The organism is Mucilaginibacter sp. P1_D10 (assembly GCF_056406215.1).
This window is the reverse complement of record NZ_JBFUAP010000009.1, coordinates 57,672-115,342: the sequence shown is the minus strand read 5'-3', so window position 1 is coordinate 115,342 and position 57,671 is coordinate 57,672. Positions and strand designations below refer to the sequence as shown.

The following is a 57,671-nucleotide window of genomic DNA, read 5'->3' as shown; positions in this document are numbered from 1 at the left end:
ACACCCAACAAATGATACTGGATGTATCTGCAAACGGCGGTGCCGGCTTAACCGTGCAAAGCGTAAACCGGCAAATGATACGTTTTACGGGCTATATAAAAGAAGTGCCCAAACCCAAAATATAAAACCATGATAAGAATCGACATCCCGGCTGGGGAAGAAAAAATAACGCAGGAAACATTCGAGACCTACGGGATTCCTCACCCGCCGAACGGTACAGAGATAGAAATCAACGGCGATATTATATTGTTATTTGACGACGAGGCACAGGCGATAAGTTACCTGGATAAGCTGGAGGATAATTCAACCTCGGTTGCGAACGACGCGCCTGCGAGGAAAATATTGAGCCTTATCATAAGTACCATCAGCAACGACAAATTCGTGCAGGACTACTTACGATAAAGCATTAAGCCCTTCTCTTTTTTGGGAGAAGGGCTTAATATTTGCGCATCCAAGCATCTTTTAAGGATGACTTCGTAAGGGATCCCCCGTTAAGTAATACTGTTAAGCAATCAGGTTCTTAGTCAGGTAGCTAAAGCTGCCGGCCATGCTGGCAAAAGGGTCTTTAGGCATATCGTGCTCTACGAAGAAATGCTGCATACCTGCTGATTTTGCTGCCGCGAAGATGGGCTTGAAGTCGATCGTGCCACTACCCACGGGCAAAATTTCTACACGCGCTGCGTCTAAATCTTTCACATGCCACAGCGGGAAACGGCCCGGATGCTGTGCAAACATATCAACCGGATTTTTACCGCCTTTAATAGCCCAGGCCAGATCGAGTTCGAACTTCAGGAACTTAGGGTCGGTTTCTGCCAAAAATAGCTCATAAGGCACCTTGCCCTCTACTTCATGGAACTCCGCGTCGTGATTATGGTAGCAAAATTGCAAACCGGCTTTGCTGGCCAGCTCGGCGCTCTTGTTCAAGGTATCGATAGAAAGTTTAATTTCTTCAAGCGAAGTAATTGGTGTACTTGCGCATACCAGGTACTTCACGCCGCCTTCAGCGGCCTCGTCTACCAGTTGCTGCATATTATCGCGCAGGTTCAGCATTGGTGGCAAAGTCATGGGTTTACCATCGGGCATAGTAGGCATTTTTGCACCCGGAGGCAATTTAAACGGAGCGCCCAGCACGTGGTGGCTTTTCCATGAAAGGCCTTCGCCGTTTACCATTGCTTTGAATTCTTTTGGCTTTAAGCCATAGTACCCGCCTTTTTTGCTAAAAGCCGATTCTATCTCCTTGTACCCTACTGCCGATATTTTAGACAGCGTGCCTTTAACGTCGGCATCCATCACGTTGAAGAACGTGAACAGCTGTATGCCCACAGCATGCTTGCTTTTAAAGTTTAAAAGAGATGTTGCCTTGCCCGATAAGGCTATGCCGCCAAGCACCAGCGTACCTGTGCTTTTTAAGAAATTGCGCCTGTTTGAATTCATCTTAATTGGTTTTGTTTAGTTGGTAAGTAAATCTAAATCAATTAAATCGAATAAAAGAAATTATTGTGTCTTTTATACGCAATCGTATTTTTAGATGATAGATATGAGACGTGAGGTTTGAGATGGGATATCTATCATGCAAAAAGCCCCGTATCTTTCGATACAGGGCTTCCTGATACTATGCTCTGCTAAAACTGATTACTCAGCTGATGCTTCTTCAGCGTCTGCAGCTTCTTCTTTTTTAGCTTTTGGTGCTTTTTTAGCTTTTGGTGCTTCTTCAGCAACCTCTACCTCTGCAACAGGTGCAGCAGCAACAGGTGCTAAATCTTCAGCTACAGGTATAGCTTCGAAAGGGATAACAGATACGTATGAGCGGTTATCTGCTTTCTTTTTGAATACTACGTGCCCTGCGGTTAAAGCGAATAAGGTATGGTCTTTACCGATACCTACGTTTAAACCCGGGTTGTGCTTGGTACCACGCTGACGAACGATGATGTTACCAGCAATTGCAGGCTGGCCACCAAAAATTTTGATACCTAAACGCTTGCTATGTGATTCGCGGCCGTTTCTTGAACTACCGGCCCCTTTTTTGTGTGCCATTTCTTAATTTCTTTTGTGAGTCGATTACCGGCTCGGTTAAAATTTAATTATAATGTGATACCGGTGATCTCGATCTTGGTAAACTGCTGGCGGTGGCCATTCCTTTTCTGGTAACCTTTCCTTCTTTTCTTTTTGAAGACGATTACTTTATCACCTTTTAAATGAGACACGATCTTAGCCGATACTTTAGCGCCTGCTAGGTCTGAACCTAATTTAAAGCTGCCTTCGTTTTCTGCTAACAACACATTGTCAAATTCAATACTAGCGCCTTCATCTCCTTGTAAACGGTGTACAAAGATCTGCTGGTCTTTCGCAACTTTAAACTGTTGCCCGGCTATACTTACTATTGCGTACATTGTTGATTAATTATTATTTTAAATTTTGAGGTGCAAATATAGGGTTTATATTTATAAAACGCAATAGCTGGCAAGAATTGAGTTAACACGAATTATACTAATTGAGCCGAATTGCACGAATTTTAATAAGTGAACACGAATTTATTCGAATTGAACCAGATTTCACTAATTCTTAGAAAAGAAACTGAACAGGTTTTATTGATGTATTACAGATGTATTACAAAAAATGATCGCCACGCAGATTTGTGAAAATCCTCCTTAATTCGTGAAATTCGTGTTAACTCAATTCGCGTTAACTCATTATTTTTTCTGCTTCTGTTCTGCATCATTAAGGCGCCCTTTTATTTCTTTTATCAGGCGTTGGTTAGCATCTACCAGTTTTTCGGGCCCATCGAAATTGGCATCGAAAACAATCCTTTTAGTTTTACGCTTATAATTAAAAGTGATAATATAACGCGGCGCATGCACAGTGCTGTCTTTACTGGTTTCGTTTTCGGGGAAATCCCAGAAACCGAGGTCGGCAGCTTTGCGGTGCAGGTACAGCAAATCGTCGTTGCTTAGGTGCATGTTCATTTTCACTACGGAGTCCCTGCGGTTGATATATTGATAATCGCCAGTTTTAGAGTCGTACTTGTTCAGCAAGCTGTCGCGAAACCCGTATTGTATCTGCATCGACTGGAACTCGGCATATTTATACGGGGCGTTTTTGATCATCATGCCATAATAGTAAAAGCAATACAGCATAAAAGGTACGGTAACGCTGAGGATAATGAATATTTTTTTGGACTTAAGAGAGTTCATTTATGCATTAGTGAATGAGGGCGCAAAGTTGCCTATTTTATTTTCAATAAACCACACGCAAATCTAATCTTTTAGCTCTCCCTCCCATTTGCTTACTACTGCTGTTGCCATAGCGTTACCTAAAACATTGGTTGCCGAGCGGCCCATGTCCAACAGCGGGTCTATCCCAATCAACAGCGCTAAACCTGCTTCCGGGATATTAAATAAAGAGATTGTACCTGCTATAACCACCAGCGATGCACGCGGCACGCCGGCTATACCTTTACTGGTTAGCATCAGCACCAGCAGCATAGATAATTGTTGACTAAAAGCCAGGTGTATGCCGTAGGATTGCGCCAGGAAGAGCGAGGCAAAGGTCATGTACATCATTGAGCCATCCAGGTTAAAAGAATATCCTAGCGGCAGCACAAAGCTTACAATTTTGTTATTGCAACCGAAACGCTCCAATTCTAATAGCACTTTAGGGTATGCAGCCTCACTGGTAGAAGTACTGAACGCGATGAGCATCGCATCCTTTATCCTGCCCACCAAATTGAAGGCACGTTTCTGCAACACCGCAAAGCCGGCCAAAACAATTACCATCCACAGTATCAACAACGAAAAGTAAAACTCGCCGATGAATATGGCATAGGTAGACAAAATGCCTAAACCCTGTTTGGCAATGATGGCAGTAATGGCCCCAAACACCGCCAGTGGTGCCAGCTGCATCACATAACCGGTTATCTTTAATATAACATGGGCGATAGCATCCAAAGCTTTTATTACGATAAGCCCCGGTTCGCCGATAGCGGCCGTTGCTACGCCGAAGAACAGCGAGAACACCACGATTTGCAATATCTCGTTATTGGCCATCGCCTCTATAAAACTCTTGGGGAATACGTGGCCTATAAAATCACGCAAAGACAAAGCCGTTTTTTGGATCCCCGTACTCAAGTTAGCATCGGGCAAGGGCAAATGCATGGCTTCGCCGGGTTTAAAAAAGTTCACCAGTATCATACCTAAAGCCAGCGACACCAGCGTAGCGCTCAAAAACCACAGGAGGGTTTTGCCGCCGATACGGCCAACGGATTTGATATCTCCTACCTTTGCCACGCCAACTACCAGCGTTGTAAATACTAATGGGGCCACAATCATTTTAATCAATCGCAGAAATATATCGCTCAATACGGTAAAGCCAACCAGCTTATCCTCGCGTGCAGTATCGCTTTCTTTGCGAACCTTTGCCTGCTCTGTGCGTTGTGTTTTTAGTGCCTTAAAATCGGCAGTGGTGGTATCTTTGGTAGCGGCTATCCGCAGGTCGATAGATTTTATCTGTGCCTCGGCGGCGCTCATTTTGGTATTAATGGCGTTTATTACCGTAGCATTGTAAATATAGCCGGCTATAACACCCAATACGAGTGCTATAAAAATATACAGGGTAAGTTTGTTTTTTTGCATTTAATTAAGATCAGTGCCGCTAAACTACGAAATTTACTATGTTGCAGAAAGTTTAATATGAGCATCCCCACCTACGGATTACAACAGATAAAGAAAGAATTACAGCACCTGCCGCAGGAGCAGCTTGCCGAATTGGCCCTGCGCCTCATCCGATATAAAAAAGAGAATAAAGAACTGTTGGCTTACCTCCTCTTCGATGCGCATAACGAGCAGGATTTTATAGAGAGCATAAAAGCCGAGGCCGGCTTTATGTTTAGCCAATTACCCTCCCAGGCATATTTTGCGGCCAAGGCACTGCGCAAGATATTAAAGATGCTGAGCAAATACACCAAATTCATCGGTTCCAAGCCGGCCGAGATTGAACTGTTGCTAAATTTTTGTCAAAACTACCTGCAATATGTTATCCGCCTAACATCGCATAAACCCATCCGGTTGATACTCACCCGCCAGTTAGACAAACTTAAAACAGCGATAGGCAAGCTGCATGAAGATTTGCAGTTCGATTACAGCCAGGATTACAACGCCCTTTTGGAGGATGCCGACAACAAACTGCCATGGCTGAATAAAAAAAGTTACCTGTTGTAACATTTACCACATACCCTAGTCAAACACGTAAAATCTACTAAAACTATTAACAAGTGGCCGATAACAAAGAAGAAGCTTTCAGGAAAGTATATGAAGCCAATTCGAAGAAGATTTTCCATTTGTGCTACGGTTACACCGGCGACGACGATGCCGCCAACGACCTGCTGCAGGAAACCTTTTTAAAGGTTTGGCAAAACCTGCACAAGTTTCGTAACCAGGCCCTGATATCAACCTGGATCTACCGCATTGCGGTGAACACTTGCTTAACCTACCTGCGATCGGAAAAACGACAGGCCAAGGACGAACTGACCCCACAAATTGCCGAAAACAAACGCGAGGAGTTCTCTGAAAAGAACGAACAGGTTGCTTTGCTGTACAAGTGTATATCTAAGCTGGAAGAATCGGAAAGAATAATTATAACACTGGTGCTTGATGAAGTGCCATACCCCGAAATTGCAGATGTTTCGGGCATATCGGAAGGAAATTTGAGAGTGAAGATATATCGTATTAAACAAAAATTAACAGAATTATATAACCATTATGAAAGACTTTGATCATTTATTGATGGTTTGGCAGGGACAGCCAAAACTGGAGCCGGCTGCGGTAGACGAGGTGTTGAAGCAGGTAAAAAAGGGCATGAAGAGCCTCACTACCAATTTATTCTGGAGCATAACGGGCATGCTGCTGGCCTTAGTCGGCATTGCTATGGTGATGCTGTTCTTCGTATTCCAATCGTGGGTTACGTATGCGGGTATTATCGTTATACTTTCCACCATGGTTATTTATGTGCTGATGATGATACGCGATTACCGCCTCATCAATAAACAGGATTTTACGATAAACCCCACCGCCTATCTCGAAAGCCTTAAAGAATACCAAAAAAGCCGTGCCACTATCTACGGCTGGATGTATTATTTATATGTATTGTTACTGAGCATCGGTCTTAGCCTATACTTTTACGAAGTGCTGCAAAGCGCATCGCGGGTGTTCAAGTTTTGCGCCTATGGCCTAACCGCCGCCTGGTTATTGTTTTGTACGTTTTACCTAAAGGGCCGTATATTTGCCAGCGAACAGGAAAAATTGAACCTAATGATTGATAGGCTGGTGCGTTTGCAGAACCAGTTCGATTAAACTCGGATATGCAGATGTGCAAATTTCAGATGTGCAGATGAATCATTTTTGATATTGGATATTCCGCGTTCGATATTATCTTCACGGCGGATATTGAAGATAGTTTATGCCAATGCCTCCTATCGATATAAAAAGAGTACAACCAAACGATGCAGCCCGCTTACTGGGGCTAAGCCGCCGCACATTTTTTGATGCCTTTGCGCACCTGAATAGCCCGGCAAATATGGATGCCTTTGCTGCAAATGCCTTTACTTTGCCCAGCTTCGAGGCGCAGTTGAACAACCCCGATTCCTACTTTTATTATGCCATGGTTGGCGGCCAGCCGGCCGGCTATATCAAACTAAACTACAACCTCGCCCAAACAGAATTCAAGGATGCTGATGCTTTGGAGGTAGAGCGTATTTACGTTTTAACAGCATACCAGGGGCAACAAATAGGCAAGCAACTGATAGATTTTGCCATCCAAACGGCAATAGACGCTAACTTCAGCTACATCTGGCTGGGCGTATGGGAACATAATGCCGGTGCCATCCGCTTTTACGAAAGCAAAGGCTTTAGCATATTCGGTAAACATAAGTTTATGCTGGGTAGCGATGAACAGACGGATCTGTTGATGAAGAAGGAGCTCAATTGATGTGCTTAAACTATCGCGTAATTGCGAGGTACCACACATCTCCCGGCTTGGCATTTCCGCTTAGCATGACGGCTTGTCCTGTGAAGAGATTGCTTCGTTCCTTATAATGACGTAGTAGAGAAATCGTATAAATCGTAACAATCCGCTTAATCCCGGTTCAGCCTTTCATAAATGGATTAAAGGTCCTCGTCCCTATTTCCATCCCCGCCGCGCGGCAAACCGTTTTATCGCCGAACCTGAAGTTGATGTTATCAACGGCCTGGTACAGGCGTATGCGCTCTTCGTTATCTTCGAACAGGTTTATCTGGTAGCTGCCGGTGCAGAGGTCGCTCAGGCGTACGCCGATTAGCCTGATCGGACGGTGCTGGTTCCAGGCTTTTTTGAGAAGGTTTTTTATCCCCGGGATGAGGATATGCTCGGCCGCCGTTAATGGTATCTTTTGCTGCAGGGTGTGGGTTTCGAAGTTTGCGTAGCGCAGCTTGATGGCAAGGCAGCTGCTCACCTTGTTTTCGCGGCGCAGCTTGCCCGCAAGTTCCTCTGTCATGCTTACCAGCGTGTTCTCCAGCGTGCGGATATCCTTTACATCATTATGGTAAGTGGTTTCGGTAGAGATGGATTTGCGGCCCGTGCTTGCAACTATCTCGCTTTCATCTATCCCATGGGCCTTATTATAAATAGCGGTACCCGATTTACCGAACACCGCCTCCAGGAATTTAATGTTCACCTTTTGCAGATCGCCTATTTTTTCGATACCATACTGGTAAAGCTTTTGGCAGGTATGTTCGCCCAGGCCGGGTATCTTGCGGATGTTGAGGGGTGCCAAAAAGGCCAGCTCCTCACCTGCTTTAACCCATAGCTGCCCGTTGGGTTTAGCCTGGTTGGTGGCCATTTTGGCCACCGTACGGCCCGATGCCATGCCGAAAGATATAGGCAAGCCCGTTTCGCGGATTACGCGCTGCCGCAATTCGGTTGCCATTTGGTAGGGATCATGGAAACGTTCCATCCCGCTCAGGTCGATATAAAACTCGTCTACCGAGGTTTTTTGGTACAGGGGTACAGATTCGTGGATAATATCGGTAACCTGCCTGGAAGCTTCCGAATATCGCCCGTAAGTGCCGTGGATAACGATAGCTTGCGGGCAAAGCTTAAGCGCCTGCCGCGTGGGCATGGCAGAATGTACGCCGAATGCCCGCGCTTCGTAACTACATGATGCCACCACGCCCCTATCTGCCGAACCGCCGATAATAACCGGCTTGCCGATGAGCGCCGGGTTGAACTTACGCTCAACTGATACGAAGAACGAATCCAAGTCGATATGTACGATGTGCCGCTGTGCATCCATATACAAATATGTAAATTTTAGTTTGAAATACTAAAATAATTAGCAAATTTGTGATAAAATCAACACGCATGACCGGGTACTCCGATTATCTCTTCCTCCTTTCGCCGCCCGAAAACATCAGGCAGGAGATAGCACGGTATAAAAAAGCGTCGGTAAAGCACATTGGCGAATTCGGCAGCATGAACTCCCCGGCCCACATCACCCTTAACCAGTTGGAGCGGCAGAAACCCTATATGATGGATACCGCATTCGAGCGCATACAAAGCAGCCTGCAAGCCATGCCGCCTGTGCTGCTGCATATGGATGGTTTTAAATATTTCGAGCACTTGCACAGCAAGAATACCATTTATGCCTACATCCGCAGCACGCCTGCAATGGAAAGCTGGTTCGGCCTGCTGCGCAAAACCCTCAACATAAAAAAGGCGGTGTTGCCGCACATCACAGTAGTACGCAATGTGCCCGAGGCTGATTTCAAAAAGCTGTGGCCCCACTTTCACCACAAAAAACTGCTGGAGCCTTTCTGGATACACGAACTCAAGATACTGCAGCGCGAAACCTTCGGTACCACTGCCGGCAAATGGGAAGCTTATAAAACCATCCCCTTTAAAAATACCGTGGGCCTGGCCGGCAAGCGCAGCTGGAAAGAGCAGCAACAGGCTAAAGCAGAAATAGCAGCAAGGAAGCAGATAAAACTATTTTGAAGCCATAAATTATTTGCCCTGCATCAAAAAGAATTTTTGCATTTGTTAGTTTGGAGTCTGTTTATGACGCTGATAAATCACCAACCGGCACCTGAACAGGTGCAAACCCAATTTTTCAATCAAGTATTTGATTATAAATCAATTAAATAGAAAATATTCTGATTTCTGTAAACCTTTTGTAAACCCTTTTTCCTTGCCGACCCTATTATTTTAAGTGACCTCAGCACCCCCTCCAGGCAATCGCTTCAAATCGTATATTTGCGCCACCCTAAAAAACCTCGGGCATCATATGCCCTTATATTTCTATTTACTATATGCGAAAAATCTTGCTCGTTTGTGCTGCCCTCACATTTTCCATGGCCTGTTTTGCCCAGGCGCCCATCCATTGCCTTATAAAAACATCGCTTGGCGATATCGCCATCGAACTATACCCGGACAGAGCGCCTGCGACAGTAGCCAACTTTATGCGGTATGTAGATAAGCATTCGTACGATGGCAGCAGCTTTTTCAGGGTATGTACGCCTGCTAACGAAGCTGACCGCAAAGTGAAGATACAGGTAATACAAGGCGGTAATGTTCCCAATAGGCTCGCGCTGGACAGTATAAAAATCGAAACAACCAAACAAACCGGCTTGTTGCATCAAAACGGCACGCTGTCCATGGCGCGCAGCGGCCCAAATTCGGCAACTAGCGAGTTTTTTATTTGCATCGGCAATCAGCCCGCATTAGATTATGGCGGTGCCCGCAATCCGGATGGACAAGGCTTTGCTGCCTTTGGCAAAGTTACTGCAGGCATGGCCGTGGTAAAATTGATACAGACCCAAAAAGACAAAGCGCAATACCTGGTTAAGCCTATAAAAATCCTTTCGATAAGCCGGGCAGAATAAAACGGCTCCACACCAAATTAGAAAGAGGCCGTCCCCTTGCGGGCCGGCCTCTTCAAAACTAAATTAAACCTAAAAAGCTCTTCGTATCCATCAAAAGCCGCAGCTTTTGATGCTTGTCGTTTTACTTGTTTCCATTTCCGCTCAGCAGGCCGTCAAGCGTTACCGAAGCATAGTATATGCCGCCGATTGTTGGGCCACCAGCGTACTGAATGTACCGTTTGTTGAAAATGTCTGTTGCGCCAATTTTAAACGTAGCGTAATACGTCGGTACGCGCAAGCTTACCTGGGCATCGAACGTGTGGATAGATGGTACCGTACCGGTAACCAGCGGGCTCTCCCACAGGTATGATTGCTGCCATTTATAAACAACGTTGAAACCAAAGTTCCTTACCACCTCGCGGTTGCCAAAGGATAAGTTGCCCGACCATTTTGGCGTATTGAAGCCTGTAACGAATATATCTGAACTGCTCTGCGCCTTCAGCTTATTAAAGCTTGCGTTGCCCGAAACGGTGTAACGTTTGTAAAAGTTATAAGTAAGCCCCAACGAAGAGCCGTAGTTGTTATATATATTTTTGGCGTTGGTGTACACCCTGTAACGGGCCTGGCCCTGGCTGGCGGCGTTGGTGCTGGTAGCGGTAGTAGGATCGCGGTTAATATCCAGCATGGCCAGTACGGCAGCATCGCTACCTACCTTTACGCCATTTGGCACGAATACCTGCACCTGGCCCAGGAAACCATCGTAACGGTTGGTGTAAGCATCAACATCAAGAAATACTTTGTTATCAGCAAATATCCCTTTATACCCCACTTCGAAAGAAGTGATTTGCTCTGGGCGTGCTTTAGGCAGGTTGGCCACTTGCAACAGGTTACGGTTGGCTAAGGCGGTGGCATCGTCGCCGGTGGTAGATGCCGCTTTAACCGCGTTATTAAAGGCTACTACCGATTGCTGGGTGTAACTGTTCTCCAGGTAACCCAAGCCATCGTTGATAAATGGCAGGCTGCCTACGCGCTTAACACGGCCATTGTTTACGTAAGATAAGGCTTCGAACAACGACGGGAAACGATACCCGTTCTGGAAGGTGAACCTGAAGTTATGGTTTTGGCTTGGCGAGTAAACAGCGGCCAAACGCGGGGTGAACTTAGGGTCGAAGTATGGATTGTAGTCCCAACGTACCGAACCGAACAGCTTCAGCTTCTCTTCGAAGAACGTCTTGGTAACCTGGGTAAATGCGCCGTATTTTTTATAGGTAACATTGTCACCGAAGCTACCATCGGCAAGTTGCTTGTTGCGGTCGGCAATTGGGCGGGTAAAGTCTACGAAGTTGTTACCATCCGGAATTATCTGGTAAACGCGCACGTCGCCACCAACCAAAAGGTCTATAAATTTCACTTTGCTGGTCAAATCCCACTGTGCTTCGCCGTTGAACATGTGGCTCTTTTGGATGAGGGCGGCACCGCCTGTTGCAGGGGCATCAGGTATCAGGCTCGATTTAAAATCCCAGTTGTTGATGCCTATAATGGTTTTGCGCAGTGCATCAAACTCGGGCGTACCCGGCTCTACCCTACCCTTATCGGCAGCTGCACGGGCAAATTGCTCGGCCGCTGCAAGGTTTGTAGATTTTAGCCCGCCGTTGGCAGTGGCATACGCCGTAAGCGCGTTTTTGAAAGACGTACCCCAGGCCGAATTGCTCGCATGGTTCAAATCAAGGTTATCGGCAAGCGGTTTTACGTTGAACGAGTTGCCTGTGTTCTCTATGGATTCGTACCCGCGTACCAGGAAATCCTTACCTTTCAATTCCAGCTTATGGTTCTGCACGGTAGCGCCGTTCAATGATATTTTGTTACCGCGTTGGAAAACGCCGTCCATCCTACCATAGCGGTAGGTATATGATAAAGTGGTGTTTGGGGTAAGCTTGTAAGCCAGCGTACCATCCAGTTTCAGGTTGGTTACGTCGGGCTTCACTAAGTCTATTTCGTTATAACCTGTACGGGCAACGGTTAAGGCCGGGCGGGCTACGCCATCTACGGTAATACCTTTTATAGATACGGTGTTGCTACCTGCAAGGGCGTCGTCGCCGTATTTATTCCAGCCATCATAAGCGGCGTTGCTGGCGCCGGTGAGCTCGGGGTAAGCAGGATTTGCGGTCTTAAGGTTCGTAGGGTTTTGATCTTGCTGCGTATTCGATTGCCAATCCTTCCCCTTCAGGTAGCTCGCATTCAGCTTGAATGCGAATTTATCGTTGAAAGCTTTAGCAAACCTGATGGCATCCTCGGTTATGGCACTCGAGCCAAGGTTATCACCCAGGTGGTTTACGCCGCTGCGGTGATAAAAGCTAAGTCCCTGGTATTTGAAAGGGTCCTTAGTGAACAAGTTAGATAAACCGTTGATGGCGTTGGTGCCGTATAGCGCGGCGGCCGCGCCGGGCGTAATTTCAACGCTGGCAATATCCAACTCGGTTGGGCCGATGGCATTGCCTAGCGGTACACCCAAAGTGGCCGACTGCATATCCACGCCATCTGCCAGTTGCATAAACCTGAAGTTATTCGGGCTGTTGAAACCACGCGTGTTAGGCACTTTAAGGGTAATACTGGTTGTAGTAACCTGCACGCCTTTAACGTTCTCCAGCGCATCGTAAAAGCTGGGGCCGGGCGATTGCTTAAGCGCATTGATGCTGAGCTTATCGATAGCTACCGGCGAGCGCAACAGTTTTTCTTCCCTTCGCGATGCCGTTACCACCACCTCGTTTATCAATAATGATTGTGTTGTTAGCTGTATGTTAACCGCGCTATTGGCGTTTTTGATATAAAATTCCTGTGGTTGATAGCCTACTGCTGTAAATACCAGGGTGAATGGCAATTTTGCGCTTGTGGTAAGCGAGAATTTACCTGTGGTATCGGTTACCGCGGCGTTGGTGGTGCCCTTTATGGTAACGGTTGTACCTATCAGTGGCAAGCCATGCTCGCCGCTTACTTTACCGCTTAAGATATAGCTGCCGTTGAGTTGCGCCGATGCCACCGTCGGGACGAGGAGCAGGAAGAGCACAATAAATTTTATAAAATTCGTAGAAATTTTCATGGATTAAGGTTGTAAAAAGTTTAAAAAAGAAATGAATCGTGATAAGTTGCTAGCCAGAAAATCAGCAACAACAGCATGCAGCAAGGCACTGCATTTTAAAGGTTTTAACTAAGGCCGGGGTATTTAAATAATACATTGTCTATAGAATATGTCGACAAAAATATAAATAATATTTTTCCTGCAAACTTTTTTTTATAAAAAGTGCGTTTTGGGGCAGATTAAGCTTAAAAAGTGTTCTTGTAAGCCTCAATGGTGATAGTATGCTGGCTCAATCTATAAAAATGAGGCATACCGAAACGACAGTAGTTTGGCTATTGTTAGGCTATTTCGGAACGGCAGACACGAGGCTATTGCCCCTCTCTACCATTTCCACTTCACCCAATACAAATCATCCAAGCCGTTACCCGGTTGGCTGAGCAGTGCTTTCAAGGTTTTATAATCAACGGCTTTATCATCGTACCAGCCCTTACTTAGGCGATTGCTGGTAAAAATGAAGTATTTTTTATCGGGTGTTACGTAAGGGCAATAATCCAGCGAAGTGCTGTTGATGCCTGCGGGCAAGTGCTGGGCAGGCATCCAATTGCCCGCAGCATCCTTGCGGGCGAGGTAAAGGTCGCCTTTGCCCATGTCATCGGCCCGGCCCTGGCAGGTGAAAAGGATAAACTGCTCATCGGGGTCGACGAAAGCGTTGAACTCATCAAATTTAGTATTGATGTCTTCGGGCAGGCTAATAGGTGGCTCGTAGCCTTTAGGCGTGTAGCGGCTCAAAACGATATCCTCGCTGCCTTTGCCATAAGCGGCTTCTACGGTAAAGTAAAGGTTGCCATTGCGGGCTACGCTGGGATAAAATTCACTATTAGCGCTGTTCACAACAGGCCCCAGGTTTTCGGGCGTGCCCCAAACTCCGGTGGCGGTTTTGGTCACTTTCCATATATCGAAATCGCGTTTGGGTTTTTTATTTGTCAGTGGCCTGTCGCTGCTGAAATACAAGGTTTTCCCATCTGGAGAAAAGCTCGCTTCCAAATCGCGATATATCCCGGAAAACGGTGCTACTTCCGGCTTGCCCCAAACGCCGTTACGCTTTTGGATGCGAACTATTACGCTGGCAATGAATTTAGGGTGCTGTATAGTGAAGAACGCCTCATCCCCACTAGGTGAAATGGTAAAATCGCGGTTACTGAGGCCGTCGGTTAACAGCCCGGGCGCAAACATGCCTGGAGTGTCTACAGCCAAGGCTGTGCCCGGATATTTTATTTGTGCAGAAACACTTTGCAGGCAAAAGAAAAAAAGAAGATATAAGAGGCTAAACTTCGTCATAAAAGTAAAGATAACGAATAATAATAATGCAGCAGGTGGTAACCCGAGGGAAATAAGAAGATGATATTGAACAATATGCGATACTTAGGCGTTGTAACATTAAATATTATTTTGATTTATATGATATTAATAATATCACGGGCATCGCGCGGGCGGCGAAGGAGCCAGTCTTATCGATGAAGGCTTTTGGGCGGGAAAGGCCACATCGTGGTTAACCACCGAACCGGATTTTTGTAAAAAAAACCGTTTAAATACATGTTATGACAGATAATCCATTGCGTCAATATCACACTGCTGACACGAAAACTTTTATACTGATAAGAAAATACACCCAATGAATATATTAAATTTCACATTACCTTAACAAAACACTTTGTGATATTGAATACTATTTAATACATTCGGCCTATCTATTACTGATGGCGTCTGCCATCATTGTGATAAGGTTTAGGTTAAAGCCCCCAAACAGCGAGTGTGAGGGGGCTTTTGTTTTTTTTATGATTTGTATTGTGTTCTGGCGACGTTTTGAGGGAATTCCCTTTCATTTCATATGCGTTGAATAATATTATCAATCAGGCTGTTTTTTTACCTTGTACCATCTTGTACGAGTTTGTATGCCACACTATTAAAAGCTTATGTGCATATTTACTGCCATAACCTTATCCCCTTTAACATGCCCGATAAAAAATCTCCAAACTTATTGATTACTGGTATTGTAGCGGCGTTAATAGCCGGCACGCTCGATGCGCTTGCTGCCATATTTATACTTGCTCACGGGCAGGCCATGTCAGTTTTTCATTATATTGCCGGGGCTGCTATCGGCCTCCAGGCTTCCTTTGCCGGCGGCAATGGCACGGCACTATTGGGAGTAGCTTTTCATTACCTTATTGCCGCTTGTTTTACATGGTTATTTTTTGTGCTTTACAGCAGCATAGCAGCCTTACGTAAAAACGCCGGATTGATTGCTTTTATTTACGGTATCCTGATTTGGGTAATCATGAATTTACTGGTGCTGCCGCTAAGCAAATTAAACATCGACTTCCATAGGTTCACCTTCAAAGGCTCTGTTACTGGCGCGGCTATCCTTATTATTTGCGTGGCACTGCCTATTGTGCTGGCCAGGTATTGGTACGAAAACCAAAAGGTAAAAGCTAAGTAATTTGGCAGCCTGGACAAGGATTGCCGTGAAGATTTGGAAGTTTTGACAACTTTTTTGAAAAGTTGTCAAAACTGTAATTGCCAAATTCAATAATACTTCCTTAATTTAAATCGACCTATCTAAATGCGTGTAGCCGCCATCTACGTACATAATTTGCCCGGTAGTATGGCTGGATACCGGCGACAGCAGGAAAGCGACGGCGTTGCCAAGTTCTTCTACAGTAGTCATGCGGTTGCCGAGGGGTATTTTAGCCGTAATGGATGCCAGTTTTTCTTCCGGATTAGGTAAGGTTTTTATCCAGCGGTCGTAAAGCGGGGTGTAGCATTCGGCCACCGCTACGGCGTTTACGCGGATATTGTGCGGCAGCAGTTCTACCGCCCACTCACGGGTTAAAGCGTTGCGTGCCCCGTTAGATGCCGCGTAGGCAGACGTTCCCCCCTGCCCCGTATCGGCAACTTTTGAGGTGATATTGACGATGCTCCCCTGCGTTTTGATGAGTTCGGGCAGCGCGTGGTGAGCCACCAAATAATAATGCACCAGGTTTTTGTGTAGCGAATGCATAAAGCGCTCGTAACTCCCACTCAGGAGGCCCACGCCATCGTTCTCGCCGGCGTTGTTCACCAGGCCATCTATACGGCCACATTGGGCAATAACATCGACTACGGCACGTGCGCAAGCCGCAGGGTCGGTTAATTCGGCTACGGTGTGATAAGCCTTGCCGCCAATTGATACAATTTCGTTTACGGTGTTCAGGTTCTCGGCTTCGGTACGGCTGATGATGAACACAATGGCTCCTTCTTTTGCCAGCGATACCGCTATGCCCTTGCCGATACCGCGAGCGCCGCCGGTAACGATAACTACTTTATCTTTGAGTTGTAAATCCATTATCTGTTATATGATGTCTAAATTGTAAAATTTGGCGGCATTGCCTCCCCAGAATTTGGCCTGTGCCTCTGCAGGGAGCCCGGCAAGGTATTGCCGCAATACTTCCACCGTTTTGCTATAGCCACCAGCCACCAGGCAAACCGGCCAATCTGACCCGAACATAAGCCTATCCACGCCGAATGCGTCGAACACTACATCTAAATAGGGTTTTATATCTTCGGCCTGCCAGTTGGCCCAATCAGCCTCGGTACAAAAGCCGGATACTTTGCAATAAACATGCTGATGTGCCGCAATGGCGCGTATATCCGCTTCCCATTGCTCAATTTCCTGCTGCGCAATGGCTGGCTTTGCCAAATGGTCTATAACAAACGGCTGCTGCGGAAATGCCGCTACGAGTTGCAAGGCATGGCTCAACTGATTATGCATTATCAATACATCGTAAGTAAAGCCGTAGTTCTGCAACATCGCTATACCGCGCATGAATTTATTGCTCAGCATAAACTCCCCTGCCTCCGCCTGCAAAACATGCCTGAAGCCCTTTAGCGCATGATATTGCTCGTAATGCCTCAGCCGTTCTTCCAGGGTATCGGCTTGCAGGTCTACCCAGCCCACTACGCCTTTTATGAAAGGGTTTAGGCTTGCCAGTTCAAGCAAGAAATCGGTTTCTGCCTCGCTTTGGCTGGCCTGTACCGCTACGCAGCCATCAATGCCATGCGCGGCGAGTACGGGTTGCAAATCGCCGGGATAAAAGTCGCGCTGTATCACCGCCATATCGTCGGTTATCCAGGCATCCTTTACGGAATTATATTGCCAAAAGTGCTGATGCGAATCTATCTTTTGCATATTATAGATCGAATATCTTATCCATCAGCATCCACTTTTCGCCAGGCCTGGAGCCGGGCAGGGGCTTTTGGTATTTCCACATGAGGGTTTCCCATTCCTGCACCTTAGTGTTACCTGCATCAGCAGCGCCTTTGGCTTCAAAACTGAAGCTCTCGTCCACCTCCATAATCATAAAAAGGCGGTTAGCGTAACGGTATATCTGCATATGCTCGATACCGCTACCGGTGATGCTTTCTAATATTTCGGGCCATACGTGTTGGTGCCAGTCTTCGTATTCGGCAATAAGCGTGGGGTCGTCCTGTAAATCCAGGGTAAGGCAATAGCGTTCCATAGAGTTGATAATTGGCACGCAAGTAAAGAAAAATATCGCAGCATAAACAAGCCAATTATCAAAAAAAGTGGCCCTGACACGTAAATTCAGCGATATACGCGAATGCTTAAATGCAATGAGCACTATCATCATCTAAAAATAAGTGGATGCCGCTGCCCATCAGCCTTATTTAAAACTAAAAAGCTGGTTTTGTGTAGTATAGATATGAAACGGAACGCCCTGTACGGTCTGATAATGCTATGTGCGCTTGCCTGTAGTGGCCCAAAGGAGCCTACGTATGTAATAACCAGCAACGGAGACAAGGTGGCCGTGACCCCTGAAGGCACGCTTCCATTGCCAACGGCGGACAGTGCCGGATACACCACTCGCATCGTAACCGGGCAAACCACGCCACTGGAACTGGTTACCTTTGCACGTAGCCTCACCGGCATACCGTACAAATACGCTTCTACCGACCCTACTGAGGGCTTCGATTGCTCGGGCTTCATTACTTATGTTTTCAACCATTTCGGTATAGCGGTGCCACGAACTTCGGAAGCCTTTACCAATATGCACCGCCAGATTGACCTGAAAGATGCCCAAACCGGCGACCTGGTGCTCTTCACCGGTACCGATAGCACCATACGCGTGGTGGGCCACATGGGCATCATTCTGAAAGAGCCGGGGCAAACATTGCGGTTTATCCACTCCACATCGGGCCATAATAACCTTGGCGTAACCGAAACCGAGATGAACAGCTATTACCAGGGCCGGTATGTGAAGACGGTGAGGGTTTTTGAAAGAAGGTAAGTTGCCTGAACCGTGATTTGCTTGATTTTAGGATTAATATAATCTGATGCCCGAGATTTTTATTCCCCTGGCCGCGATCATATGCTTTTTGTCCTGAAAAATCCTAAAATCCTTAAATCGTGTCACCTTTTCCCCTATCTTGCCTCCTCCAAAATAAACCCTTATGAAACGCAGAAATTTCGTGCAAAGCTCCGTATTGGCCGGCGGTGCCTTGTTAAGCGGTGGCGTATTAAACGCAGCTGTCTCCACAAAAGATAACTCATCAGCCGCAAGCAAAACCTTCAACTTGAATTACGGCATCCACGATGGCATGTTTAAGAACCACGCCGGCGACGATTTTGTGGAACAGATAAAATTTGCTTACGACCAAGGCTTCCGCGCCATAGAAGATAACGGCATGAGCGGCCGCCCGGTAGAACAACAGCAGAAAATTGGCGATACGTTGGCTAAACTTGGCATGGCAATGGGCGTTTTTGTGCAGCCGGGCCTCAGTAACGATGGCAATATGCTGGCATCGGGCAAGCAAGAGCACGTAGATAACTTCATCAAATCGTGCAGGCAGGCAGTAGAAGTAGCCAAACGCATCAACAGCAAACTGGTGACGGTAGTCCCCGGCGATTTCGACCGCTGGCTCCCTATCGGCGTACAAACCGGGCATGTGATCGAGGCCATTAAAAAAGGCACCGCGATATTGGAGCCACATGGCATCATTATGGTGCTGGAACCCCTGAGCGATAACCCCAACCTGTTCCTGCGTACACCAGATCAAGCCTACGCCATTTGCAAAGCCGTTGGCAGCCCAAGCTGCAAAATACTGTACGATATGTACCACGTGCAGCGCAACCAGGGCAATATCATACCCACGCTTGATTTGGTTATCGACGAAATTGGCTACTACCAAATAGGCGATAACCCCGGCCGTAAAGAACCCGGCACCGGCGAAATGAACTATAAGAACATCTTCAAACATATTTATGATAAAGGCTACCGCGGCGTAATGGGTATGGAGCATGGCAACGCCGCCCCAGGCAAAGAGGGCGAACTGGCGCTGATAAAAGCCTACCGCGAAGCAGATAGTTTTATGTAAGCAGCCATAAATGATCCGGGTGAGGAAGAGAATCATCATATCCATTTCAGTAGTAGCCATTATAGGTGCATGTATCTTCCTATTATGAAATGTCATATGTGCCGTTCACCCCATTAAAATATGATGGCCAGAAAGGTTTAATAACTGCACAAATCAACAAAGGATTTTATAAAGATTTGGCCCAGGTGTTAGCGTATTATGAGGTTCCTTACAGAAAAGAAGGAGATGTAATAAACATCAGTAGGAAACATTCGCAAGACAAAGACCTTAGTTTGGAATTATACGTCGAAGCTTTGAATGAGGATTGGCTAAAACCCCATACCCATCATTAGGCTTTATTAAAACCAAACAAAATCAGCATCAGACGCTAATTTCCCTATTTTTGCACCGTGGAAAACTTAAACGCCGACCCGCAGGTACTTGTGGATATCGTGAAGACCCGGATGCCATTCGGCAAGTACAAAGATACCCTGATTTGCGACATCCCCATCAGCTACCTGGAGTGGATGCAGCGCAAAGGCTTCCCGCCGGGCAAACTGGGCATGCTGATGAGTACCACCTACGAAATTAAACTGAACGGATTGGATAAGCTGCTGTGGATGATAAAAGCGGGGAAGAGATGATGGGATGATTTCGGATTTGAGAATTTCGAATTCGGAATTGCTTTCTGACATTGCTTCGTCATTTCTCAAATCTCACATCCAAAATCTCGTATCTCCCGTAAGGTTTTTACGTTTATTACTACTAAAGAGTAAAAAACAACGAATGAAAAAATTAGCATTATATGTAGCATCGGTGGTATTGTTCCTCGGTTGCGCAAATGGCCAGCCAAAAGGTATGGCTACCGTCCCAAAACCATCAGAAGGCGAGGCAGTTGCCACCTTCGGTGGTGGTTGTTTCTGGGCCATGCAAGAAGCCATGACCGAATTGAAAGGCGTAAACAAAGTAGTTTCGGGATACTCCGGCGGCAACACGGCCAATCCCACTTACGAAGATGTTTGCACCCGCACAACCAACCACGCCGAAACGGTGCAGATTTATTACGACCCAAAAGTTATCAGCTACGCAACGCTTGCCGAGGCATTCTTCTCGGCACATGACCCTACCACGCTTAACCGCCAGGGTAATGACGAGGGTACCGATTACCGCTCCATCGTATTTTACCGTACGCCAGGCGAAAAAGAAACAATCGATGCCGTCATCAAGAAGGTGAACGCATCGGGCCACTACCCTAACCCCGTGGTTACACAAGTCGTACCGTTCAAAGTATTCTACCCGGCCGAAAAATACCACCAGGGTTACTACCGCCTCCACAGCGAAAATCCTTACATCGGCGCAGTATCTGTACCCAAAGTAATGAAGATGCGTAAAGCCATGAAAGCGTATTTGAAGCCGGAGTTCCAGAAATAATGGATGTGCACTTCAAATTACAGATGTGCATATGCAAATTATAACCAAAAGGCGATTGGCTTCAACCAATCGCCTTTGTTTTATTGAATAAGGATTAACTTTTTTCCGTCAAATATCCTGATTCCGTTATATGGTGCCAGCAGTACTAAATTACCGTTAGATGCAAATTCTATTTTCGAAATATATTCCGACTGCATTTCGTAACGTTTCTTTTTATTTTTACTCGGTCGATATATAAAGCGCTCCACCGGATGAGTTATCATTTTGAAATTTGGCACAGGCTTTAATTCGGAGAACTTTATTGGCGGTTTCTTTGGATCGATCGTAAACAATCCCTTTCCTGTAATTAAGTAAACCAAATGATTAGCGCCGTTGTAAGTACAGCCTCCTACATAAAAATCGTCGAAAAAAGGAATAAAGTTTTTGACTGCGGGGTCGTTGTCTTGCTTATAGCATACACTTCCTTCATAATAAAAAGAACCATTGGGGTCAGTTTTCTTATCATACGTCACAACTTCAATTCCAAATTGAGCATCAAACGTCCCGCCCAAAAATCCAAATACCCGTTCGTTTAATTCAAATCTGGGAAGCCCTGCAACTTTTGTATAATCATAAAACGTGTTTGTTGCGGTGTCAAAAATATAAAGGTCATCCCCCCATTCCCCATGGTCAGACGAGGCCCATAAAATGTCATTATTGCTCATATAGCCTCCCATGTTATCATCGTACTCGGAGGGATTGGTTTCCCAGCCGTTTCCCTTGCCGAAATGGCTCCATTCCGAATGTGAAAATTTGTCATCAGGCATGTGGGCTTCTCGTGTTGTACAATTGTACACCCCCCTGTTGGTTACCAGGAAACATGTATTTTTACTATTGAACGCAATGCTGAATATATTTCCGTGATAACTTCCTACCTTCTCCCAATTCCCATCACTTTTCAGCCTGCTTATTTCATCATTATTAAGTACAACAACCAGGTTGCCTATCCGGTCTTTGCATATTAGGTTAATAGTTGCCGACGAAACAAACTTGCCTACCAACTTTCCATCATCGGTGTTATAAATTTTCAAATAGCCGCCATTGGTGAGCACATAAATTTTGTTGTTAACAATCACGAAATCTTGGTAGAGAGGTTTTACCCGCTTAGCAATGCTCTCAAGAGCACATAGCAATATTGCGGATAAGAGGATGAAATGCTTAAACCATGCTTTCATTTATTATTTAGGTTTGGGTTGTAACAAACATACAATTTTTACTCGCTATCTTTACACCGCAAAACGTCCTATCGCTACTTGCGCTTAGTGGGTGGAGGAAAGTCCGGGCAACGCAGAGCATCCTGCTTCCTAACGGGAAGGCGCCCGCAGCGGGCGACAGCAAGTGCCACAGAGAATATACCGCCCCGTCCCGATAGCTATCGGGATTCGGGGTAAGGGTGAAAACGTGAGGTAAGAGCTCACGGCTTTCCCGGGCGACCGGGATTGCGGTAAACCTCAGGAGTTGAAAAACCAAATAGGTTCTGAAAGCGGAGCTGCTCGCTCCCGCCTCCCTACGGGGACGTCAGAATGGGTAGGTTGATTGAACCTGCCGGCAACGGCAGGGCCAGATTAATGATAGGAATTCCCTTACGGGGGAACACAGAACCCGGCTTACAGGTTTGCAGCTGAATAAAAAACCTGCCCTTCGGGGCGGGTTTTTTAGTTTATTGGTTCACTTAGTTCATTGGTACCTATATCCAGATACTCTTCAAATTCTAAATCAAACTATCCGAAACAGTTTCTCAAATCTCATGTCTCACATCTCAAATCTAAAAATGTGTATTATTCTATACAATTTCTATCTTAGCCGCAAACATATCTACCTAAACTACGTTTTAACAACACATGGCAAAAATTCTAATAATTGATGATGAGCGGTCTATCCGCAACACGCTGCGCGAGATACTGGAATATGAAGACTACGTTGTAGAAGATGTGGACAATGGCATAGATGGCCTCGAACTTATCCGCAAAAACGATTACGACCTGGTACTGTGCGATATAAAGATGAACCGCATGGATGGCATGGAAGTGCTTACCGAAGGTTTAGCGTTTAAACCCGACCTGCCTTTTATTATGATATCGGGCCACGGCACGGTAGAAACCGCCGTTGAAGCCAGCAAAAAAGGCGCGTTCGATTTCATCTCCAAACCACCGGATCTTAACCGCCTGCTAATCACCGTCCGCAATGCTTTAGACCGCGGCAGCCTGGTTGTAGAAACCAAGGTACTCAAACGCAAGGCATCCAAGGTGCGCCCCATTCTGGGCGAATCGCAGGCTATCTTAAAAATAAAAGAAACCATAGAGCGCGTAGGCCCTACCGATGCCCGCGTACTGGTTACAGGTGCCAATGGTAGCGGCAAAGAGCTGGTTGCCCGCTGGCTGCACGAAAAATCTAACCGCAGCAACGGCCCTATCATCGAGGTGAATTGCGCGGCCATCCCCTCAGAACTGATCGAAAGCGAGTTGTTCGGGCACGAAAAAGGTTCCTTTACTTCGGCCATCAAGCAACGTATTGGCAAGTTCGAATCGGCAAACGGTGGCACGCTTTTTTTGGATGAGATTGGCGATATGAGCCAAAGTGCACAAGCCAAAGTGCTGCGCGCCCTGCAGGAAAGCAAGATAACCCGCGTAGGCGGCGAAAAAGAAATTGATGTAGATGTACGCGTAGTGGCGGCAACCAATAAGGACTTGCTTAAAGAAATTGAGGCTGGCAACTTCCGTATGGACTTGTATCACCGCCTTAGCGTTATCCTAATACACGTACCGCCGCTTACCGAGCGCCGTGATGATATTGCGCTGCTCACCCAATCGTTTTTGGATGAGATATGCAACGAATACGGCATGCCTACCAAAAAAATATCCGATGCAGCCCTTGAGGCACTCAAAGCCTTGCCATGGACGGGCAACATACGCGAGCTGCGCAACATGGTAGAACGCCTCATTATCCTGAGCGATAAAACCATTACCGATGCCGACGTAAAGGCCTTTGCCAATCCGAGCGCCCCGGTTACCACCGTGGCCGCAGCAGCCGCGCCTCAAACAGATTTCGACCAGTTTACCAACTTCCAGGAATACAAAGATTTCGCCGAACGGGAGTACATCAAGTTCAAGCTCGAAAAAAATAACTGGAACGTATCTAAAACTGCCGACGATATCGATATCCAGCGTAGTCATCTCTACAGCAAAATAGAAAAATTCGGGCTGAAACGGGGAGAATAAGTTTATAGCCGAAGCTCAGGCGCATAAAAAAAGGGAACAGCTTAACCGCTTGTTTCCTTTTTTTATGCCCATCAATTGACGCAGAACGTCCCTTATTAAACATCTTGAAGCAGTTTTCCGGCAAAATTATTTCGGTATATAACCCGTTGTTGTTTATATATTTGAGAGGCAAACGAATACGCCAAATATAAAAAGATGCGCATCTTCAGCCGGGAGCAAATCATACAGCCATTACAAGATACAGAAAATATCTGGGACGTAGTTATCATTGGCGGCGGCGCAACGGGCTTAGGGGCAGCGGTAGATGCTGCATCGCGCGGATTATCTACACTTTTGCTGGAGCAGGCAGATTTTGCCAAGGGCACATCCAGCCGGGCAACCAAGCTGGTACACGGCGGCGTGCGTTACATGGCCCAGGGCGATATCGCCTTGGTACGCGAAGCCCTGTATGAGCGGGGGCTATTGCTTAAAAACGCTCCTCACCTTGTAAAAAACGAAACTTTTATTATTCCCAATTATAACTGGTGGGGCGGCATGTTCTATACCATCGGCCTTACCATGTACGATCTGCTGGCCGGCAAGCTAAGCTTTGGCCGGGCGAAACATCTATCCAAAAAAGAAACACTGAAAAGGCTTCCTGGCCTAAAAGCCGAAGGACTACGTAGCGGCGTGGCCTATCACGATGGCCAGTTCGACGACTCGCGCCTGGCCATCAACCTGGCCCAAACGGCCATCGAACAAGGTGCAATGGTATTAAATTATTTTAAGGTTACTGGGCTCATCAAAAATGCCCAAGAACGGTTATCGGGCATTACCGTTCGAGATTTGGAGACAGAGCGCATATATCAAATCGAAGCGAAAACGGTTATCAATGCCACGGGTGTTTTTGTAGATGATGTTTTGCAGATGGATACGCCCGGTAAAAAACCGATAGTGAGGCCAAGCCAGGGCGTGCATATCGTGCTAAATAGATCTTTCCTGCCAGGGCAGGATGCCCTCATGATCCCCAAAACATCGGATGGTCGTGTGCTCTTCGCCGTGCCATGGCATAATAAGCTGCTGGTGGGTACTACCGATACGCCTATTGACGAGCACAGCCTGGAACCGGTTGCTTTGGAAGAAGAAATCGATTTTATCATGAGCACCGCAGCGCAGTACCTAAGCAAAAAGCCTGAGCGCAAAGATGTACTGAGTGTATTCGCGGGTTTACGGCCACTGGCTGCCCCGCAGGGTGGCTCATCCAAAACCAAGGAAATCTCACGCAGTCATAAAATATTGGTTTCGCCATCGGGCCTCATTACCATCACCGGCGGAAAATGGACCACCTACAGGCGCATGGGGCAGGACACCATCGACAAAGCGATAGAAGTGGGCGGCTTAAACCGACAAGCCAGCCGCACGGCAGAACTACCAATACATGGCGGCAAACCCAACCCCGATTGGAGCAATCACCTATTCGTTTACGGTGCCGATATCGAAAAAGTGATGGCAATTATCAACGAACGTGAAGAATGGACGCAACGCGTACATCCGGATAATGAATACCTGAAGGGCGAAGTAATATGGGCCATAAGGGCCGAAATGGCGCGCACTGTAGAAGATGTACTGGCGCGCCGCACACGGGTGCTGTTCCTTGATGCGCGCACGGCTATCGTCATGGCCGCAGAGGTTGCCCGTTTAATGGCCGAAGAAATGGATAAAGACCTATTATGGCAGCATGCACAAGTGAATTCATTTCATGATATTGCACTTAATTATGTGCTGGATAAATAAGGCCGAGCACAACCCAACCAATAACCAAACCAACCTTTAATAGCTTAATTCATTATGGAAGAGTACATTTTATCGCTTGACCAGGGAACCACCAGCTCCCGGGCCATCGTCTTCGACCGCCTGGGTACGCCCGTAGCCATTGCTCAAAAGGAATTTACGCAGTATTTCCCAAAGCCGGGATGGGTTGAGCACGACCCTAACGAAATCTGGTCGACCCAGGCGGGCGTAGCAGCCGAAGCAACCGTTAAGGCCGGCTTAAACGGCACTAACATCAAAGCCATCGGCATCACCAACCAGCGCGAAACCACCATCGTATGGAACCGCCAAACCGGCGAACCTGTTTACAACGCCATTGTATGGCAAGACCGCCGCACGGCTGCTATTTGTGACGAGCTGAAACAACAGGGCCATGCCGATTTGATTCGCAGCAAGACCGGCTTGGTGATAGATGCTTATTTTTCGGGCTCGAAAATAAAATGGATACTGGATAACGTGGAAGGTGCTCGCGCATCAGCCGAAGCCGGCGAACTGGCCTTTGGTACCGTGGATAGCTGGCTGGTATGGAAATTTACCCGAGGCCATGTGCATGTTACCGATGTTACCAACGCCAGCCGTACCATGTTGTTCAACATCCGCATCCAGCAATGGGATGATGAGCTGCTCGCCTTATTGGATATCCCGAAAAGCATGCTACCCGAGGTAAAACAATCGAGCGAAATTTATGGCGAAACCGCTACCACCATATTTGCCAGCAAGATACCTATCGCAGGCATAGCGGGCGACCAGCATGCCGCCTTATTCGGCCAGATGTGTATAGGCAAAGCCATGGTTAAGAACACCTACGGCACGGGCTGTTTTATGCTGATGAACATCGGCAATGAGTTCATCGAATCGAAAAACAACCTGCTCACCACCATCGCCTGGAAGATTAACGGCGAGATACAATACGCCTTTGAAGGCAGCATATTCATTGGCGGCGCGGTGGTACAATGGCTGCGCGACGGGCTTGGCATCATCAAAAATTCTGCAGACGTAGAACGACTGGCCATGAGCGTGGAAGATACCGGCGGTGTCTTCTTCGTGCCAGCCTTTGCCGGTCTGGGTGCTCCCTATTGGGATCCCGAAGCGCGCGGCACTATAGTTGGCTTAACCCGCGGCAGTACAGCCGGCCACATATCGCGCGCGGCCCTGGCCTCTATTGCCTACCAAACCATGGATGTATTGAAAGCCATGGAAGCCGATGCGGGCATGAAAATTAAAGAGCTGCGGGTAGACGGAGGTGCTACGGCTAACGACCTGCTGATGCAATTCCAGGCGGATGTGTTAGGTTGTAAGGTTATCCGTCCAAGCATTGTAGAAACCACCGCGCTTGGTGCTGCCTACCTGGCCGGATTGGCCGTTGGCTATTGGAAAGATATTGCCGAGATACAGCAGCTATGGTCGGCAGAGAAAGTTTTTGAGCCGAAAGATGACCGTTCTGATATCGAAGCCGATGTAGCAGACTGGAAAAGAGCGGTTAGTACTGCCCAACACTGGTCAAGTCTGCAAAAACCTGACGAAATAGCCTAAATTCGATAAACCAATTAAACCCACAAGATATGACTCCGTTTATGGCCGAACTGCTCGGCACCATGTTGATGATGTTGCTAGGCAACGGCGTAGTTGCCAACGTTTTGTTAAAAGATACCAAAGGGAATAACAGCGGCTGGATGGTAATTACCACGGCCTGGGGCCTGGCCGTTTTTGTTGGGGTGGTTATCGCCGGCCCTTACAGTGGCGCGCACCTTAACCCGGCTGTGACTGTAGCGCTGGCCATTGCCGGAAAATTTGCATGGGCCAGCGTGCCCGCCTACATCCTTGCGCAATTCATTGGCGCATTTTTAGGCTCTACCCTGGTTTGGGTGATGTATTACGACCACTTCAACAAACGCGAAAACGAGCCAGGTGCTATCCTGGCGGTGTTTTGTACCGGCCCGGCCGTTCGCAATTATATATCGAACATTGCCAGCGAGATTATTGGGGCCTTCGTGTTGTTATTCACCATATTTTATATCACTGGCGCGGAGATTACGCCCGCCAAAACGCCAATTGGCTTAGGTTCTGTAGGTGGCTTGCCGGTAGCCTTATTGGTTTGGGTGATTGGCCTTGCCCTGGGCGGAACTACCGGTTATGCCATAAACCCCGCCCGAGACCTTGGCCCGCGCATCGTACACATGTTATTACCCATCAAAGGCAAAGGCAGCAGCGATTGGGCCTACTCCTGGATACCCGTTATAGGGCCGTTGATCGGTGCGGGGCTTGCAGCGGCCTTGTACCTGGCATTGTTACTGTAAGATTAAATTTTTCCAATCATTTGAAGGCTTCCAAATTCAAATTTGGGGGCCTTTTTTATTCCGGAAATCAATATCAAGTTTCGGATAGATTTACCATAACGGCTCACCCACTCCTCTTTTGAATAACAAACAGAAGGCTTCATCGGCTAGGCCGTACAGTTTTTCGTAACCAGTTAATTGGTTTATATAATCATTTAATAGCTTATTTGTCAGCGTAGTGGTTGGCTTTAAATCTGTAACCTGAAATGGGAATTGGCTATTGTTTGGATTCGGCGTATGCAAAAACAAGGCATCATCGTAACTGTCGTAATCCAGCAGTATTGCATATAGCTGAAAAGGCTTGTCCAGGTTTTTTGTTTTTTGTACAAGGATGTCAAAATGCCTGAACAACATATCTAAATGCGGTGCCCTGCGTTTGAAACTGGTATTACCATAACCTTTAGTATCAAAGTGTTCATGCCAATAATCAAACCACTCATCCGGATTCGAAAAATCCGGCGAACCTGCTCCTTCAAAATTATTTCTTGTTGCAAGCCCTTTATAATACCGCTTTAACCCCCTGTGTTTTTTATATCCGTTCATCGCAACCGCCGTGCGTTTACGCAGCGACATCCAAGATAAGCACAAATACGCTTTACTTTTTCATCAGCTTCAATATCTTATCAAATATCTGGGTATTGCTATAAACGCCCCTAAAATCGCCGGAATGCGGGCCATAGGCAAAAACAGGTACAGGCGTGCCGGTGTGGTCGTTGGTACTGAAATTGCCTAAAACGTAACCTTTTTTGATGTCGCCATCCAGTAGGGTAAGGCCACCCGTTTCATGGTCGGCCGTTACTATGACCAGGGTTTCGCCGCCCTGGTCGGCAAAGCGCAGGGCCTCTCCTACCATCCTGTCGAAATCGGCGTTCTCGGTAATTACCTGTGCCAGGTTATTCTCGTGACCACCATAATCAATCTGCGAACCCTCAGCCATGATAAAAAAGCCGTTGGGGCTGTTCTTGAATGCTGCGGTAACCTTTTTAAAAGCCAGGGGCAGGTAATCGCCACGGCCTGATATTTTTGGGCGGGTAGCCGTATCGTCCATCAAAGCCAGCATCTTTTTAGCAGGGGATTTCAGGAAATCATCAAAGTTGCGGATAAGCGCGTAACCACGTTGCTTCATCAAATCCGTTACGGGTACGCCATTCACCTTAGTGGTGAAATCGCTATAGCCCGCGCCAAGGAAAATGTCCGCGTTGGAATAGATGATATCGGTAGCAATGAGGGTAGTATCGCTCCGTTCCTGCCGGTGCCCGTAGAAAGCTGCGGGGGTGGCATCCGTTAAGGAGCATACCGCGATAATGGCTGTTTTTTTGCCTGCAGCCGCACTGTAGGTTGCAAGGGATTGCAAAGGTTTGCCATTCGCATCCACGCCAACGGCCCTGTCATTAGTTTTTTGGCCGGTAGCAAATGCAGTGCCCCCAGCGGCCGAATCGGTGATGTAAGCGTCTGCTGCATTGGTAACCGAAAACCCGATGTTCCGCATCCCAAAGATATTCAGTTTACCCTGATTGGCGGTGTACGTAGCATAAAGCTGCGCCAGGCCCATGCCATCGCCGATGCACAGGATGATGTTTTTTACCTTTTTTATTGTCCCGTCGGTTTTGTAAGTCGGCTGGTAGATGGGATAAGCTTTTGGCTGCAGGTACTCGCCCCGTGCTTTGCTATTCAGGAAGTCACCAAGTTCCTCTATCTTATCCGTACCTATAACATCCACGCCCAAACGCATCAGGGCGAGCCAGCTACTTTTGGTATCTGGGCTTTCCCAAAAGCGAATCATCTTGCCCGATTGGTGCACACTGTCGATTACGCTCTTTACACTTTTTATTTCTTCCTTATTCAACACTCCTTTACCGCTCCAGCGCACATACCTGCCCAGCGGGAAGCTTACCAGGCCTATCTTTTGCCATTGCTGCGGCGTAAAGCCATTGAGATGGTCGACGTCGAAACTAATCCAATCCGGGTAATCCGGCATCTCGGCAGCAGGCGGCACTGCCCCCGTCATTACGATGGATAGGCGGCCAGGGTGCCCCGGCGAGGAGATATACTGGGCCAGAGGCTTCAGTTCTTCTATTACCAGTGGCAATACGGCTTTGTAATCATCCTTTATCTCTATCAGCAGGCGTAGTTGGCGTTTAGAGTCGTTCTTCAGTTTTTCGGAAAGCGGATCCAGGTATAAGGCCTGTAAGGAACGGTTGGCATTAATCTCCCTTTTGCTATGGGCAACCATTAGCTTGCCGTCAACAGCATAAACATCAGCCTCAATAGAGCCGAAACCCTTGTCATACGCACGGTAAAAGGGGATGCTGTTCTTATAATCGTTATGCGAATGGGCATTGGCAACGGTATAGGGTTTTATCTGGCCTATTGCGGCTTGGCTTACGGCAATAATCGAGGCACAGGCCAGCATCAGTTTATGTAGTGTCTTCATAGTTTTCGAGAGCGGCAAAGATAGGCTCACCGGCTTATTTGCCGCTGCCTTTTATGTAAAGATAAGTTGATAATTGTGTTAAATTTCTGCCCCAACGCCGTCATCACAGACAATCCGTATTTATTTATCCTAAAAATGCTAAGTTTGGGTTACAGCATACCCATTTTAACACATGCCCTTTTTATCCCGAATATCGCTCTCTCAACTACCCGATGGCAGTTACCTGCAACGCATACCCAGCCTTGGCCAGGGCCTGCAACTAAGGCTGCAAAACAATATCACTTTCCTGGTTGGCGAGAATGGGTCGGGGAAATCTACATTGTTAGAGGGCGTTGCCGAGCAATGCGGCTTCAGCCTGCGCGGTGGCAACCGTAACCATAACATGAATACCGGCCACCGTTTCGAAGGGTACGAATCGGCACTGGCAAGATACCTGCAATTGGGCTGGACACCCAAACGGATAACCGAAGGCTTCTTTATGCGGGCCGAAAGCTTCTTCAACTTCGCATCCTACATCGATGAAATGGCTATGAACGACCGAAGGCTGTTACAAGCTTACGGCGGCCGACCGCTGCACCAGCAATCGCACGGGGAATCTTTTTTGGCGTTGTTCAACAATCAATTCGAGGCAGGTATTTACCTGTTGGATGAGCCCGAGGCCGCCCTATCGCCGGCACGGATACTGGCATTTATGGCAACCCTCAACCAGTTGGACCGCAGCGGCCGCGCGCAATTCATCATCGCTACGCATTCGCCCATACTCATCTGCTACCCTGGCGCAACCATCTACCAATTCGACGACGAGGGTATTCGCGAAACTAGTTATGAAGATACCGAACATTACTATCTGACGAAATCGTTCCTTGATAACCCGGCGGCTTACCTACGGCATTTGATGGAATAGTCAGCATTACCTAAGATTTGACAACTCTTAAAGAGTTGTCAAATCTGCTTAAACCTTTAATAATCCTTTCAAGGCTTATCGTACTTCAAAAGCAATCCCTTATAAATTTGCAATTGCCGTTTTAATGCAGCTTGTTGCTTGGACGTAATGGTGACTGCATCGTAATACTTTTCGCCATCGTATTTGATTTTTGCTTTTTTGGCTTTTGCTATGTTAACGAATAGCCGCAATTCGTCGTCTGAAGAGGCATCGTCGCTCCATTCCCATATCTTGCCATCGCCACTATCTCTTTCGAATTTGGGCGACAAACCTGTATTCTCGCCATCGGTATTAACCGTCATGCGTTCGATAAACAACCAGTTTTCTGCAACGTATTGGGTACGGAACCGGAATTCATAATCGGTGCCGTTGGCCACGATATAGGCATACACGCCACTGACGTTGGAGTAATGCGGCGAAGTTTTATCATAGATAAATGTGTTACTCGAAAACTCATCACGCTTTTTGCGCGCATTGGCGTAAAGTTTTTTGAAAGTTGCCTTATCCACAGATATAGATGACAGCTCTTTCAATGCAGAGATAATAAACCATCTTTGGTCTGGAGCATTGCTGTCTACCGTTAAAGAATCTTCCGCTTTGTTTTTTATTGTGGGTGTGTCAGTAGCCGATGAGTCAGCGGCATTATAATTGGAATTCTCGGCCGCCCTACGTACGCCTATCACTACGCATATTACCAAAAACAACACGACACACACGACAGCTATCAAAGCACACCCGTTTTGATTTTCGTCTGCGGCAACATTGGCAGTCACACGTTCGCTTGCCTGACTGACAGGTTCTGCGATGGGTTCCGGTAATTCAGAATCAGCTATACCTACCACGCTGCCGCAATAGGGGCATTTTGCCGTGGTTAGGGTTTCGGGTTGCAGCCCGGCACCGCAGTTGACACATTTTCCTAGTTCATTACTCTCCATTGGTTATTAGGCAGATTTTTACCGTCAATTCCTATTTCTGCTGCGATAAAAACGTAACCAAAGATGCGAATTCATCATAGGAAAGCGCGTTGGCTAACCCTGTCGGCATCATCGAAGTTTTCATCTCCTTACGCGAAAGGATGTCGGCAGTTTTAACGGTGAACACGGTACCGGTAATATCGCGCATCATAATCCTCTGTGCAGATTCATCGGTAACGAAACCCATGTAGGTTTTGCCGCCTTTTGCGGTTATGGTAACCGTAGCAAAGCCTTGCGAAATAGATGCGCTCGGTTTCAGGATAGATTCTGCAATTTGCTGGCGCGTCATGATCGAGCCGATCTGCCCCATAAACGGCCCTTTCAGCTTCTCGCCTTTTTTGATGCTATGGCAGGCGATACAGCCTTGCTGTGCGAATAAGGCCTTGCCTTTAGCAGGGTCGCCTTTTAATTTAGCCAAAGCCAGCATAATATCCTCGATAGACGATTTGCCTATCTGGCCCTTCTTGCTTCGTATCTTTTCGAGGTCTATTTTTACTTCTTTTACAGCGACAACTTTTTCCTCGCCGCCGAAGGCTTTAATTTCCAAACGCTCGCGGGCATTCAGGTCGGCAAAAAATTGCTTACCGGCAGCGTTTGCCTTGCTGCGCACGCTGGTTAAGAAAGCGGCTATTTTAGGTGATGATTCCCAGTTGATAGCGCGGTAATAAGGGCCGTGCGAATCGGGCCGGGTACTCCACCACCAGCTGCCGTCATAAGGTGCTTCGGTTTTGTAAAGCCTGCCTAGTGTCACCAAAATTTGTTCTTTCAGTTTTGGCGATTTGGCTTTGCCATATGCTGCTATCAGCCCGTCAACCGCTTTGGCATCGTGCATATATCGCAAGGCCCAAAGCGCCAGGGTGGAGTTTTTTGTGCCGATTGCCTCAACACAAGCGTCCACCGCGTTAAGACTTACCAGGGCGCGTACTGCCAAATGAGGCGGCACAATAGCTGCATTAGGTGTAGCATGTGGTCCCTCGGTTCCTTTTGCAGGAGCTACGAATGACGCGGGAACCGGAGTCTCCAGCAATGCCTTAGCAGCCTCTGCCCTGCCCAGCCTGCCAAGGCCTATTATTGCGGCAGCCTGAACACGTGGCGATGGGTCTTTCAACGCAGCGAGGAATGGTTCTGTTGGTACATTTTGCAGGAGGCCTTTCCTGTCGGCCAGGGCTTTTAGTGCAAATTCTTTTAAATCTTTATCCGTTGCGAGTTGCACCAATGCAGGCACGCCACCCGGCCCCGATAGCTGGGCGTAAGTAAACAATGCCGCCACGCGCCCATACAATGGCAAGGCGGTATTTGATGCTGCCGCGAATGAAGCCCCACCAGCCTCATTAACGGGGCGTAATAATAATTCCTGCGAGGCATAAAAGCGGGCAACTGCACTTGCTGATGTAAGCATGCCAGCCAAATCCTTAACGGATGCTACCTTTAAATCGGGGAAAGCTTTATATGTCCAGCCATTGGGCACGGCACGCACCACATAACCTTTTGATGGGCTGCCCTCATAACCGGCACCATCCCATGCCGAAAGGTACAGGCGACCGGAGCCGTCTACATCCAAATCGGTAATTTGCGCCAAGTCGATGAATTCTTCCTGTTTTTGCGTAAAACTTGCACCATTAGGCGTAACGCGGTGGATGTAGAGCTCGTTGCGGCCCCAATCGGCCATCATGGGCACGTGGTTATATTTTTCGGGCCAGGTGGGTTCGTCCATGAACAGCGCACCGGTACCCGAGCCACCGCCTACATCAACCAGGGCAGGCAATATCTCATCGGTAAAATTCTGGAACAGCGTGGGGTAACCGTATTCGCCGCTTTGCAGGTGATGCGAGAAACGGATGTTCCAGCCGCCACCATCATTGGTGTTATCACGGGTAAAAACGTTCATATAAGGGTCGATGGCTACATCGTAGATGTTGCGCGTACCGTGCGAGAATATCTCCAACTCGGTACCGTCGGGCCGTACGCGTACGATGCCGCCGCCCAGCATGGTAAGCTTCTTGCCCGAGCGGTCGATTGCATCATGAAAACCAAAATCGCCCACGGCAATGTATATCCAGCCGTCTATTCCCATGCGGATACCGTTTGTGGCGTGGTCGGTACCACGCTCCGCCAGCATGTTGGGGTTGCTTAAATGTTCTACAACGGGCTGCGAGGGGCCATCGGCCACGCCGTCGTGGTTTTTATCTTCAAATACCACCAGATCCATACCGGTAGCTTTTTGCGTTTCGGCAGAGAATATGGTGTGCAGCACATACACCTTATCGCCTAGCACAAATATGCCGCGAGGGTTATCAACCTTGGCAAACTCGGTGTGCTCATCAATTTTCCCGTCATTGTCCTTATCAACCAACCGCAATATGCGGCCCTTGCCCGGAGCTTTGCCCAGGGAGCCCATCATATCCACACCTACGTACACTTCGCCGGTTGGTGCAGTTGCCAGGCAGGCGGGACTTGGTGTAAGATCCGGCCCGGTAAAGGGCGTTACAGTTAAACCATCTGGCCAGGCGTTGGCCTTAGTGGTTTTCGATTTGGCGGCGGGCCTTGCGGCTGTATGCATTTTCGGCTGCGAATCCGGCAGTGCAAAATACCTGATTGCGCCCAGCAATATCAAGGCGAAAAAAATAGTGAGGGAAGACTTTAACATGGGAATAACCGGTTTTAGATAAAGTGGCCAATATAAAACTTTATAAGGCGATATACCATCTTTGTTTGTAAAAATGTTATAGTGACAGTTAAAACAGCTCAAAGCCGTTTCGGATTTGACTCCGGTAAAAGGTGGAGTCCAGAACCTTATAGTTGAGGCCCCAATTTTATATCATATCCTGAAAAATATACTGCTCCTCGTAAGCAATATTGAACTTCTTTAAAAAATCCAAATATTCCTCCCTGAATGTTTGTTTTTTATGATGCTCCTCTTGATTTTGAATATACTTATAAACCTTGTCAATTTGCGATTGTCCGTAGGAAAAAACACCATAACCATCCTGCCACGCAAAATGCGATGATGTTAATGAGTGGTCGTTTATATATTTGGATGATTTACTTTTTATAGTTTTCATAAGTTCGGATACGGAAACAACAGGCTTTAAGCCAATAAAACAGTGCACATGGTCTTCCACACCATTCACAATAAGGGTTTTGCAATTCGCTTCATTAATCAAATTACCAATTACGCCAAAAAGTACAGGTTGCAATTCCTTAGAGATTGCAGCATCACGATACTTAACCGCAAACACTGTTTGCACGTAAATTTGGTGGTAGGTATTTGCCATTTTATTTGCTTTAATTAAGATTATATGGGCCGAGGCTACGCCTCTCTGATTTTGTTTCGCCTTGCACAACGGGTTGAAACCCATTGCTACAATATAGGCCGAGGCTACGCCTCTCTAATAAATAATGTAGGTATCCTGCATTCAAGAGCCATCGGCTCGAATCATTTTGTAGCACCGGATTTCAATCCGGTGAAGGCAATAAACCAATCCCGAGTGCTGTAGGCACGGCCCATATTTTATATAAAACAGTTCATAACTTTACATCGTCCTGCATTAACGGAGTAATGAGCGCGCACCGTTACAAAAACCGCATCCCTACGCCACCGGCAAGTGTATGGTAAACTCGGTGTATTCGCCTTCCTTGCTGGTCATATCCATTTTGCCTCGGTGGCCTTTTACGATGATATCATAACTTAGCGATAGGCCCAGCCCCGTACCCTCGCCGGTTGGCTTGGTGGTAAAGAATGGCTGCATTATCTTTTCGCGGATAGCCTCAGGGATGCCGTTGCCGTTGTCTTTTACGTAGATGCGTATCTCGCTTTTGCCTTTTGGAGGGGTAAATAAACTTGTGGATACCTCTACCAGTGGCTTATATTTTTTGCCGCCCGTTTTGCGTTTTTGCTGCACGGCATAAAACGCGTTGTTAAACAGATTGAGCATCACCCGGCCCATATCCTGCGGGATAACATTAATTTTTGGCAGGTCGGGATCCAGATCCAGCACCATTTCGGAGTTAAAGTTCTTATCCTTGGCGCGCAAGCCATGATAGCTAAGCCGTAAATACTCATCTACCAAGGCGTTCATGTCGGTTTCGTGCTTTTCGCCCGAGTTATTGCGGCTGTGTTGCAGCATGTTTTTTACTATGCCGTCGGCACGCTTGCCATGGTGGATTATTTTCTCCAGGTTCAGTACGATATCATCGGCCAGGGAGATGGCTTCTTTTTTTGTGCCGCTGCGCAGTTCCTGCTTCATTTCAATAGCAAGCTCTATACTTACTTCGCTGAAATTGTTTACAAAGTTCAACGGATTCTGTATCTCGTGGGCTATGCCTGCGGTCAATTCTCCCAGCGATGCAAGTTTTTCGCTTTGTATCAGTTGCTGCTGGGTGGCCTTCAATTCGTTTACGGTGTTGGCCAGTATATCGCGTTGGGCCGTAAGCTCCAGTTGTTGTTCGTTCAGCCCGTTGTTGGCCTCTTGCAATTCGTCGGTACGCTGGGCTACTTTTTCTTCGAGCAGCTGATTTTCGTAAACCAATTGCCTCGACCGGTATTTTACGTAATAGTAGATAAGGGTTATGAAAACTATAGCCCATAATATCCAGGCCCACCAGGTAAACCACCAGGGCGGGTTTACCACTACTATAAGGCTATCGCCCTTTTCTTCCCACACGCCCGAGCTATTAGCAGCCTTTACCTTAAAAGTATAAGTGCCGGCCGGCAAATTACTATAGGTTACGCTACGGTTAGTGCCTGCTTTTATCCATTGCTTGTCGTAGCCCTCCAACATATAGGCATAAGTGTTGTTGGCTGGATCCTCGTATTGCAGCCCTACGTAGTTGAAAGTAACGCTGTTCTGACTATGCGAAAGCTCCAGTTTGTCCAACCCGAATCTTATAGATTGCTTTGCCAGGCTATCGTTTGCACCTGGGGCGTTGTAACGGATACTTTCGATATGTACGATTGGAGGGTACTCGTCGTCATCGAGGTCTTTAGGATCGAACATGGCCAGCCCGCTATTGATAGACAATACAAAACGGCCATCTGCCAGGTTTTGCGCCCCGAACTCGCTGAGCGTAACGCCGGGCATGATGTCGTCTACCTTAAAACTCCTTAATGCCATCGTTTTAGGCTCGAGCCGGTTAAGCCCACGATCTGTTGCAACCCATATACGCCCTACTGAATCTTCTTTGATGCCGATAACGCCATTGTACAACAAACCCGATTGCTCGTTTACCTGGCGGTTATAAACGCCCTTGCGGCGATCGAACTGAAAAAGGCCCTGTTGATAAGTGCCTACCCAAAACCTGCCCGCCCTGTCTTCATATATCGAGGATATGCAAATCATTTTTTTGTTTTGCTCATTAAGGTACGAGAAGAACTTCCCGGTCGCACGATCGAACCTGTTTAAGCCGCCCTCGTTGGTGCCAACCCACAGCGTATTTTGCATATCCTCATAAATACTGATCGGGCGCTGATCGTCCAACGCTCCATCATTAACTTTAAAGGGATTGTTATTAACCGAGTGGTACGGAAACCTGGTGAATTTTTTTGTAGTCGGGTCGAACGAGCATATGCCCTGCCCCCCGCCATCGTCAAGGGCTATCCAAACGGTGCCGGTATGGTCTTTAAAAACTAAGGATAAATTATTGCACGGGATGCTTGAGGCATCGGCAGGGTTGTTTCGGTATGTTGTTTTTGATCCTGTAGCTACATTATAAACCACGAAGCCGTCACTTGTGGCGAGGTAGAAGGTGCTGCCGTCTGCGTACGCGTACCAGACCGACTGCCCGGCTTGTGCGTTATAAAATTTTCTAAAACGCCCGGTTGCCGTATCCCAGTTGTATAAGCCATCGCGCTTTTGTATAACCGTATGCGAAGCTGTGGATGACACGATGCGCGCGCCCGCACCAGGGTAGTTACTAAACTTATCGTTGGTTTGCGTAACCAATTCAAAAGCGCTTTTTGTTTTGCTTAGCTTACCTACCCCGCCATGGAATAAACCAAACCAAAGATTATTGCTGTTATCGATAAGCTTTTGGGTTATATTACTGTTTTGCAATGCACCAGGCTGGTTAGGTTTTTGCGTGTAATATTCAAAACGGTTGGTTTCCGGGTCGAAGTAAAGCAGGCCGTTTTGCGGAGAGATCCAAAATTTTCCCTTCTTATCTTCTACGATGGCGTGTAATTGCGTTGCTGCGGTATCGTTGACGAGATAGTTGGCAAACTTGCCGGCCTGTCGATCTAATTTGGAGAGACCTTTCTCCGTGGTAAACCACAGGCCTTGCTTTTTATCTTCATAAACAGAATATATACTGGCATCATAAATGCTATCCGGATTTTTGGATGGGCGGTATTCTTTTATGATCTTCCCTGTTTTGGCATCGAAAGAGGCCACCCGCAAATCGATGTTATGACCGTGGAAAAGGTTTAGCCAAAATATGCCGGGCTGCGATGGTGCCTCATACACGGGGTTCACCCCAATGAATTTAGCAGTATCGGTATTAACCAGGTAACCTTTAAGCGGCTTGCCGGGTCCGGCGTAGCTATATAGTCCGTTCTCCGTTCCCATCCATATCTTCCCATCGGCACTCTTTTGAACATTCATAAAGATTTTGGCGTTTATGTAATTGTTGCCTTTTACATGGTTGCCAAAAAACTCGTATTTGTTAGTTGCAGGGTCGAATTTGAAAATCTTGATGCCATTGTCGCTCGCAAGGCCCCAAACCTTCCCCTGGTTGTCTATCAATTTGACAACCAAATAGGGCTGTTTTATATTGGCCGGCTGTGCAAACTGATCAAAATTATCTTTAAGGCGGTTATACCTAAAAAGCCCATTGCCAATTACGGAAACCCAAAGGCTTTTATCATCCCCTTTTACGATGCTGATTACGCTGGTTACCGTCCTGGTGTTGAGCTTATTATTGCCGAGGTTGTACACCTTATTGTTATAGCCATCGTACCGCACCAGGCCGTTTTGGGTAGAAAACCACATATAGCCCTCGCTATCTTGTACGAGTGTACGCACATAGGATTCGGGCAGGCCCTGTTTGATACCCAGGTTATCGAAATAAACATGAGATGTTTGCGCTTTGCCGCAAAAATAAGCGGCAAGCAACAAGGCCAGCAATAATAATCTCTTCATGGAGCGGGAGCGGTTTAATTAATTGTTCAAATAACAACTTTATATGCTAAATATCAAATATTGCGAGGCTAATAAACGTTGCCGCAACCTATATTTTTCTAATTTATCAAAAAGCAAACTTAAGCGGATAAACCTGCAAACATTTAATATCTTAGCCCTAAAAAGCATATAACGGGTGTTTTCTCTGCAGTGCGGACATGCCGCCGCAAACGCAACATCTAAAAGCAACTGTAAATCAGCATACTGAATGAAAAGCACACATCTAGCACAATGGGCAACCGATATAGCTTACACCCTGGCAGGCATCCTGTTCTGCGGATTTGCCCTCAAGAGTTTTTTAATACCCAATGCATTTTTTGATGGCGGCGTAACCGGTATGAGCTTGTTGCTGCACGAGCTTTACCATTTCAACATCGCCGTAGTTATCGTACTGGCCAACATTCCCTTCATTATTATGGGTGCTTTCCAGGTGAATAAAATGTTTGCGGTAAAAACGCTGGTGGCCATCATACTGCTTGGCTTGTGCCTGCAGTTTGTACATTACCCGGATAAGATAACGTCAGACAAGTTACTGGTTTCGATATTCGGCGGGGTATTTATGGGTATAGGCGTTGGTTTGGCCATACGCGGCGGCTGCGCACTGGATGGCATCGAAGTTTTGGCCCTGTACACCGGCAAGCGCATCAGTTTCACCATCAGCGAAATTATCCTCGGTATCAATATCATCATCTTCCTGATTGCGGCCTTCGAACTCGGATTGCCGACCGCACTCTACTCCATCATGACGTATTACACGGCCTCCAAAACTATCAGCTTTGTGATAGAGGGTTTGGAGGAATATACCGGCGTTACCATCATCTCGGGGCAAAGCGAATTTGTTAAAGAACGCCTGGTGATGGAGCTTGGCCGGGGCATTACCGTTTACAAAGGCGAACGTGGCTTTTTAAAGGAAAGTTTCGATATCAGCCAGCCCGTAGATATCGTATTCACCGTTATCACCCGGCTTGAAGTTCGCCGCCTGCGCAACCTGGTGCACGAGATTGACCCTAAAGCCTTCATCTTCACCAGCACCATTAAAGAAGCTGCCGGCGGGGTGCTTAAAAAGCGCGCGAGACACTAATTTTTTTGAATATCGAACGCTGGATTTCGAAGTAACTTTCAATGAGCTTCCAAATTCGGTGTTAACTATTTTCTTCGGCGCTTCATCATTCTACATTCAGCATTCGGTGTTCGATGTTAATTCCCTTCATTCGATATTATCCTTCCCCACTTTTCATAACAAAAGCGGCGGTTTTTTAGGCCCGCCGCTTTAAACTATAAACGAAAACTAATCTTGAGTACGCTTGATTTATTGTGCCTTAGCCGCCCATAGCGATGCATTTAGATGCAATGCAGGGTGCGAGGTAAAGCCCGATGGCGAATCGCCGCTCCAGCCGTTGAACAGGTTGTCGCCGGTATCGCCGGTGCCATCGTCTGATGGTGAACTATCACCTATAAAGAACACCCTGCCATTACCATAGGTAGCCAATAGCGCCATGGCATTGGCAGTACCGCCGTTGGTTGCGCTGTTCCTCCAGAACAAGCCCTGCACTGTTGCATTGGTAGCAGGTGTAAGGTTTGCGGTGGAGCCATTGTAAAAGGCCAGTTTAGATGCCGTACCTGCCGCGCCGTTAAGTACGATAGTTGCGTTGGTATTTGTACCCGTGTAAACATTGGTCGACGGCCCTTCGCTGATATCAACATAGTTTACGATAAAACCGAAAGGATTGTTATTGTTGATACCATTATTTGTCATCAGATCGTTCCAAACGCGTGGCGAATCGTAGCCATCGCCATCGCGGTCTGATGGGTTGTAGCCGTTAGCATCGGTACCGCCTGTGGTAGCTGCGGTATGGTCGGCAACCATTACCAATCCGCCGCCGTTTGATACGAAGGTCATGATAGCGGTTTTCTCCGCCGCGGTAAACAAGCGGTTTGGCTCAATTACCACGTAAACATCGTAATTGCTGAGATCCTGCGGGTTAGAGCCGTCGCCATAAGTAAGCGCGGTGCCAACAGGCAGGGTTTCTACCAGTTCGCCTTTTTTAACCAACTCTACTGCCCAGGCAGACATAGCGCCTTTCCAGTAATTTTCGGCAGTGCTTGAGGTGATACCAGTGTATGATGGCGTTGGGTAACGCTGTGCTTTGGTTTCTACTGTGGTGCCACCTGTGTATAAGGGTACGTTCTCGGTACCGTCGGCATCTATCTGCCAGTCGGCGCTGCCTGCGTTTTCTAAATGGCTGGCATCAAACAGGAATTTTTTGCCTGTAAGTACAGTACCACCGCCGCCACCGCCTGCGTTATCGTTAACGGTAATATCGTCGATATTGATACGGTCGGCGCCGCCGCTAAGTTTGCGGATCTCCAAACGTACGGTACCGCTAACGGTAAAAGTGAATGTTTGGGTGGTAAGGGTACTGCTGGTGGTTACGTTGCTGCCGGCCTGTGTCCAGCTGCTGCCGCTGTTTACCGAGTAGAACAAGCCCCAGGTGCTGTTGCCATCTGTACCGTATGTTGCGTGTTTAACTGTTACGCTGCTGATGCCGGTAGTCAGGTTGTACAGCATGGTAACTTTACCAGTATTGCGTATACGTGCCGACCATGAGCCTGCCTTTTTATCGCCGGAAAGGTTGCCGATAAGCGCATCATACAAGTTCCAGGAATTGCCCGAAAGGGTGACATTGTCGCCGCTCGAAGAGCCGGTTGGCGATACATCATAAGCCGTTTTTGGGCTGGTTGCGCCAACCTCAAAGCCCTGGGTTAAGGTAACCGCATCTGTTTTTAGGGTGCTTACTGCCGTTACCGGGGCATCCTTTTTTTGATTTTCTGATTTCTGGCAGCCCGTGGCCAATAAACCTGCAACCGCTAATGAGAGTAGCGGCAATTTTAATTTAGAGAAATAATTCATAGATGTTTGTAGTGTAAGTGAGTATGAGTTAATTATTATTAATTATACGTTCAAAACTGGGGTTAATGTTTCGTATAATTATGCACAATCCGTTACCTTATTGTTAACAAATTGTTTTAGGGGGAAAACACGGGGAAACGGCAGGGTGATTACACGGGGAAGGAATTATGATTTTCATTCAACAAAAAAACCTTAAGAAAACGATCACTATATATAAATAGATATTAAATAATATTATTGTATTATTGAATTATAAACCACTGAAATTGTGGACATTCAAAAACCTAAACTAATAATAGCAATTGAACACCCTTTGTTTGTCAAAGGGGTGATTGTCACACTCCAGGACGATTTCCACGTTTCTGCGGTGGCTGACGACGGAAGAGAATTGCTTAATCTTCTTAAAACAGAAAAGGCCGATTTGGTTATTTTAGGCCTAAGGGTACCCTACACCAATGGGTTAAACACCGTCAAAACAATTGCTTTAGACTATCCACTAACAAAAATAGTTGCTCTTTCTGTTGTTTATATTTACGACTTAGAATGTCAATTGAAAAGTATCGGAGCAAGCGGTTATTTATCTAAAGATATTGACTGCCATTGTTTGACTTCGAAAATAAAAGATGTTTTAGAAGGGCATGACGCATTTGAGGCGTTTACAAGAGAGAAAGATTGGTATGTAGCATTTGACAAGCAATATTCGCCAAAACATAACCTGTCGCACCGTGAATTGCAGATTATTTCTTTAATCAGAGCAGGACTCACAAGCAATCAAATTGCACAAAAACTCTTCATAAGTATAAATACTGTTGAAACGCATCGTAAAAATATATTTAAAAAATTACGACTAAAAAATATCCAGGGTGTAGTTGATTTTGCTTGCAGACACTCCCTTTAACTAACTGATAAATACCGGAATACCGTTATTGACATATATTTATTTTGAATATAAATTTACTTCCCAATTTGATACTACAAGATAACAATAGTTTTTATTTGTTGTATCCTAAACCTTAACGCCAAAAAATATGTTAGCAGAACCGTTTGATGCTAAAAAGTCAATTCCCCAACCTGTTGTACGTAAAATAGCTCTTAAAAAAAACATGCTATCTACAAAATCAACTGTTGCCTTAACCCGCGGCTGGCAATGTTGCAAATGCAAAGAGACCATGTATCGGGATGAGAATTATTGCAATTGGTGCAAACACACACGTTGTAATAGCTGCAGAAGTTTCCAGAATTAAACCGCTTCAGTCCCTGTCTCATTCAACTAACCGCAAACTTTTTGCTTGCATGTATACGCTCCCTTCTTTTAAATTGATTTTCTCTTTTTAGGATAATTAAAAATTCACTTCATTAAAATACCACAGTTATGGAATTAACTTTTGATAAAGCCATTGAAATTTTGGAAATAACGGATATCTCCAAAATCAATGTTGGGGAAATTCCACAATTGGAAAAAAAATCTAAAAAAAGATGGCATCCGGATAATGTAACACATCTTAACGACCCCGTAGTTACTGAAGAATATACCACAAACTTTCAATCAATTAAACAGGCCTGCCAAATGATCCGCTCCTATCTGGAGGGAACTTATCAGGCGGGCGACACGTTTTCATTCGCAAGCGAAAGGCAAACCGCGCACGAAGAGCCCGAAGATGTGATCAGAAAAAATGCTCCCGAAATTCAAACTATTTTAAGAGATGTGTGGGGATTTGTGAAAGAAAAAAAATACAAACATTCCGTAAAGGAAGTTTTACTCAGCGACGGTTTTAAATTGAAGGATTTGATAAACGATGATTTTAAAGAAGACATGGCACTGCTATCGATTGTATCATTCTTCTACGGCCTTATTTTCTTAGGAATTTTAACTGCAATAGCGGGCGCAATAACACCAGTTTTAGGTGTAATAGTCGGATTGATCTGGTGTGTTCAGGCAATCTCATGCCTGCTTGGTGTTGCTCCGTTATCTCGCTTCTGGCTTCCAGAAACAATTACAGACATCATGCTTAAATTCATCAATTTCGGCCTTGGCATATACAATTGGGCTGAAAATGCGGGTCGTTATTCGGATAAATTTTTGATTATTATATTGATTCGGTTGCCGGTTTGGTTTGCCAAGTTAGTAAAATACTTAATTGTTTTGCCCCTTACCGAGTTGGCTAAAGTATTTGTTGACGACAAAGTAGTAGGAGTTGTAAAACAAAAAGTTCATTACTATGCCGACGCTGCCGAATGGTATATCGACGAGTTAATAACCATGAACTCAAACGACATGACGAGTGAAGAATTATTCCATTTGTCTTATTTATACACCGAATTGGGAAAAGCGCGGTACGAAGTGTAGAAATATCTGTAATAACAAAATCGTTTTATACGCTTTGATAAGCATTTGCCTTAATTAAAAAAACCACATCACATGGACCGCTACTCCAAATGCCCGTACTGTAAAAACCCCAAAACTGGCTTAAATATTTACCGATGTGATAATTGTAAAAGGCTTGCCTGCTACTACGACGGCATTTGGGGTGCTGGAGCCACAGGTTGCTGGTATAATCATGATCATTGCCCAACTTGTAAAAGAACACATACAATGAGAAAAGTTGGTGAGGTTTGGTGAGCGATCGTCGGGCACGTTAAACAAAAAAAGAGCCACCCTCCCGGGCAACTCTCTATTTAAATTAACGATATTTTATGGTATGTTGACTTGGTTGGACCAGATGGTGTTGGGAGCGTTGGGATCAGTCATGTTTTTGTAAGGGTCCAAATACTCGCCCACAATATATAATTGCAAACTCATTCCTATTTTAAATGTGCGAGTCCCCCCTTCTCGACGGCTTACTTTTAGAGGAATATTAAAGCTTTCTGATTGCTTGGGAGCAATTTTACGGACTTCGGGAAAATTACTTTCGCATATAGTGTCAAAATAAGATAACCTCATATTATTAACCCTGAAAACATCCCATTCTGAGCAAGTCATGATAAAATATTTTAGTGTGTCAGCACTTCGGTTCTCTAACAGCATGGGCACGTTGACGTAGCTTTGCTTATGATACCCTTTTTTTATTGTATAATCGAGGGTATCCTTTATCGGCGATATTCGCTGTTGGTCAATTGTTAAAATGTAATCCTTTCTGTTTTTGGGGGTGAGCTTATGGTCGATTGACTTTAACGAATCATGTACAAGTCTTAACCTTGAAACAGCGGCATCAGCTGTGTCTTTCACCTTACTATTTATTACATTATTAGCTTTGGGCTTATGTTGACAGGCTGCTAACAGGCAGATTACTATGATTGATAAGATTTTAGGGTTCATTATGATAAATGTACAAATAAACCGCAGTTGCCACAACGAAAGAGCCACCCACACGGCAGCTCTCCATTCTGAACTATATTTTCAACTTGTGTTTTCAACCACTCCCCACTCACTAATCAACCATTCACGCACTACTGTAGCGGTCTTCCGCACCGAATAGAATCTTTTTTTGACAGTTCGTTCATTGCCTTTTTCTGTATTACACGTTTTGTGACCTCTTTAAGTATTTGACCATCGATTGCCTTATTTTAAGCAAAGCTTGAGCATATGAAATACTAATATTATGTTTGACCTAAACCATACTAAATGACCACTTTAAGATTAGCCTTCTCAATCCTTGTTGTATTACTTCTTAGCTGCAAAAAAAGTCAGCAATTAACAAAAGATAGCGTAATTGTTCCATCTACTGTAGATGTTAAGCAATGGCTCAATTTGAATTATGCCGATGATGGCAAAGAGTATCATAACCTCGACATCTATTTGCCCGCAGTAGCAAAACCCACTTATAAGGCAGTTGTTGTAATATACGGCAGTGCATGGTATGGCAATAATTTGAAACAAGCTGCCTATGATGCTTTTGGAAAATCATTACTCGACAACGGTTTTGCGGTTATAGCCATTAACCACAGGTCGAGTGGGGATGCTCCTTATCCGGCCCAGATCAATGATGTGAAAGCTGCAGTACGATATGTAAGGGCAAATGCAGGTAAATATCAAATTGATGCTTCATTTATTGGCATTACGGGCTATTCATCAGGTGGGCATCTTGCCTCGCTCGCCGCAACATCAAATGCGGTTAAAGAATTTACAGTGGGAAAAGTGAAAGTTGATATAGAAGGAAATGTTGGAAATTATACTGCAACCAGCAGTTCTGTGAACGCAGCCGTTGATTGGTTTGGCCCTATCGACATGGCCCTGATGGATGGGTGTAATAAACCAAAAGGAGCAGACTCCCCCGAAGCGGCGCTTATTAGAGGCAATCCGGCCGAAAATCTTGATATGATAGCTCTTCTCAACCCCATCACCTTTTTGGATAACTCGGATCCTCATTTTATCGTAATTCATGGCGATGCGGATAATGTTGTACCCTATTGCCAAAGTGTGCTTTTTGCCAAAGCATTGCAAGAACGGGGAATATTGACTGAGTTTATCACTGTTCCTGGAGGCCAGCATGGGCCGATTACTTTCAATGAAAATACCTTTAAAAAAATGACTGATTTCTTTTTAAAGGAAGCCGGAAAATAATAGTGCAGCGCATTAATCGTTTCTCTACCTGACCTCACAAAAAAACGGACGCCCTCCCGAGCAACTTTTCATTAAATAGGAAAGTATTTAGGGTATATGCACCTCATTTGACCATATTGTTATTCCCTTATGCTTTGAAATATGCTCATTTAAAGTGTATAAACTTTGGTAGTCGGTGCTAACTATTAATAACATACTCACTTTAAACTTTTCACCCTTGCTTGCTTTGTTGCTTACTACCAATGCACGGTTAATAATTTCTGATTGATGCGGCGGAACGGTATGAATTTCGTCAATATTTTTATCGCAGCCATGCCTAAACAGTACTACCTTGTTTGAATTGGTAGAGAAAATCTCATCACTCGAGCAGCTCATATTAACATATTTTAGGGTATCATTGCTATTGTTCAAAAGTGCTATTGGAACTGTTATGCCTCTGAAAGTTTCTATTTGATAAGGTGATGCTATATCACTCACAGGTGGAATTTGATCTTGATTAATAATTAACTCGTATGGCTGCTTTGGTGAATCAGTTTTGGATTTAGGTTTGCAGGCTACGAACAGGCAGATTATCGTGACTGATAGGATTATAGGTTTCATTACTTAAATGTACAAATTCCCGCACAAAAAAAGAGCCACCCTCACAGGCAGCTATCTATTCTGAACTATATTTTCAACTTGTGTTTTCAACCACTCTCCACTCACTAATCAACCATTCACTCCGGCAATCACGAATTCATAAACACAAAGTTGTTATCAAACATATCCAGTTTTATCTTGCTGTCGCGATCTACCGCACCGGATAGTATCTGTTTCGACAGTTCGTTCATTATCTTTTTCTGAATCACGCGCTTTAGCGGACGGGCACCGAATTGCGGGTCGTAACCAAGCTGGGCCAGCCAGTCCAGGGCTTCTTCCGATGCTTCTATGGTGATGCCCAGTTCGGCCAGCGTGTTTTGCAATTGTTTAAACTGCAGTTTCACAATGTCGGTTATCTCGTCGCGGCTTAGCGGGGTAAACATGATGATCTCGTCTATCCGGTTCAAAAACTCGGGGCGGATGGTAGCACGCAACACATTGAACAAATCGTTCTTTGTTTTGGCTATCACGGCATCGCGGTTTTTGTCTTCCAGATTCTGGAAGTTCTCCTGTATAATGTTGGAGCCGATATTTGAGGTCATGATGATGATGGTGTTCTTGAAATTCACCACACGGCCTTTGTTATCGGTGAGGTGCCCATCGTCCAATACCTGTAACAGGATATTGAACACATCCGGGTGAGCCTTCTCAATCTCATCCAGTAATACCACACTGTATGGCTTTCTGCGCACGGCCTCGGTCAATTGCCCGCCTTCATCGTAACCCACATAGCCCGGAGGCGCTCCTATCAATCTAGAAACGGAATGCCGTTCCTGGTACTCGCTCATATCTATCCTTACTAAGGAGTTCTCGTCGTTGAACAAGTATTCGGCTAAGGCTTTTGCCAACTCCGTTTTACCAACACCAGTAGTCCCCAGGAAAATGAAGGAACCAATCGGCTTGCGTTTATCCTGTAAGCCTGCCCTGCTGCGGCGTATGGCATCGCTGATAGCCTCTATGGCCTCCTCCTGCCCTGCTACGCGTTTGTGTAGTTCTTCTTCTAAATGCAGCAGCTTTTCGCGTTCGCTTTGTATCATTTTACTCACGGGGATGCCCGTCCAGCGGCTTACTACGCCGGCAATATCGTCGGCAGTAACTTCCTCTTTCAGCATGCGGCTGTCATCGGGATTTTCTGCAAGGGCAGCTTTCAGTTTTTCAACTTCCTGCTGCGCCTGTACGATGGTGCCGTAGCGCAACTCGGCTACTTTACCGTAGTCACCCGCGCGTTCGGCCTGTTCGGCTTCCAACTTATAGTTTTCTATCTGCTCAACCTTTTGGTTAATGCCGTTTACGATATCCTTTTCGCCCTGCCATTTAGCCCGCAGGGAATCGCGTTCGGCCGATAGGTTGGCAATCTCTTCGCTCAGTTCGGCAACCTTGCGGTCGTCTTTTTCACGTTTGATGGCCTCGCGCTCTATTTCCAGCTGCATAATGCGGCGTTCCAGTTCATCCACCGCTTCTGGTACCGAGTCCATTTCCAAACGGAGTTTAGATGCGGCCTCGTCCATTAAATCGATGGCCTTATCGGGCAAGAACCTGTCGGATATATAGCGTTGCGACATCTCCACCGAAGCAATAATAGCCTCATCGCGGATACGCACTTTGTGGTGTGCCTCATAACGTTCTTTCAATCCACGCAGGATGGATATAGCATCAGCAGTATCCGGCTCGCCCACCATCACCTTTTGGAAACGACGCTCGAGGGCCTTATCCTTTTCTACGTATTTCTGGTACTCATTCAGCGTGGTCGCGCCTATGGCTCGTAATTCGCCACGGGCCAGGGCCGGTTTTAAAATATTGGCCGCATCCATGGCACCTTCACCGCCGCCTGCTCCAACCAGGGTGTGTATCTCATCGATAAAGAGGATAATCTCGCCATCGCTTTGTATCACTTCCTTTATGACAGCTTTCAGGCGTTCTTCAAACTCGCCTTTATATTTGGCACCGGCAATTAGCGCGCCCATATCCAGCGAGAAAACGGTTTTGGTTTTCAGGCTCTCGGGCACGTCGCCTTTGATGATGCGGAAGGCAATGCCCTCGGCAATAGCAGTTTTACCTACGCCTGGCTCGCCAACCAGAATCGGGTTGTTTTTGGTGCGGCGCGATAGTATCTGTATTACGCGGCGTATCTCTTCGTCGCGCCCTATAACCGGGTCCAGCTTGCCGCTTTCGGCGTACTCGTTCAGGTCACGGGCATATTTATTAAGCGCGTTATAGGTAACCTCGGCGTTCTGGTCGGTAACCTTGTTATCGCCGCGTAACGCGGTGATGGCTTTCTTAAGGTCTTTTTCGTTTACGCCGAAATCTTTCAGGGCAGATGCTGTTTTATCGCCTGCGGCCAAAACGCCCAGCAATAAATGCTCTACGGATACAAATTCGTCTTTAAACTCTTTCAGGTACGACTGCGCTTTTTGTAAAGTAGAGTTCACTGCGGAGGACAAATACACATTGCTTCCGCTCACTTTCGGAAACGATGCAATCTGCGTATCCAGCGTTTCGTTAAGCCTGTTCAGGTTAACGTTCAGCTTTTTAAGCAGGTAGGTTATTACGTTTTCATCAACCAAAAGCAAGCCTTTTAGCAGGTGCGCGGTCTCAATGGCCTGCTGCTGGTTGCCGGTTGCTATATCGGAGGCCTTCTGCACGGCTTCCTGTGCTTTTATGGTAAAATTGTTGAAATTCATGGTAATTATTATGGTACACAAGTATGCTCAAAACAATTGCCACGCTCTGATTTATGAAAATTTGGCATCAAACTTCGCAAGGCGCGGTCATTCTGTCTATAAAAAACTTTCAGGGGCGACGGTATGGCATTGCTTTATAAGGAAATATATTAATTTTGGTTTGCAAATAAATACCTTTGCCTACCCTTACTGAAATAACCATTGGATACGCATTATTTTTCGAAGTTACCGGTAAAGTACGCCAACGCGTACCGTAACTACTATACCTATCAAAATCTGCTCAGCTTACGGAGGGCCAGTTTGGTATTCCTTACGCTTAACCTGGTTATCCGCATCCTGTACCACATATTCCCCGAGAGCCTTACCCGGGCCCAAAACTTCCCCGAATTTAGCTTTACCAACTGGATATACATCGCTGTAACACCATTCTTTTACATTGCCAGCCATTTATTCATCAACCATTTTCACAAAACCAAAAAAGGCAATGCCGGCATGGCTTTGTTTGTATTTGTTTTTTCGCTGTACATCATCGTCAGCGGCATGTATTCCAGCTTTATTGCTACTGCCGACCCCAGCAACGCCCTCACGCTTTACATGGTAGCCCTGAGTTTAGTGAGCGTGCTTTTTGTATTTGAGTATTACGAAACCGTGGTACTGCTGATAGGCATCGAGCTGCTGTTCACGGCGCTGCTTTTCCACGCCCAGGCCGATGCTACAGAAATGATATACAATCAAATGATATCGATGATTTTGATTGCCGGTTTCTTTTTAACCTCGCGCTACTTTTTCTCATACAAAGCCAACTATTACTTACAGGTGATAGAAATACGCGAGAAGAACACCGTGATTGAGCAAGCCAACGTGTTCAAGAATCAGGTGCTGGGCACCGTAGCGCACGATTTGCGCAACCCCATAGCAGCTGTAGAATCGTTAGCTATGATGATGGAGATGGAAGACATAGACGAAGACACGCAGGATAACCTGAAAATGATGCGCGATAGCTGCGTGAAGGCCCGCAACATTATCGACGACCTGTTGGAGGCCGCGCGTAATGAGGGCACCACGAGCTTTGATACAAGCCGTACCGAGATGAACAACCTGTTGCAAAACATGGTGAACACCTGGCGTGTGCAGCTAGGCGGCCGCAACCGGGTAATGCTGATAACCGACACCCACGAGGCCTACGCGCTGATAAACCACGAAAAATTCCCCAGGGCGATAGACAACCTCATTAGCAATGCCCTCAAATTCTCTACCGATGCCGACAATGTTGAGATACACCTGAGCCGTGTGAAAGAGCGCATCATTATTAAAGTAACCGACCATGGCATGGGCATCCCCAAGGCGATGCTGCCCAAGATATTCGACCGTTTCAGCGGGGCGGGTCGCGCGGGCCTAAAAGGTGAGCAATCTACCGGCATCGGGCTCAGCATCGTAAAACATATCGTAGAGAGCCATGGCGGCAAGATAAGCGTATCGAGCATAGAAGGCAAAGGCAGCACCTTTACCATTGAGCTACCGCAGGCGGAATAGGTTGTCTGAACTCGAATTTGTCGAATTTTAGGAACTTACAGAATTAAAGCGCGCCTTTTTCAATTCCAAAAATTCGATCAATTCCTTAAATTCGAGTTCAGACAAAAAACCGCTCATTAAAATTCACCAAATACAATTTCTCCGTGGCGCGGGTACAGGCGGTGTAGAACCATCTTAGGAAATCGGTATTCACCATTTCTTCGGTGAGGTAACCCTGATCTACGAACACGGCTTCCCATTGGCCGCCCTGAGCCTTGTGGCAGGTAATGGCGTAGGCGAACTTTACTTGCAGGGCATTGTAGTATGGGTTAAGCTTCAGTTGCTCGTGTTTTTCGCGCTTGTTGTGTATGTGCTCGTAATCTTTCATGGCCTCCAGGTACAGGCGTTTCTGGTTATCGGGGGTGAGTGCCGGGGCTTCGGAGTATAGGGTATCGATGAGTATCTTGCAATCCAGCACCGGGTCCTCAGCGTAATCTATAAATTCCAGCTGCACATCCGCAAAGCGGAAACCGTACATCTCCTCCATCCGCCGCACCTTGCGCAGTTTTACGATATCGCCATTGGCGATGAATGCCGTGCTACCCTCCTCCTCTGTTTGCAGCCAGAAGTAATTATTACGCACAATCATCAAGTGATCGCCCCCGGTGAGTTCTTCCTCCCGCATTAAAATACGGTTGCGGATCTGCATGTTATACTGGTTGGCGTTTTTGTTGCTGCGGCAAATGATGAGCGTGCCATCGTACCCGTATTTATGATAAGCGGTACTTAACTCCTCCTCCAGGTCGGCGCCCGTCATACGGATAACGTCCTTGTAGCCCTCGGTAACAATCTGGGGATAGTCCTCCTCTTCGCGGCGGATGATATCGCGCACCTCGGTAACGTTATACAGGATACCCGAATCCTGCTGCTGACGCAATACGTCGGTCAGTTCGTAGCTATGTACCTCCAGCATAAACTTATCCTTCATCAGCTTGCTGTCAAGCGCGGGGCTGTCTATAGAACCTACGGGTGGCAGCTGGGCTGTATCGCCAACCAACATCAGCTTGCAGTTGCGGCCGTTGTACACGAATTTAAGCAGATCGAGCAGCAAAGTAGAGCCATTGAAGCCGCTATGCTCATCAGATATCATGGAGGCTTCGTCTACAATGAAAAGGGTATTGGTGGCCAGGTTATCGTTTAGTTTGAAGGCCTCATCCATATTCACTGCTGATTTTTTGCGGTAAATACGTTTGTGGATGGTGAACGCTTTGCGCCCGCTGTAATTGGTAATTACCTTTGCCGCGCGGCCCGTAGGTGCCAGCAACACCGATTTGTAATCGTAATATTTTAACGCCTGCACTAAGGCCCCCACCACCGTGGTTTTGCCCGTACCGGCATAGCCCCGCAGTATAAAGCACTCATGGCCCTCATCGCTCAGTAAGAAACGGTGCAGTTTGCCGAACAGCTCGTTTTGCTGGGCGTTGGGTTGATGCGGGAAGGATGGAGATATGTATTCTGATGCGGGCACACGCAAAAATGCAGATTAAGAACAGGACTTGACGTAGATAAGGTGAATTTTTGACAGGAAATTTATTGGGTATCACATCAGGTGTTGTCTTGTCCTGAAATAGGTTTTTTTTTAAGTGTTCCACTTTAAATGTGGGACACTTATTTTTTAATTAGTGCTGATTATCAAATGATTACAGTTTTCAGTGGAACACTTTGGGACATCCCTGTTGCTTAAGTAGGCGTTGTAAGTATCTAATTATAAGATTCTTATTGTAAATTACTTATATCGAAAAAAAAGCGCTGAAACACTTTTTGGGACACTTTTGAAACACCCTGCTGTGCCGTCCTGAAAGGAGTTTACCTTTTTGATGACTAATCCTGGTGTAGGTTTACACTTCCGATATACGCGTCGCCGATAATTTTTATTTAGCTACGGCATTCTGTTTTTTGATTGCTACTTTTGGTTGAAGCAACGCTAGTATAAACTCTTATGAAAATTGCCCTTTTCCCCGGTTCGTTCGACCCTATTACCAAGGCCCACGTAGATATCGTAAAACGGAGCGTAGGCTTATTCGACAAGCTGTATATCGGCATCGGGGTAAACAGCACCAAGCACGGTCTGCTGAGCGTGGCCAAGCGCGAAGATATGATACGCGCGGTTTTCGCGCACGATGAGCGCATCCATGTGGTGGCCTATGATGGCCTTACGGTGAATTTCTGCAAAAGCATCGGGGCGGATTATATGATACGTGGCATACGTACCGTGAGCGATTTTGAATACGAAAAAGCCATAGCCCAGATGAACCACGCGCTGGAGCCGGAGATAGAGAGCATCTTCATCGTGAGCAAGCCGGGGTACTCCTCTATCAGTTCCAGCATCGTACGCGAGATAATCCGCTATAATGGCGATGTGGCCCAATTTATCCCTAAGGAAGCGCTGGCTTTCCTTTAAATCACCTGCGAAAATCTCCGAAAATTTCTAAAAACAGACACAAAAACGGGCATTTTTTCTCAAAAAAAGGGACAATTTTCAGCTCTTTTTTTTCGCCCTATACCAGCATATCGCGCTCTTCCAGCAAACCGGCTTTTTCCAGCACGTCCATAATTGATGGGAAAGTATTGCTTACGATGGTGGCCACCTGCTCGCGGTTAAAAAAGCGCACGGCGGTTATCCCCTCTTCGGTTTGTGGTACCAGCTTCGCCTTGCCCTTATGCCTCATGAGGTACCAATGCGTTTTCTTCAACGTGATAACGCCTTTCCAAACGTACATGTGGTAGGTTTTGCAGATCTTATCTTCCAGGCTGGCTACTTTTATGCCGCACTCCTCCTCAACCTCCCGCACGGCGGCTACTTTGGTCTTCTCGCCTTTCTCTATCTTGCCTTTTGGCAGGTCCCATTTCTCGTTGCGGTAAATAAACAGGTGGTTGCCATCTTCGTGCTGTACCAGGCCGCCTGCCGCCTTTATCAGCTTAACCGTTTTGGTGATTTTTTTGAGGAAATCCTTCGGGTCATCGCAAAGCACGTAAAACAAGTTGCCCGGCTGCACGGCTACCCATGTATAAATTAATTGCAGATCAAAATGCTCTGCATCAATCTTTTGGAATTTTTCCGCTTGCTCAGGCAGCGTGGCTGTGAGCAAAATCGCTTTTTCGTTAATATAAATTCTGTATTTTTGAGCCATGTTTACCAATAATGAGACCGAACAGCAGGTTGCCGAGTTCCTGCTGCAAATTAAAGCAATAAAATTACAACCTAATAATCCTTTTACCTGGGCTTCGGGCTGGAAATCGCCTATTTATTGCGATAACCGCATCACGCTCTCCTTCCCTACCATCCGCACCTATATCAGGCAGCAATTATCTTCTGCCATATCAGAAAAATTCGGCGCTGTGGGCTGCATCGCGGGCGTAGCTACCGCAGGCATCCCACAAGGGGCATTGGTTGCCCAGGAATTGGGCCTCCCCTTCATCTACGTACGGTCTAAAGCCAAGGAACACGGTACCGGCAGCCTCATTGAAGGCGAAATTTCTACCGACAAACGCGTAGTGGTGATAGAAGATTTGATATCTACCGGCAAAAGCAGCCTGCAGGCCGTAGCAGCACTGCGTGATGCAGGCTACAACGTTGCAGGATTGGCCGCTATTTTCAGCTACGGTTTTGATGTGGCCGAAGAGAATTTCAAGGCTGCTAAATGCCCGTACGTAACTTTATCTAATTACACCGCCCTTTTGAAATATGCTGAGGAGAAACAATATATCTCGGCCGGAGATATAGAAGTACTAAAGCAGTGGCGCGAGCAACCGTCAACCTGGGGCCAATAATTATAAAACAATGAGCGTATTCGAAAGTAAAGTATTGGTTAATAAACCAATAAGCGAAGTTTATATTTTCCTGGCGGATATGAATAACCATGGGCAACTGATGCCCGAAAATGTTATTGGCTGGCAAGCAGATAAGGATGTGGCGAGCTTTGAAATACAGAACATTACCAAACTGAGCCTGAAGATAGATAACCGCATTACCAACCGCGAGATAAGGATAGTGCCGGCAGAGAAACCACCCTTCGATATGGAATTGAAATGGGTGCTTGCCGAGCGCGGCAACCAAACCGAAGCCGTGTTTACCATAGATGCCAACCTTAACATGCTGATGAAGATGATGGCATCGGGCCCCTTACAAAAGCTTACAGAAAACGAAACCCAAAGACTAGCTGTTATTTTTAGCTAATCCTTGGGCTTGCTTGGGGGCACAAAGTGTATAATATATGCTATTAATATACTTCTCGTTCTTCGGTGTTGCGCAGCGCCATTACAATGTTAACGGCAACTAAACAGATGATTACAGATCCCATAACTATTCGACTTATAAAGGTTAATTAAAAATTCTTTCTTACACACAAGTCAAAGGATGTTCCAAATGGTAGATTCGGCTGTAAATAATTAATAAATGTTCTAAAATCGGTTAATAATCGGTTAAATATTGGTTAAGTATTCCCAAAAATACACCTTAATAACGTATTGTCAAGTGGTTTAGTTTCATTTGTGTAACTTAATCTACAGCTAAATTTCGCTTTTTGGGGAATTATTATCCATAGTGTAGAATTGACAATTTCTTAGCAAGAAATACCCCAAATTGATGCTAAATACCCATGCTTATGCCTGAATTTTTATTGAAATAATAAATGTAGATGTAACAGTTCATTTTTTTCATCCATCTTGGCAATTCCCGCCAGTTATTCATGCTAAAAAATTAAGTATTTAACCGTATTTTTGCCGAAATTATAAGTGCAATGATCACGGTATCTAATCTATCCTTACGCTACGGAAAGCGTACTTTGTTCGAAGACGTAAACCTGAAGTTTACGCAAGGCAATTGCTACGGCATTATCGGCGCAAACGGCGCGGGCAAGTCTACCTTCCTGAAAATATTATCTAAAGAGATCGACCCTAGCAGCGGATCGGTAAGCTTTACGCCCGGCGAGCGCATGGCCGTGCTTAGCCAGAACCACTACGCTTTTGACGAGTTCACCGTATTGGAAACCGTGATGATGGGCCATAAGGAAATGTATGCCATAATGAAAGAAAAGGATGCCATTTACCTTAAGGAAGATTTTACCGATGCCGATGGCGAACGCGCCGGCGAATTGGAAAACCTTTTTGCCGAAATGGACGGCTGGAACGCCGAGAGCAATGCCGCTACCCTATTGAGCAACCTGGGTATAAAAGAGCAATTCCACTATCAGTTGGTGAAGGACCTGGATAACACCCAAAAGGTACGCGTGTTATTGGCGCAGGCTTTGTTCGGTAAGCCTGATATTTTGTTGCTGGATGAGCCTACCAACGATTTGGACATCCACACCGTTACCTGGCTGGAAGATTTCCTGGCATCGTACGAGGCCATCGTTTTGGTGGTATCGCACGATAGGCACTTCCTGGATACGGTTTGTACCCACGTGGTGGATATCGACTTCTCTAAAATGACCATCTACACCGGTAACTATACCTTCTGGTACGAAAGTAGCCAACTGGCCCTGAAACAACGCAGCGACCAGAATAAGAAAACCGAGGACCGCGTAAAGGAACTGCAGGAGTTCATCCGCCGCTTTAGCGCCAACGCCTCAAAAT

Annotated in this window: 51 protein-coding genes and 1 other RNA gene (2 of these 52 cut by a window edge); 28 read left to right on the top strand and 24 right to left on the bottom strand. The window is 46.3% G+C overall.

What is annotated here, in order from left to right:
• Together AC1DYT_RS15805 and AC1DYT_RS15800 are read left to right on the top strand one after the other, a co-directional pair.
• A protein-coding gene (locus tag AC1DYT_RS15805; protein ID WP_477470544.1) for a DUF4251 domain-containing protein crosses the window boundary here: on the top strand, positions 1-125 show its final stretch. The gene continues 379 nt to the left of window position 1, outside the view; only the last 125 of its 504 coding nucleotides appear in the window; its start codon lies beyond the left edge, outside the window; the stop codon is at positions 123-125.
• Positions 126-129: 4 nt separating this feature from the next.
• Positions 130-402, top strand: a complete 273-nt coding sequence (locus tag AC1DYT_RS15800) for a hypothetical protein (RefSeq protein ID WP_477470543.1) — start codon at positions 130-132, stop codon at positions 400-402.
• A gap of 102 nt (positions 403-504) precedes the next feature.
• Here the strand turns inward: AC1DYT_RS15800 and AC1DYT_RS15795 are convergent, their stop codons facing one another.
• The 5 genes from AC1DYT_RS15795 to AC1DYT_RS15775 all read right to left on the bottom strand — a co-directional run bounded on the left by AC1DYT_RS15795 (position 505) and on the right by AC1DYT_RS15775 (position 4,628).
• Entirely contained in the window at positions 505-1,434 is a 930-nt protein-coding gene (locus AC1DYT_RS15795; RefSeq protein WP_477470542.1) for a sugar phosphate isomerase/epimerase family protein, read from the bottom strand.
• Positions 1,435-1,632: 198 nt separating this feature from the next.
• Positions 1,633-2,034 (bottom strand): 50S ribosomal protein L27, encoded by a 402-nt coding sequence (rpmA, locus tag AC1DYT_RS15790; protein WP_477470541.1) that lies wholly within the window; start codon positions 2,032-2,034, stop codon positions 1,633-1,635.
• Between the two features lie 47 nt (positions 2,035-2,081).
• Complete coding sequence (gene rplU, locus AC1DYT_RS15785; RefSeq protein ID WP_477459035.1) at positions 2,082-2,390, bottom strand: 50S ribosomal protein L21; 309 nt, start codon at positions 2,388-2,390, stop codon at positions 2,082-2,084.
• 300 nt (positions 2,391-2,690) lie between these two features.
• Positions 2,691-3,191 carry a hypothetical protein gene (locus AC1DYT_RS15780; RefSeq protein ID WP_477470540.1) on the bottom strand — a complete coding sequence of 167 codons (501 nt, stop codon included), beginning with the start codon at positions 3,189-3,191 and terminating at the stop codon, positions 2,691-2,693.
• Between the two features lie 63 nt (positions 3,192-3,254).
• Entirely contained in the window at positions 3,255-4,628 is a 1,374-nt protein-coding gene (locus AC1DYT_RS15775; RefSeq protein WP_477470539.1) for a dicarboxylate/amino acid:cation symporter, read from the bottom strand.
• Between the two features lie 57 nt (positions 4,629-4,685).
• Between AC1DYT_RS15775 and AC1DYT_RS15770 the strand changes: the two genes are divergently transcribed.
• The 4 genes from AC1DYT_RS15770 to AC1DYT_RS15755 all read left to right on the top strand — a co-directional run bounded on the left by AC1DYT_RS15770 (position 4,686) and on the right by AC1DYT_RS15755 (position 6,978).
• Positions 4,686-5,213, top strand: a complete 528-nt coding sequence (locus AC1DYT_RS15770; protein ID WP_477470538.1) for a hypothetical protein — start codon at positions 4,686-4,688, stop codon at positions 5,211-5,213.
• Positions 5,214-5,266: 53 nt separating this feature from the next.
• Positions 5,267-5,767 carry an RNA polymerase sigma factor gene (locus AC1DYT_RS15765; RefSeq protein WP_133227234.1) on the top strand — a complete coding sequence of 167 codons (501 nt, stop codon included), beginning with the start codon at positions 5,267-5,269 and terminating at the stop codon, positions 5,765-5,767.
• Positions 5,754-6,344 (top strand): hypothetical protein, encoded by a 591-nt coding sequence (locus AC1DYT_RS15760; RefSeq protein ID WP_477470537.1) that lies wholly within the window; start codon positions 5,754-5,756, stop codon positions 6,342-6,344. The genes AC1DYT_RS15765 and AC1DYT_RS15760 overlap by 14 nt, the downstream gene beginning before the upstream one ends.
• A 112-nt stretch (positions 6,345-6,456) precedes the next feature.
• Positions 6,457-6,978, top strand: coding sequence for a GNAT family N-acetyltransferase (locus tag AC1DYT_RS15755; protein WP_477470536.1), 522 nt, complete (start codon positions 6,457-6,459; stop codon positions 6,976-6,978).
• A 157-nt stretch (positions 6,979-7,135) separates the two neighbouring features.
• Here AC1DYT_RS15755 and dinB read toward each other — a convergent pair whose 3' ends face one another.
• Positions 7,136-8,320, bottom strand: a complete 1,185-nt coding sequence (gene dinB / locus AC1DYT_RS15750; protein ID WP_477470535.1) for a DNA polymerase IV — start codon at positions 8,318-8,320, stop codon at positions 7,136-7,138.
• Between the two features lie 68 nt (positions 8,321-8,388).
• Between dinB and AC1DYT_RS15745 the strand changes: the two genes are divergently transcribed.
• A complete protein-coding gene (locus AC1DYT_RS15745; RefSeq protein ID WP_477470534.1) occupies positions 8,389-9,021 on the top strand; it encodes a 2'-5' RNA ligase family protein in 633 nt (210 codons plus the stop codon).
• A 314-nt stretch (positions 9,022-9,335) separates the two neighbouring features.
• Positions 9,336-9,908 (top strand): peptidylprolyl isomerase, encoded by a 573-nt coding sequence (locus AC1DYT_RS15740; protein WP_477470533.1) that lies wholly within the window; start codon positions 9,336-9,338, stop codon positions 9,906-9,908.
• Positions 9,909-10,029: 121 nt separating this feature from the next.
• Here AC1DYT_RS15740 and AC1DYT_RS15735 read toward each other — a convergent pair whose 3' ends face one another.
• Together AC1DYT_RS15735 and AC1DYT_RS15730 are read right to left on the bottom strand one after the other, a co-directional pair.
• Positions 10,030-12,984, bottom strand: a complete 2,955-nt coding sequence (locus AC1DYT_RS15735) for a TonB-dependent receptor (RefSeq protein ID WP_477470532.1) — start codon at positions 12,982-12,984, stop codon at positions 10,030-10,032.
• Positions 12,985-13,344: 360 nt separating this feature from the next.
• The gene (locus tag AC1DYT_RS15730; protein WP_477470531.1) at positions 13,345-14,217 is read right to left on the bottom strand and encodes a TolB family protein; all 873 of its coding nucleotides are present in this window, start codon (positions 14,215-14,217) and stop codon (positions 13,345-13,347) included.
• A gap of 757 nt (positions 14,218-14,974) precedes the next feature.
• On the opposite strand from AC1DYT_RS15730, the gene AC1DYT_RS15725 reads away from it, so the two are divergent.
• Positions 14,975-15,460 (top strand): hypothetical protein, encoded by a 486-nt coding sequence (locus AC1DYT_RS15725; RefSeq protein WP_477470530.1) that lies wholly within the window; start codon positions 14,975-14,977, stop codon positions 15,458-15,460.
• A gap of 105 nt (positions 15,461-15,565) precedes the next feature.
• On the opposite strand, the gene AC1DYT_RS15720 is transcribed toward AC1DYT_RS15725, so the two are convergent.
• Genes AC1DYT_RS15720 through AC1DYT_RS15710 form a run of 3 tightly spaced genes read right to left on the bottom strand, consistent with a single transcriptional unit; the run spans position 15,566 to position 17,519 of the window.
• The gene (locus AC1DYT_RS15720) at positions 15,566-16,345 is read right to left on the bottom strand and encodes an SDR family oxidoreductase (protein WP_477470529.1); all 780 of its coding nucleotides are present in this window, start codon (positions 16,343-16,345) and stop codon (positions 15,566-15,568) included.
• A gap of 6 nt (positions 16,346-16,351) precedes the next feature.
• The gene (locus AC1DYT_RS15715) at positions 16,352-17,188 is read right to left on the bottom strand and encodes an amidohydrolase family protein (protein ID WP_477470528.1); all 837 of its coding nucleotides are present in this window, start codon (positions 17,186-17,188) and stop codon (positions 16,352-16,354) included.
• A gap of 1 nt (position 17,189) precedes the next feature.
• Positions 17,190-17,519 carry an L-rhamnose mutarotase gene (locus AC1DYT_RS15710; protein ID WP_477470527.1) on the bottom strand — a complete coding sequence of 110 codons (330 nt, stop codon included), beginning with the start codon at positions 17,517-17,519 and terminating at the stop codon, positions 17,190-17,192.
• A gap of 204 nt (positions 17,520-17,723) precedes the next feature.
• Here AC1DYT_RS15710 and AC1DYT_RS15705 point away from each other — a divergent pair, with 204 nt between their 5' ends.
• From AC1DYT_RS15705 to msrA, 4 genes are all read left to right on the top strand, one after another.
• A complete protein-coding gene (locus AC1DYT_RS15705) occupies positions 17,724-18,308 on the top strand; it encodes a C40 family peptidase (protein ID WP_477470526.1) in 585 nt (194 codons plus the stop codon).
• A gap of 163 nt (positions 18,309-18,471) precedes the next feature.
• Entirely contained in the window at positions 18,472-19,395 is a 924-nt protein-coding gene (locus tag AC1DYT_RS15700; protein ID WP_477470525.1) for a hydroxypyruvate isomerase family protein, read from the top strand.
• A gap of 389 nt (positions 19,396-19,784) precedes the next feature.
• Positions 19,785-20,018: a DUF3820 family protein gene (locus tag AC1DYT_RS15695; RefSeq protein ID WP_477459054.1), complete on the top strand. Its 234-nt coding sequence runs from the start codon at positions 19,785-19,787 to the stop codon at positions 20,016-20,018.
• A gap of 142 nt (positions 20,019-20,160) precedes the next feature.
• On the top strand, positions 20,161-20,805 hold the full coding sequence (gene msrA, locus AC1DYT_RS15690; protein WP_477470524.1) for a peptide-methionine (S)-S-oxide reductase MsrA: 645 nt from the start codon (positions 20,161-20,163) through the stop codon (positions 20,803-20,805).
• Between the two features lie 80 nt (positions 20,806-20,885).
• On the opposite strand, the gene AC1DYT_RS15685 is transcribed toward msrA, so the two are convergent.
• Positions 20,886-22,019 carry a hypothetical protein gene (locus tag AC1DYT_RS15685; RefSeq protein ID WP_477470523.1) on the bottom strand — a complete coding sequence of 378 codons (1,134 nt, stop codon included), beginning with the start codon at positions 22,017-22,019 and terminating at the stop codon, positions 20,886-20,888.
• A gap of 55 nt (positions 22,020-22,074) precedes the next feature.
• On the opposite strand from AC1DYT_RS15685, the gene rnpB reads away from it, so the two are divergent.
• The 5 genes from rnpB to AC1DYT_RS15660 all read left to right on the top strand — a co-directional run bounded on the left by rnpB (position 22,075) and on the right by AC1DYT_RS15660 (position 28,168).
• An RNA gene (gene rnpB / locus AC1DYT_RS15680) (RNase P RNA component class A) lies at positions 22,075-22,470 on the top strand.
• 215 nt (positions 22,471-22,685) lie between these two features.
• Positions 22,686-24,062, top strand: coding sequence for a sigma-54-dependent transcriptional regulator (locus tag AC1DYT_RS15675; RefSeq protein WP_477470522.1), 1,377 nt, complete (start codon positions 22,686-22,688; stop codon positions 24,060-24,062).
• A gap of 195 nt (positions 24,063-24,257) precedes the next feature.
• Positions 24,258-25,835: a glycerol-3-phosphate dehydrogenase/oxidase gene (locus AC1DYT_RS15670; protein ID WP_477470521.1), complete on the top strand. Its 1,578-nt coding sequence runs from the start codon at positions 24,258-24,260 to the stop codon at positions 25,833-25,835.
• Between the two features lie 54 nt (positions 25,836-25,889).
• Positions 25,890-27,404 carry a glycerol kinase GlpK gene (gene glpK, locus AC1DYT_RS15665; protein ID WP_477470520.1) on the top strand — a complete coding sequence of 505 codons (1,515 nt, stop codon included), beginning with the start codon at positions 25,890-25,892 and terminating at the stop codon, positions 27,402-27,404.
• Between the two features lie 29 nt (positions 27,405-27,433).
• Complete coding sequence (locus AC1DYT_RS15660; RefSeq protein WP_477470519.1) at positions 27,434-28,168, top strand: MIP/aquaporin family protein; 735 nt, start codon at positions 27,434-27,436, stop codon at positions 28,166-28,168.
• A 90-nt stretch (positions 28,169-28,258) separates the two neighbouring features.
• Here the strand turns inward: AC1DYT_RS15660 and AC1DYT_RS15655 are convergent, their stop codons facing one another.
• Complete coding sequence (locus AC1DYT_RS15655) at positions 28,259-28,780, bottom strand: hypothetical protein (protein WP_477470518.1); 522 nt, start codon at positions 28,778-28,780, stop codon at positions 28,259-28,261.
• Between the two features lie 22 nt (positions 28,781-28,802).
• Entirely contained in the window at positions 28,803-30,641 is a 1,839-nt protein-coding gene (locus AC1DYT_RS15650) for an alkaline phosphatase (RefSeq protein ID WP_477470517.1), read from the bottom strand.
• A gap of 172 nt (positions 30,642-30,813) precedes the next feature.
• On the opposite strand from AC1DYT_RS15650, the gene AC1DYT_RS15645 reads away from it, so the two are divergent.
• Entirely contained in the window at positions 30,814-31,545 is a 732-nt protein-coding gene (locus tag AC1DYT_RS15645) for an AAA family ATPase (protein ID WP_477470516.1), read from the top strand.
• 68 nt (positions 31,546-31,613) lie between these two features.
• Here AC1DYT_RS15645 and AC1DYT_RS15640 read toward each other — a convergent pair whose 3' ends face one another.
• From AC1DYT_RS15640 to AC1DYT_RS15625, 4 genes are all read right to left on the bottom strand, one after another.
• Positions 31,614-32,519 (bottom strand): TFIIB-type zinc ribbon-containing protein, encoded by a 906-nt coding sequence (locus AC1DYT_RS15640; RefSeq protein WP_477470515.1) that lies wholly within the window; start codon positions 32,517-32,519, stop codon positions 31,614-31,616.
• A 31-nt stretch (positions 32,520-32,550) separates the two neighbouring features.
• The gene (locus tag AC1DYT_RS15635) at positions 32,551-35,205 is read right to left on the bottom strand and encodes a DUF7133 domain-containing protein (protein ID WP_477470514.1); all 2,655 of its coding nucleotides are present in this window, start codon (positions 35,203-35,205) and stop codon (positions 32,551-32,553) included.
• Positions 35,206-35,371: 166 nt separating this feature from the next.
• Positions 35,372-35,833, bottom strand: coding sequence for an IS200/IS605 family transposase (gene tnpA / locus AC1DYT_RS15630; protein ID WP_477470513.1), 462 nt, complete (start codon positions 35,831-35,833; stop codon positions 35,372-35,374).
• A 315-nt stretch (positions 35,834-36,148) separates the two neighbouring features.
• A complete protein-coding gene (locus tag AC1DYT_RS15625) occupies positions 36,149-39,694 on the bottom strand; it encodes a sensor histidine kinase (protein ID WP_477470512.1) in 3,546 nt (1,181 codons plus the stop codon).
• Positions 39,695-39,941: 247 nt separating this feature from the next.
• On the opposite strand from AC1DYT_RS15625, the gene AC1DYT_RS15620 reads away from it, so the two are divergent.
• A complete protein-coding gene (locus AC1DYT_RS15620) occupies positions 39,942-40,814 on the top strand; it encodes a YitT family protein (RefSeq protein ID WP_477459069.1) in 873 nt (290 codons plus the stop codon).
• Positions 40,815-41,042: 228 nt separating this feature from the next.
• Here the strand turns inward: AC1DYT_RS15620 and AC1DYT_RS15615 are convergent, their stop codons facing one another.
• Positions 41,043-42,644, bottom strand: coding sequence for a hypothetical protein (locus tag AC1DYT_RS15615; RefSeq protein WP_477470511.1), 1,602 nt, complete (start codon positions 42,642-42,644; stop codon positions 41,043-41,045).
• Positions 42,645-42,912: 268 nt separating this feature from the next.
• Here AC1DYT_RS15615 and AC1DYT_RS15610 point away from each other — a divergent pair, with 268 nt between their 5' ends.
• Positions 42,913-43,542, top strand: coding sequence for a LuxR C-terminal-related transcriptional regulator (locus AC1DYT_RS15610; RefSeq protein ID WP_477470510.1), 630 nt, complete (start codon positions 42,913-42,915; stop codon positions 43,540-43,542).
• A 474-nt stretch (positions 43,543-44,016) separates the two neighbouring features.
• Positions 44,017-44,991, top strand: a complete 975-nt coding sequence (locus AC1DYT_RS15605) for a hypothetical protein (protein WP_477470509.1) — start codon at positions 44,017-44,019, stop codon at positions 44,989-44,991.
• A 345-nt stretch (positions 44,992-45,336) separates the two neighbouring features.
• Here the strand turns inward: AC1DYT_RS15605 and AC1DYT_RS15600 are convergent, their stop codons facing one another.
• Positions 45,337-45,960, bottom strand: a complete 624-nt coding sequence (locus tag AC1DYT_RS15600; protein ID WP_477470508.1) for a hypothetical protein — start codon at positions 45,958-45,960, stop codon at positions 45,337-45,339.
• 306 nt (positions 45,961-46,266) lie between these two features.
• Between AC1DYT_RS15600 and AC1DYT_RS15595 the strand changes: the two genes are divergently transcribed.
• Positions 46,267-47,205 carry a prolyl oligopeptidase family serine peptidase gene (locus AC1DYT_RS15595; protein WP_477470507.1) on the top strand — a complete coding sequence of 313 codons (939 nt, stop codon included), beginning with the start codon at positions 46,267-46,269 and terminating at the stop codon, positions 47,203-47,205.
• A gap of 87 nt (positions 47,206-47,292) precedes the next feature.
• On the opposite strand, the gene AC1DYT_RS15590 is transcribed toward AC1DYT_RS15595, so the two are convergent.
• Positions 47,293-47,805 carry a hypothetical protein gene (locus AC1DYT_RS15590; protein ID WP_477470506.1) on the bottom strand — a complete coding sequence of 171 codons (513 nt, stop codon included), beginning with the start codon at positions 47,803-47,805 and terminating at the stop codon, positions 47,293-47,295.
• Positions 47,806-47,933: 128 nt separating this feature from the next.
• On the bottom strand, positions 47,934-50,525 hold the full coding sequence (gene clpB, locus AC1DYT_RS15585) for an ATP-dependent chaperone ClpB (RefSeq protein WP_477470505.1): 2,592 nt from the start codon (positions 50,523-50,525) through the stop codon (positions 47,934-47,936).
• 201 nt (positions 50,526-50,726) lie between these two features.
• On the opposite strand from clpB, the gene AC1DYT_RS15580 reads away from it, so the two are divergent.
• On the top strand, positions 50,727-52,058 hold the full coding sequence (locus AC1DYT_RS15580; RefSeq protein ID WP_477470504.1) for a sensor histidine kinase: 1,332 nt from the start codon (positions 50,727-50,729) through the stop codon (positions 52,056-52,058).
• Between the two features lie 97 nt (positions 52,059-52,155).
• On the opposite strand, the gene AC1DYT_RS15575 is transcribed toward AC1DYT_RS15580, so the two are convergent.
• A complete protein-coding gene (locus AC1DYT_RS15575; RefSeq protein ID WP_477470503.1) occupies positions 52,156-53,565 on the bottom strand; it encodes an ATP-dependent DNA helicase in 1,410 nt (469 codons plus the stop codon).
• Between the two features lie 471 nt (positions 53,566-54,036).
• Here AC1DYT_RS15575 and coaD point away from each other — a divergent pair, with 471 nt between their 5' ends.
• The gene (coaD, locus tag AC1DYT_RS15570; protein WP_477458887.1) at positions 54,037-54,498 is read left to right on the top strand and encodes a pantetheine-phosphate adenylyltransferase; all 462 of its coding nucleotides are present in this window, start codon (positions 54,037-54,039) and stop codon (positions 54,496-54,498) included.
• Positions 54,499-54,595: 97 nt separating this feature from the next.
• Here the strand turns inward: coaD and AC1DYT_RS15565 are convergent, their stop codons facing one another.
• Positions 54,596-55,228 (bottom strand): NUDIX hydrolase, encoded by a 633-nt coding sequence (locus AC1DYT_RS15565; RefSeq protein WP_477470502.1) that lies wholly within the window; start codon positions 55,226-55,228, stop codon positions 54,596-54,598.
• On the opposite strand from AC1DYT_RS15565, the gene pyrE reads away from it, so the two are divergent.
• The 3 genes from pyrE to AC1DYT_RS15550 form a co-directional block, all read left to right on the top strand.
• Positions 55,227-55,868, top strand: coding sequence for an orotate phosphoribosyltransferase (gene pyrE / locus AC1DYT_RS15560; RefSeq protein WP_477470501.1), 642 nt, complete (start codon positions 55,227-55,229; stop codon positions 55,866-55,868). The genes AC1DYT_RS15565 and pyrE overlap by 2 nt on opposite strands.
• 10 nt (positions 55,869-55,878) lie before the next feature.
• Entirely contained in the window at positions 55,879-56,274 is a 396-nt protein-coding gene (locus AC1DYT_RS15555; protein WP_477470500.1) for an SRPBCC family protein, read from the top strand.
• A gap of 562 nt (positions 56,275-56,836) precedes the next feature.
• Positions 56,837-57,671, top strand: the 5' portion of a protein-coding gene (locus AC1DYT_RS15550) for an ABC-F family ATP-binding cassette domain-containing protein (RefSeq protein WP_477470499.1). 788 nt of this gene lie beyond the right edge of the window; 835 of the gene's 1,623 nt are visible here — the first part of the coding sequence; the start codon lies at positions 56,837-56,839; its stop codon lies beyond the right edge, outside the window.

Bases quoted from the DNA above. Each gene is read 5' to 3' on its own strand.
- AC1DYT_RS15770 (WP_477470538.1), top strand. From the start codon at position 4,686: ATGAGCATCCCCACCTACGGATTACAACAGATAAAGAAAGAATTACAG.
- pyrE (WP_477470501.1), top strand. From the start codon at position 55,227: ATGTTTACCAATAATGAGACCGAACAGCAGGTTGCCGAGTTCCTGCTG.
- AC1DYT_RS15565 (WP_477470502.1), bottom strand. From the start codon at position 55,228: ATGGCTCAAAAATACAGAATTTATATTAACGAAAAAGCGATTTTGCTC.
- msrA (WP_477470524.1), top strand. From the start codon at position 20,161: ATGAAAAAATTAGCATTATATGTAGCATCGGTGGTATTGTTCCTCGGT.
- AC1DYT_RS15725 (WP_477470530.1), top strand. From the start codon at position 14,975: ATGCCCGATAAAAAATCTCCAAACTTATTGATTACTGGTATTGTAGCG.
- AC1DYT_RS15800 (WP_477470543.1), top strand. From the start codon at position 130: ATGATAAGAATCGACATCCCGGCTGGGGAAGAAAAAATAACGCAGGAA.
- AC1DYT_RS15735 (WP_477470532.1), bottom strand. From the start codon at position 12,984: ATGAAAATTTCTACGAATTTTATAAAATTTATTGTGCTCTTCCTGCTC.
- AC1DYT_RS15745 (WP_477470534.1), top strand. From the start codon at position 8,389: ATGACCGGGTACTCCGATTATCTCTTCCTCCTTTCGCCGCCCGAAAAC.
- glpK (WP_477470520.1), top strand. From the start codon at position 25,890: ATGGAAGAGTACATTTTATCGCTTGACCAGGGAACCACCAGCTCCCGG.
- AC1DYT_RS15645 (WP_477470516.1), top strand. From the start codon at position 30,814: ATGCCCTTTTTATCCCGAATATCGCTCTCTCAACTACCCGATGGCAGT.
- AC1DYT_RS15640 (WP_477470515.1), bottom strand. From the start codon at position 32,519: ATGGAGAGTAATGAACTAGGAAAATGTGTCAACTGCGGTGCCGGGCTG.
- AC1DYT_RS15600 (WP_477470508.1), bottom strand. From the start codon at position 45,960: ATGAACCCTAAAATCTTATCAATCATAGTAATCTGCCTGTTAGCAGCC.
- AC1DYT_RS15775 (WP_477470539.1), bottom strand. From the start codon at position 4,628: ATGCAAAAAAACAAACTTACCCTGTATATTTTTATAGCACTCGTATTG.
- AC1DYT_RS15705 (WP_477470526.1), top strand. From the start codon at position 17,724: ATGAAACGGAACGCCCTGTACGGTCTGATAATGCTATGTGCGCTTGCC.
- AC1DYT_RS15675 (WP_477470522.1), top strand. From the start codon at position 22,686: ATGGCAAAAATTCTAATAATTGATGATGAGCGGTCTATCCGCAACACG.
- AC1DYT_RS15720 (WP_477470529.1), bottom strand. From the start codon at position 16,345: ATGGATTTACAACTCAAAGATAAAGTAGTTATCGTTACCGGCGGCGCT.
- tnpA (WP_477470513.1), bottom strand. From the start codon at position 35,833: ATGGCAAATACCTACCACCAAATTTACGTGCAAACAGTGTTTGCGGTT.
- coaD (WP_477458887.1), top strand. From the start codon at position 54,037: ATGAAAATTGCCCTTTTCCCCGGTTCGTTCGACCCTATTACCAAGGCC.
- AC1DYT_RS15760 (WP_477470537.1), top strand. From the start codon at position 5,754: ATGAAAGACTTTGATCATTTATTGATGGTTTGGCAGGGACAGCCAAAA.
- AC1DYT_RS15555 (WP_477470500.1), top strand. From the start codon at position 55,879: ATGAGCGTATTCGAAAGTAAAGTATTGGTTAATAAACCAATAAGCGAA.
- AC1DYT_RS15615 (WP_477470511.1), bottom strand. From the start codon at position 42,644: ATGAATTATTTCTCTAAATTAAAATTGCCGCTACTCTCATTAGCGGTT.
- AC1DYT_RS15715 (WP_477470528.1), bottom strand. From the start codon at position 17,188: ATGCAAAAGATAGATTCGCATCAGCACTTTTGGCAATATAATTCCGTA.
- rplU (WP_477459035.1), bottom strand. From the start codon at position 2,390: ATGTACGCAATAGTAAGTATAGCCGGGCAACAGTTTAAAGTTGCGAAA.
- dinB (WP_477470535.1), bottom strand. From the start codon at position 8,320: ATGGATGCACAGCGGCACATCGTACATATCGACTTGGATTCGTTCTTC.
- AC1DYT_RS15590 (WP_477470506.1), bottom strand. From the start codon at position 47,805: ATGAAACCTATAATCCTATCAGTCACGATAATCTGCCTGTTCGTAGCC.
- AC1DYT_RS15670 (WP_477470521.1), top strand. From the start codon at position 24,258: ATGCGCATCTTCAGCCGGGAGCAAATCATACAGCCATTACAAGATACA.
- AC1DYT_RS15685 (WP_477470523.1), bottom strand. From the start codon at position 22,019: ATGAAAGCATGGTTTAAGCATTTCATCCTCTTATCCGCAATATTGCTA.
- rpmA (WP_477470541.1), bottom strand. From the start codon at position 2,034: ATGGCACACAAAAAAGGGGCCGGTAGTTCAAGAAACGGCCGCGAATCA.
- AC1DYT_RS15660 (WP_477470519.1), top strand. From the start codon at position 27,434: ATGACTCCGTTTATGGCCGAACTGCTCGGCACCATGTTGATGATGTTG.
- AC1DYT_RS15625 (WP_477470512.1), bottom strand. From the start codon at position 39,694: ATGAAGAGATTATTATTGCTGGCCTTGTTGCTTGCCGCTTATTTTTGC.
- clpB (WP_477470505.1), bottom strand. From the start codon at position 50,525: ATGAATTTCAACAATTTTACCATAAAAGCACAGGAAGCCGTGCAGAAG.
- AC1DYT_RS15595 (WP_477470507.1), top strand. From the start codon at position 46,267: ATGACCACTTTAAGATTAGCCTTCTCAATCCTTGTTGTATTACTTCTT.
- AC1DYT_RS15650 (WP_477470517.1), bottom strand. From the start codon at position 30,641: ATGAAGACACTACATAAACTGATGCTGGCCTGTGCCTCGATTATTGCC.
- AC1DYT_RS15710 (WP_477470527.1), bottom strand. From the start codon at position 17,519: ATGGAACGCTATTGCCTTACCCTGGATTTACAGGACGACCCCACGCTT.
- AC1DYT_RS15655 (WP_477470518.1), bottom strand. From the start codon at position 28,780: ATGTCGCTGCGTAAACGCACGGCGGTTGCGATGAACGGATATAAAAAA.
- AC1DYT_RS15620 (WP_477459069.1), top strand. From the start codon at position 39,942: ATGAAAAGCACACATCTAGCACAATGGGCAACCGATATAGCTTACACC.
- AC1DYT_RS15635 (WP_477470514.1), bottom strand. From the start codon at position 35,205: ATGTTAAAGTCTTCCCTCACTATTTTTTTCGCCTTGATATTGCTGGGC.
- AC1DYT_RS15740 (WP_477470533.1), top strand. From the start codon at position 9,336: ATGCGAAAAATCTTGCTCGTTTGTGCTGCCCTCACATTTTCCATGGCC.
- AC1DYT_RS15780 (WP_477470540.1), bottom strand. From the start codon at position 3,191: ATGAACTCTCTTAAGTCCAAAAAAATATTCATTATCCTCAGCGTTACC.
- AC1DYT_RS15755 (WP_477470536.1), top strand. From the start codon at position 6,457: ATGCCTCCTATCGATATAAAAAGAGTACAACCAAACGATGCAGCCCGC.
- AC1DYT_RS15795 (WP_477470542.1), bottom strand. From the start codon at position 1,434: ATGAATTCAAACAGGCGCAATTTCTTAAAAAGCACAGGTACGCTGGTG.
- AC1DYT_RS15605 (WP_477470509.1), top strand. From the start codon at position 44,017: ATGGAATTAACTTTTGATAAAGCCATTGAAATTTTGGAAATAACGGAT.
- AC1DYT_RS15700 (WP_477470525.1), top strand. From the start codon at position 18,472: ATGAAACGCAGAAATTTCGTGCAAAGCTCCGTATTGGCCGGCGGTGCC.